Source organism: Fulvivirga sedimenti (assembly GCF_020328055.1).
In genome coordinates this window covers 1-57426 of sequence record NZ_JAIXNE010000006.1, presented here as the reverse complement: position 1 = coordinate 57426, position 57426 = coordinate 1, and the positions used below count along the sequence as shown (strand labels likewise).

Annotated in this window: 56 protein-coding genes and 1 tRNA gene (1 of these 57 only partly in view); 22 read left to right on the top strand and 35 right to left on the bottom strand. The window is 44.8% G+C overall.

What is annotated here, in order from left to right; all coding sequences use genetic code 11:
* Positions 1-558, bottom strand: the beginning of a protein-coding gene (locus tag LDX50_RS26225; protein ID WP_225699255.1) for an aspartyl protease family protein. The gene continues 663 nt to the left of window position 1, outside the view; the window shows 558 of its 1221 coding nt (coding positions 1-558); its start codon is at positions 556-558; its stop codon lies beyond the left edge, outside the window.
* A 140-nt stretch (positions 559-698) separates the two neighbouring features.
* Positions 699-1280 (bottom strand): LOG family protein, encoded by a 582-nt coding sequence (locus LDX50_RS26220; protein WP_225699254.1) that lies wholly within the window; start codon positions 1278-1280, stop codon positions 699-701.
* Between the two features lie 33 nt (positions 1281-1313).
* Here LDX50_RS26220 and LDX50_RS26215 point away from each other — a divergent pair, with 33 nt between their 5' ends.
* From LDX50_RS26215 to LDX50_RS26205, 3 genes are all read left to right on the top strand, one after another.
* Complete coding sequence (locus LDX50_RS26215; protein ID WP_225699253.1) at positions 1314-1700, top strand: RidA family protein; 387 nt, start codon at positions 1314-1316, stop codon at positions 1698-1700.
* A gap of 62 nt (positions 1701-1762) precedes the next feature.
* A complete protein-coding gene (locus tag LDX50_RS26210; RefSeq protein ID WP_225699252.1) occupies positions 1763-3277 on the top strand; it encodes a toxin-antitoxin system YwqK family antitoxin in 1515 nt (504 codons plus the stop codon).
* 29 nt (positions 3278-3306) lie between these two features.
* The gene (locus LDX50_RS26205; RefSeq protein WP_225699251.1) at positions 3307-3864 is read left to right on the top strand and encodes a DUF2911 domain-containing protein; all 558 of its coding nucleotides are present in this window, start codon (positions 3307-3309) and stop codon (positions 3862-3864) included.
* Here the strand turns inward: LDX50_RS26205 and LDX50_RS26200 are convergent.
* Positions 3854-5530, bottom strand: coding sequence for a TolB-like translocation protein (locus tag LDX50_RS26200; RefSeq protein ID WP_225699250.1), 1677 nt, complete (start codon positions 5528-5530; stop codon positions 3854-3856). The genes LDX50_RS26205 and LDX50_RS26200 overlap by 11 nt on opposite strands.
* A 109-nt stretch (positions 5531-5639) precedes the next feature.
* On the opposite strand from LDX50_RS26200, the gene LDX50_RS26195 reads away from it, so the two are divergent.
* The gene (locus tag LDX50_RS26195) at positions 5640-6422 is read left to right on the top strand and encodes an alpha/beta fold hydrolase (RefSeq protein ID WP_225699249.1); all 783 of its coding nucleotides are present in this window, start codon (positions 5640-5642) and stop codon (positions 6420-6422) included.
* Here the strand turns inward: LDX50_RS26195 and LDX50_RS26190 are convergent.
* Together LDX50_RS26190 and LDX50_RS26185 are read right to left on the bottom strand one after the other, a co-directional pair.
* Complete coding sequence (locus tag LDX50_RS26190; protein ID WP_225699248.1) at positions 6419-6631, bottom strand: DUF2905 domain-containing protein; 213 nt, start codon at positions 6629-6631, stop codon at positions 6419-6421. The two genes, LDX50_RS26195 and LDX50_RS26190, sit on opposite strands and share 4 nt — an antisense overlap.
* A 38-nt stretch (positions 6632-6669) precedes the next feature.
* Positions 6670-7263: a T9SS type A sorting domain-containing protein gene (locus LDX50_RS26185; protein ID WP_225699247.1), complete on the bottom strand. Its 594-nt coding sequence runs from the start codon at positions 7261-7263 to the stop codon at positions 6670-6672.
* Positions 7264-7459: 196 nt separating this feature from the next.
* Here LDX50_RS26185 and LDX50_RS26180 point away from each other — a divergent pair, with 196 nt between their 5' ends.
* The 3 genes from LDX50_RS26180 (at position 7460) to metK (ending at position 10413) form a co-directional block, all read left to right on the top strand.
* Entirely contained in the window at positions 7460-8332 is an 873-nt protein-coding gene (locus LDX50_RS26180; RefSeq protein ID WP_225699246.1) for an AraC family transcriptional regulator, read from the top strand.
* 45 nt (positions 8333-8377) lie between these two features.
* Complete coding sequence (locus LDX50_RS26175; RefSeq protein ID WP_225699245.1) at positions 8378-9085, top strand: SAM-dependent methyltransferase; 708 nt, start codon at positions 8378-8380, stop codon at positions 9083-9085.
* Positions 9086-9156: 71 nt separating this feature from the next.
* Entirely contained in the window at positions 9157-10413 is a 1257-nt protein-coding gene (gene metK / locus LDX50_RS26170; RefSeq protein WP_225699244.1) for a methionine adenosyltransferase, read from the top strand.
* A gap of 5 nt (positions 10414-10418) precedes the next feature.
* On the opposite strand, the gene LDX50_RS26165 is transcribed toward metK, so the two are convergent.
* The 5 genes from LDX50_RS26165 to LDX50_RS26145 all read right to left on the bottom strand — a co-directional run bounded on the left by LDX50_RS26165 (position 10419) and on the right by LDX50_RS26145 (position 14235).
* Positions 10419-11480, bottom strand: coding sequence for a mechanosensitive ion channel family protein (locus LDX50_RS26165; protein ID WP_225699243.1), 1062 nt, complete (start codon positions 11478-11480; stop codon positions 10419-10421).
* 63 nt (positions 11481-11543) lie between these two features.
* Complete coding sequence (gene hpf, locus LDX50_RS26160; protein ID WP_225699242.1) at positions 11544-11837, bottom strand: ribosome hibernation-promoting factor, HPF/YfiA family; 294 nt, start codon at positions 11835-11837, stop codon at positions 11544-11546.
* A gap of 24 nt (positions 11838-11861) precedes the next feature.
* Positions 11862-12743 carry a tyrosine-type recombinase/integrase gene (locus LDX50_RS26155; RefSeq protein ID WP_225699241.1) on the bottom strand — a complete coding sequence of 294 codons (882 nt, stop codon included), beginning with the start codon at positions 12741-12743 and terminating at the stop codon, positions 11862-11864.
* 68 nt (positions 12744-12811) lie between these two features.
* Complete coding sequence (gene rpsU, locus LDX50_RS26150; RefSeq protein ID WP_225699240.1) at positions 12812-13006, bottom strand: 30S ribosomal protein S21; 195 nt, start codon at positions 13004-13006, stop codon at positions 12812-12814.
* Between the two features lie 68 nt (positions 13007-13074).
* Positions 13075-14235, bottom strand: a complete 1161-nt coding sequence (locus LDX50_RS26145; protein ID WP_225699239.1) for an acyl-CoA dehydrogenase — start codon at positions 14233-14235, stop codon at positions 13075-13077.
* A gap of 162 nt (positions 14236-14397) precedes the next feature.
* Here LDX50_RS26145 and LDX50_RS26140 point away from each other — a divergent pair, with 162 nt between their 5' ends.
* Together LDX50_RS26140 and LDX50_RS26135 are read left to right on the top strand one after the other, a co-directional pair.
* On the top strand, positions 14398-15711 hold the full coding sequence (locus LDX50_RS26140) for a UDP-glucose dehydrogenase family protein (protein WP_225699238.1): 1314 nt from the start codon (positions 14398-14400) through the stop codon (positions 15709-15711).
* Positions 15704-16696 carry a UDP-glucuronic acid decarboxylase family protein gene (locus LDX50_RS26135; protein ID WP_225699237.1) on the top strand — a complete coding sequence of 331 codons (993 nt, stop codon included), beginning with the start codon at positions 15704-15706 and terminating at the stop codon, positions 16694-16696. Before LDX50_RS26140 ends, LDX50_RS26135 begins: the two co-directional genes overlap by 8 nt.
* A gap of 3 nt (positions 16697-16699) precedes the next feature.
* Here LDX50_RS26135 and LDX50_RS31060 read toward each other — a convergent pair whose 3' ends face one another.
* Positions 16700-19210 carry an AsmA-like C-terminal region-containing protein gene (locus LDX50_RS31060; RefSeq protein WP_225699236.1) on the bottom strand — a complete coding sequence of 837 codons (2511 nt, stop codon included), beginning with the start codon at positions 19208-19210 and terminating at the stop codon, positions 16700-16702.
* A gap of 105 nt (positions 19211-19315) precedes the next feature.
* Here LDX50_RS31060 and LDX50_RS26125 point away from each other — a divergent pair, with 105 nt between their 5' ends.
* Positions 19316-20914, top strand: a complete 1599-nt coding sequence (locus LDX50_RS26125) for an arylsulfatase (protein ID WP_225699235.1) — start codon at positions 19316-19318, stop codon at positions 20912-20914.
* 152 nt (positions 20915-21066) lie between these two features.
* Here the strand turns inward: LDX50_RS26125 and LDX50_RS26120 are convergent.
* Positions 21067-21141 (bottom strand) — tRNA-Val (locus tag LDX50_RS26120).
* 241 nt (positions 21142-21382) lie between these two features.
* On the opposite strand from LDX50_RS26120, the gene LDX50_RS26115 reads away from it, so the two are divergent.
* Positions 21383-22933: a beta-N-acetylhexosaminidase gene (locus LDX50_RS26115; RefSeq protein WP_225699234.1), complete on the top strand. Its 1551-nt coding sequence runs from the start codon at positions 21383-21385 to the stop codon at positions 22931-22933.
* A gap of 84 nt (positions 22934-23017) precedes the next feature.
* On the opposite strand, the gene LDX50_RS26110 is transcribed toward LDX50_RS26115, so the two are convergent.
* From LDX50_RS26110 to LDX50_RS26100, 3 genes are all read right to left on the bottom strand, one after another.
* Positions 23018-24409 (bottom strand): DUF1254 domain-containing protein, encoded by a 1392-nt coding sequence (locus LDX50_RS26110; RefSeq protein WP_225699233.1) that lies wholly within the window; start codon positions 24407-24409, stop codon positions 23018-23020.
* 16 nt (positions 24410-24425) lie between these two features.
* Entirely contained in the window at positions 24426-25853 is a 1428-nt protein-coding gene (locus tag LDX50_RS26105; protein WP_225699232.1) for a DUF1254 domain-containing protein, read from the bottom strand.
* A 137-nt stretch (positions 25854-25990) separates the two neighbouring features.
* Positions 25991-26563 carry a TetR/AcrR family transcriptional regulator gene (locus LDX50_RS26100; RefSeq protein WP_225699231.1) on the bottom strand — a complete coding sequence of 191 codons (573 nt, stop codon included), beginning with the start codon at positions 26561-26563 and terminating at the stop codon, positions 25991-25993.
* A 214-nt stretch (positions 26564-26777) separates the two neighbouring features.
* On the opposite strand from LDX50_RS26100, the gene LDX50_RS26095 reads away from it, so the two are divergent.
* The 3 genes from LDX50_RS26095 to LDX50_RS26085 are packed head-to-tail and all read left to right on the top strand — an operon-like array spanning position 26778 to position 28699.
* Positions 26778-27626, top strand: coding sequence for an alpha/beta fold hydrolase (locus tag LDX50_RS26095; RefSeq protein ID WP_225699230.1), 849 nt, complete (start codon positions 26778-26780; stop codon positions 27624-27626).
* Positions 27616-28113, top strand: a complete 498-nt coding sequence (locus LDX50_RS26090) for an RNA polymerase sigma factor (protein WP_225699229.1) — start codon at positions 27616-27618, stop codon at positions 28111-28113. The genes LDX50_RS26095 and LDX50_RS26090 overlap by 11 nt, the downstream gene beginning before the upstream one ends.
* Positions 28106-28699, top strand: coding sequence for a hypothetical protein (locus LDX50_RS26085; protein ID WP_225699228.1), 594 nt, complete (start codon positions 28106-28108; stop codon positions 28697-28699). Before LDX50_RS26090 ends, LDX50_RS26085 begins: the two co-directional genes overlap by 8 nt.
* Before the next feature lie 6 nt (positions 28700-28705).
* Here LDX50_RS26085 and LDX50_RS26080 read toward each other — a convergent pair whose 3' ends face one another.
* The gene (locus LDX50_RS26080; protein ID WP_225699227.1) at positions 28706-29752 is read right to left on the bottom strand and encodes a serine hydrolase domain-containing protein; all 1047 of its coding nucleotides are present in this window, start codon (positions 29750-29752) and stop codon (positions 28706-28708) included.
* Positions 29753-29865: 113 nt separating this feature from the next.
* Positions 29866-30267: a hypothetical protein gene (locus tag LDX50_RS26075; RefSeq protein WP_225699226.1), complete on the bottom strand. Its 402-nt coding sequence runs from the start codon at positions 30265-30267 to the stop codon at positions 29866-29868.
* Between the two features lie 127 nt (positions 30268-30394).
* Here LDX50_RS26075 and LDX50_RS26070 point away from each other — a divergent pair, with 127 nt between their 5' ends.
* Positions 30395-31342, top strand: coding sequence for a glucosaminidase domain-containing protein (locus LDX50_RS26070; RefSeq protein WP_225699225.1), 948 nt, complete (start codon positions 30395-30397; stop codon positions 31340-31342).
* Positions 31343-31562: 220 nt separating this feature from the next.
* Entirely contained in the window at positions 31563-32039 is a 477-nt protein-coding gene (locus tag LDX50_RS26065) for a hypothetical protein (RefSeq protein ID WP_225699224.1), read from the top strand.
* 5 nt (positions 32040-32044) lie between these two features.
* On the opposite strand, the gene LDX50_RS26060 is transcribed toward LDX50_RS26065, so the two are convergent.
* The 5 genes from LDX50_RS26060 to asnB form a co-directional block, all read right to left on the bottom strand.
* Positions 32045-32905, bottom strand: coding sequence for an FkbM family methyltransferase (locus tag LDX50_RS26060; protein WP_225699223.1), 861 nt, complete (start codon positions 32903-32905; stop codon positions 32045-32047).
* Complete coding sequence (locus LDX50_RS26055) at positions 32902-34359, bottom strand: oligosaccharide flippase family protein (protein ID WP_225699222.1); 1458 nt, start codon at positions 34357-34359, stop codon at positions 32902-32904. The genes LDX50_RS26060 and LDX50_RS26055 overlap by 4 nt, the downstream gene beginning before the upstream one ends.
* 82 nt (positions 34360-34441) lie before the next feature.
* Positions 34442-35161 (bottom strand): glycosyltransferase family 4 protein, encoded by a 720-nt coding sequence (locus tag LDX50_RS26050; protein ID WP_225699568.1) that lies wholly within the window; start codon positions 35159-35161, stop codon positions 34442-34444.
* 486 nt (positions 35162-35647) lie between these two features.
* Positions 35648-36667: a glycosyltransferase family 2 protein gene (locus LDX50_RS26045; protein ID WP_225699221.1), complete on the bottom strand. Its 1020-nt coding sequence runs from the start codon at positions 36665-36667 to the stop codon at positions 35648-35650.
* 14 nt (positions 36668-36681) lie between these two features.
* Positions 36682-38514 carry an asparagine synthase (glutamine-hydrolyzing) gene (gene asnB / locus LDX50_RS26040; protein WP_225699220.1) on the bottom strand — a complete coding sequence of 611 codons (1833 nt, stop codon included), beginning with the start codon at positions 38512-38514 and terminating at the stop codon, positions 36682-36684.
* Between the two features lie 169 nt (positions 38515-38683).
* On the opposite strand from asnB, the gene LDX50_RS26035 reads away from it, so the two are divergent.
* Together LDX50_RS26035 and LDX50_RS26030 are read left to right on the top strand one after the other, a co-directional pair.
* Positions 38684-39010, top strand: a complete 327-nt coding sequence (locus LDX50_RS26035; protein WP_225699219.1) for a PadR family transcriptional regulator — start codon at positions 38684-38686, stop codon at positions 39008-39010.
* 2 nt (positions 39011-39012) lie between these two features.
* Complete coding sequence (locus LDX50_RS26030; RefSeq protein ID WP_225699218.1) at positions 39013-41610, top strand: ABC transporter permease; 2598 nt, start codon at positions 39013-39015, stop codon at positions 41608-41610.
* A gap of 24 nt (positions 41611-41634) precedes the next feature.
* Here LDX50_RS26030 and LDX50_RS26025 read toward each other — a convergent pair whose 3' ends face one another.
* Complete coding sequence (locus LDX50_RS26025; RefSeq protein ID WP_225699217.1) at positions 41635-43155, bottom strand: serine hydrolase domain-containing protein; 1521 nt, start codon at positions 43153-43155, stop codon at positions 41635-41637.
* A gap of 11 nt (positions 43156-43166) precedes the next feature.
* The gene (locus LDX50_RS26020; protein WP_225699216.1) at positions 43167-44342 is read right to left on the bottom strand and encodes an esterase; all 1176 of its coding nucleotides are present in this window, start codon (positions 44340-44342) and stop codon (positions 43167-43169) included.
* A 7-nt stretch (positions 44343-44349) separates the two neighbouring features.
* On the opposite strand from LDX50_RS26020, the gene LDX50_RS26015 reads away from it, so the two are divergent.
* Complete coding sequence (locus tag LDX50_RS26015) at positions 44350-45150, top strand: NUDIX hydrolase (RefSeq protein ID WP_338030008.1); 801 nt, start codon at positions 44350-44352, stop codon at positions 45148-45150.
* A 4-nt stretch (positions 45151-45154) separates the two neighbouring features.
* On the opposite strand, the gene LDX50_RS26010 is transcribed toward LDX50_RS26015, so the two are convergent.
* From LDX50_RS26010 to LDX50_RS25995, 4 genes are all read right to left on the bottom strand, one after another.
* Entirely contained in the window at positions 45155-45727 is a 573-nt protein-coding gene (locus LDX50_RS26010; RefSeq protein ID WP_225699215.1) for a redoxin domain-containing protein, read from the bottom strand.
* A gap of 46 nt (positions 45728-45773) precedes the next feature.
* Positions 45774-45968 carry a helix-turn-helix transcriptional regulator gene (locus LDX50_RS26005; RefSeq protein WP_225699214.1) on the bottom strand — a complete coding sequence of 65 codons (195 nt, stop codon included), beginning with the start codon at positions 45966-45968 and terminating at the stop codon, positions 45774-45776.
* Positions 45965-46375, bottom strand: coding sequence for a hypothetical protein (locus tag LDX50_RS26000; protein WP_225699213.1), 411 nt, complete (start codon positions 46373-46375; stop codon positions 45965-45967). The genes LDX50_RS26005 and LDX50_RS26000 overlap by 4 nt, the downstream gene beginning before the upstream one ends.
* An 87-nt stretch (positions 46376-46462) precedes the next feature.
* Positions 46463-47218, bottom strand: a complete 756-nt coding sequence (locus LDX50_RS25995; protein ID WP_225699212.1) for a DUF6090 family protein — start codon at positions 47216-47218, stop codon at positions 46463-46465.
* Positions 47219-47366: 148 nt separating this feature from the next.
* Between LDX50_RS25995 and LDX50_RS25990 the strand changes: the two genes are divergently transcribed.
* Positions 47367-47753, top strand: coding sequence for a c-type cytochrome (locus LDX50_RS25990; RefSeq protein WP_225699211.1), 387 nt, complete (start codon positions 47367-47369; stop codon positions 47751-47753).
* An 18-nt stretch (positions 47754-47771) separates the two neighbouring features.
* Here the strand turns inward: LDX50_RS25990 and LDX50_RS25985 are convergent, their stop codons facing one another.
* Genes LDX50_RS25985 through LDX50_RS25970 form a run of 4 tightly spaced genes read right to left on the bottom strand, consistent with a single transcriptional unit; the run spans position 47772 to position 52631 of the window.
* Positions 47772-48995 (bottom strand): Tm-1-like ATP-binding domain-containing protein, encoded by a 1224-nt coding sequence (locus LDX50_RS25985; protein ID WP_225699210.1) that lies wholly within the window; start codon positions 48993-48995, stop codon positions 47772-47774.
* A gap of 3 nt (positions 48996-48998) precedes the next feature.
* The gene (locus LDX50_RS25980; RefSeq protein WP_225699209.1) at positions 48999-49862 is read right to left on the bottom strand and encodes a phosphoenolpyruvate hydrolase family protein; all 864 of its coding nucleotides are present in this window, start codon (positions 49860-49862) and stop codon (positions 48999-49001) included.
* Between the two features lie 25 nt (positions 49863-49887).
* The gene (locus LDX50_RS25975; protein ID WP_225699208.1) at positions 49888-51855 is read right to left on the bottom strand and encodes a bifunctional aldolase/short-chain dehydrogenase; all 1968 of its coding nucleotides are present in this window, start codon (positions 51853-51855) and stop codon (positions 49888-49890) included.
* A gap of 5 nt (positions 51856-51860) precedes the next feature.
* A complete protein-coding gene (locus tag LDX50_RS25970) occupies positions 51861-52631 on the bottom strand; it encodes an alpha/beta fold hydrolase (RefSeq protein ID WP_225699207.1) in 771 nt (256 codons plus the stop codon).
* Between the two features lie 119 nt (positions 52632-52750).
* On the opposite strand from LDX50_RS25970, the gene LDX50_RS25965 reads away from it, so the two are divergent.
* Entirely contained in the window at positions 52751-54616 is a 1866-nt protein-coding gene (locus LDX50_RS25965) for a 2-oxoacid:acceptor oxidoreductase subunit alpha (RefSeq protein ID WP_225699206.1), read from the top strand.
* Positions 54613-55632: a 2-oxoacid:ferredoxin oxidoreductase subunit beta gene (locus LDX50_RS25960; RefSeq protein ID WP_225699205.1), complete on the top strand. Its 1020-nt coding sequence runs from the start codon at positions 54613-54615 to the stop codon at positions 55630-55632. Before LDX50_RS25965 ends, LDX50_RS25960 begins: the two co-directional genes overlap by 4 nt.
* A gap of 37 nt (positions 55633-55669) precedes the next feature.
* On the opposite strand, the gene LDX50_RS25955 is transcribed toward LDX50_RS25960, so the two are convergent.
* The 3 genes from LDX50_RS25955 to LDX50_RS25950 form a co-directional block, all read right to left on the bottom strand.
* Positions 55670-56188, bottom strand: coding sequence for a DinB family protein (locus LDX50_RS25955; RefSeq protein ID WP_225699204.1), 519 nt, complete (start codon positions 56186-56188; stop codon positions 55670-55672).
* 324 nt (positions 56189-56512) lie between these two features.
* Complete coding sequence (locus tag LDX50_RS30890; protein ID WP_255647412.1) at positions 56513-56641, bottom strand: hypothetical protein; 129 nt, start codon at positions 56639-56641, stop codon at positions 56513-56515.
* A gap of 99 nt (positions 56642-56740) precedes the next feature.
* Complete coding sequence (locus LDX50_RS25950; protein ID WP_225698740.1) at positions 56741-57313, bottom strand: hypothetical protein; 573 nt, start codon at positions 57311-57313, stop codon at positions 56741-56743.
* Positions 57314-57426: the final 113 nt, after the last annotated feature.

Sequence of the window (57426 nt, the reverse complement as noted above, 5' to 3'; positions counted from 1 at the left end):
CCGGCCATGTACGTAGGGTTTAGTATCCTCAACGGAAATGGGAATGGTGAGCCATTTTCGCCGTTTTTTAAACTCATTTGGTGTGGTTATGGTAAGAACCCGCTTATCGTAATCCACCCCCACGATGAAACGACTGAAAAGCTCATATCCCATAATACCGTGTACTTCGGTACCCAAATAATTTCTGAGCTCGAGGTAGTCCTCTTCAAGGACCAGCATGGCGTGGCCGTCGCCGCTAACACCGGGAAGGGTAAGGCGTACACCATTTGTTATATAAGCCTCGATGAGAGGGGTTTCTCCAATTCCGGCGATTGTGTATTTTTTATTGTATTCAAGATTAAGCAGGTCGCTGAAGGTCTTTTCAGTGAGGATTGTCGTTCGTACACCGGTATCCAGAATGAACCGCAACGGAAGTCGGTTATTAACGACTACCGGTACAACGATAAGATTATTATAGATTTCGAAAGGAATGGTGATCTTTTTGGCATTGTCTTCAATTTGAAAACCAAGGATCTGCCCTTGTGATGGAAGGTGGATCCACAGGCAGATGAATGCCATAATTGTGGTAAATGTAACTTTAGTCGATCTGCTCATTACAATTATTCACCCAAAAAGTTAATCAATTTGACATGATTGCAAAGCAGGGTTACAGGTAAATAGCTTCAGAAAACTTATCCACTCCCCCAATTTGCGGGACTTCAACCGCGCTTAATACTGTTCCAGATATTGTCGTTTCCAGGAACGTAATCCTTTAATTTGCCAATAAGACCTGCTGGTTCTGTTGAATGAAGTAATAGCTCCCTACCTTTTGGCCGAAGAAATCCTGCGTTCACCATTTCATCCATCATTTTTAACAGCGGATCGTAGTAACCGTTAACGTTTAGAATCCCAATAGGTTTTTTTAGGATTAGTAATTGGTTCCAGGTAAGGATTTCTGCCATTTCATCGAGTGTACCCATTCCTCCGGGCAGGACAGCAAACCCATCGGCAAGTCGCGCCATTTCATATTTTCTTTCATGCATGGAAGCGGTGATCCGTAGCTCTGTGAGCCCCTGGTGGGCGACTTCCTTATCCATCATAAAATCGGGAATTACCCCAATTGCATTTCCTCCTGATTCGAGCACGGTATCCGCAATGATGCCCATTAACCCTAATCTTCCCTCTCCGTAGATAAGCGTGCAATTTTCCTGAACAAGAATCTTTGCAAAATCAATGGCAGTTTGCTTAAAAATTGGCAATTTACCCTGCGAGGACCCACAAAAGACACATATATTCTTCATACCTTAGTAAGTAAAAATAAGGATTAAAGAAGGATGAGCCAAAGAATTAATTATGCTACCGGAGCAAGCTGGGAGAAAATCGTTGGTTATTCCAGGGCAGTGAGAACGGCACATTTAATTGAAGTGTCAGGAACTGTCGCCCTCAAAGACGGTGAATTGGTAGGTGAAGGGGATCCTTATTTACAAACGAGGCGAATTTTGGAGATAATTCAGGATAGTATTGAAGCGCTCGGAGGAAAAATTGAAAATGTAGTAAGAACACGCATATATGTGCGGGATATCAGCCAATGGGAATCAATTGGCAGAGCACATGGCGAGGTTTTTGCGGATATTCAACCGGCCACTTCCATGGTTGAGGTAAGCCGGTTAATAGATGATAAATTTCTGGTGGAAATAGAAGCAACAGCGGTTATTCCGTAGAGCCGTCGACATCATGTTTATTGTCACTTACCATTTTATTCGGAAAAATCTTTGGTGAAAGTATGGCAAGAACAAATAGTACTAAAACAACAACTAACGATAATACACCCATGTCTGACTCTTTAGTTTTTTTACAAATATATCAACGTCAGCTGCAATTTAAAACTCCGGTCTTCTTTTTAAGCTTTTTTATTTTTCTCTTCTCAGGTATCTGCGTTTTCTCGCAGCAAAAACTTTATACCAGGGACAGTTCGGCATATGCGATCGGTGATTTGGTGGATGGTAAAAAATCCGGAACATGGCAGTTCTATACCGATTCTGATGTTCTGTTAGAGAGCGGCAAATTCGTAAACGATGTGCGCCAGGGTGAATGGAAGCTATTTTCAGGCGGGAGATTAGCCGGTGAGGTTTATTACGAGGATGGTAAGCCGGTTTACTACAAGGAATTGTATATGAACGGACAAACCTCCCTTGAAGGGAAACTGGTAGATGGTGAAAAGAGCGGGCCCTGGACGACATATTATCCGATGGGCAGCACCAAGGAGGTTATTCAATATGCCGATGGAAAAAAGAATGGCTTATACCGCTACTTCGAACCGGATGGGATGCTGAGTCTGGAGGTGATGTACAAGAACGACTCCACAGACGGCGTATTCAACCGATACAATTACAACCGTGATGTTATTGAAAAGGGTGAATTCGAAAACGGCGCGAAGGTGGGTCCTTGGCTGGCATATGATGACTTTGGGCAGGTGTATATGGAATCCTATTTTAAAAATGACAAGCCCGATAGTGTATGGCGGGAATTTCATTCTAATTCACGGCTCAGCAGTATTTCTTATTATGATAATGGGATACCGGTGGGCATCTGGGAGACCTATTATCGCAACGGGCAGCTGGATGAGCGGAAATACTTTAAAGACGGCTGGCAGGATAGCCTCTACTATAAATTCTACGATAACGGGAAGCAGGAGATCCTTGGGCACTTTGAAAATGGGTTACGTTCAGGATTATGGCAGTTCTACAGTCCGAATGGCATCTTGATCGAGGAAGGAACCTATAAGGACGGTGAGGAGGATGGAAAATGGTTTTCCTACTATGAAAACGGGGAGATAAAATCAATTGGGGCCTTTAACGACGGACTTGAAAATGGTTTATGGGGATTGTTTCATTCCAATGGAAAACTCATGCAGGAAGAGGAGTGGGATAATGGCAAGCTGATGAATATTTCCCCATATGTAACAATGAATGGTGATACACTCCAGGCGGGAAGCCTCAAAAATGGTGTAGGAAATAAGATCAATTATTATCCGAATAATTCAGCCGAGATAATTTGTGAGTTCAGAAATGGTATTCCGCATGGAAAATGGCTTTACTATTATGAAAACGGCACGAAGGCCGAAGAAGGATCCTTCATCAACGGGTTACGTGAAGGTGTCTGGACGTATTACTACGAAAATGGATCGATAGAGTCGCAGGGCCAATATAAGAATGGAGAAAAATCCGGTGAATGGCAGTATTTCGACCGGAGGGGCAACCTGCTGGATAAGGTCGACCATGATAAAGTTAATAATTGATTCTGACTGAACTAACTGATACCTAAACCATGAAAAAACTGGTAATAATCCTTGGCATATTAATCGCCGTTATCGTCATTTCGATGGTAGCATTGCGCCAGTACACGAAGTCTTTCAGTCCCGAGGATACGGCAACCATAGATATGGGAGAAGTTTCGGTAACTGTTCATTATTGCCGTCCGCTTGTCGGGGACAGGGAAATATTCGGGGAATTGGTACCATACGGAGAGGTTTGGAGAACAGGTGCCAATGAAGCTACTGTATTCAGGTCCACCAGCGATTTGCAGATTGGTGAGAACATACTGCCAGCCGGGGAATATTCTGTGTTTACTGTGCCTGGTCCTGAAAATTGGGATGTGATTTTCAACAGCGAAACCGGCCAATGGGGGATTTCAGTCATCAATGGGGGCAAGGCGAACCGAAAGGAAAAGAATGATATACTTACCACAACGGTTCCAGCCATTACAACCGATGAATTTTTCGAACAATTTACCATTTCATTGGAAGGAATGAGCGGCGAGATTGATCTCATTATCATGTGGGAAAACACCATGGTGGTGGTTCCTATGAATATCGTTACTCCTTAAAAATCGCAATAAGTCTTTCAGAAGAGGGTAATGTTTCGTTTTCTTCTTCTTCGCCGGTAACGGTTTCCTCGTGTTGCGACGGCTCGACCTTGGAAGGAATAATCCTTCGCGAAATGACATAATCCGTTGTATCTATACGCCGGGAATCAAGGAATGCGCGTACAACGGCCACCTGCTTTTCTGTCCGGTCATTATGATAAATGGTTTTAATGCTGAACCACTCCTTTGGCAGGGTAAGTGTGTCCGACAGTTCACTTATGATCTGAACGGAATCATTTTCCCAGAGTAGTTTTCGGCCAGCAATGCCCAGCGGGTCATTAAAAATCGTATCTGCAGGCGGCGTGAAGATAGTATCATATCTCACTTCTGTGAGATCGTTGTGCTGAATGGAATCCTCCCGGTAGGCCTGCTGACAGACTTCGAGGTGAATCTTGTGGTTGTTCAGACGGATGAGATCACCGATTCTACGCATTTCAAAAATGAATGCCGGCTGGATTTCATTGCCAGTGAATAGAATTTTTCCCGAAACAGTATCACCATTAGCAAGTGGTTTAATTTCTACAGGCAGGGATCTTCTGTCGATTCTGCCGATTTCATCCAGCTCCAGGACTTCAGAAAAGTATCCATACCCCGGTTTCTCAGGGCTTATCGACAGGTCGTAGGTACTTCCCTCCTTCAGAACTACAGAAAAACTACCCCCGTCTTTAAGCTCTTCATTCCAGAGCCGGTCGCGCTCTCCGACATCAAAAACAAGTAATTTTACGGGTTCGGGAGACGTAACTTTTCCGCTGATCCTGAGCACTTTGTCGGGCCTGAATTCTTCTGGGATCAGCTGTTCAATGAGTTCATAATTTCGGGGTCCTTTACGGCTTATGTACATATATCGCCCTTTGGCTGGAATACTCACAAAGGCGTCATCACGTTCTGTGTTAATGAAATCGAGTGGTACGGGATCCGACCAGCCGTCACTGGTTTTCTGCGTCATAAAGAGATCCAGTCCGCCCTTTCCCCCGAATTTATCAGAAGAAAAAATTAACGTTTCGCCATCTCCCAGGATTCTGGGGGTCTGTGAGTTTCCTGTATTGATGTTTTCGGGAAGCGGCTCGGGTGTTCCCCAGCGATTATAATTCCACTTGGAAACCATGATGCGGCAATTTTCAGCGCCACCATATTCAGCCATCTTTTCGCATCGCATAAAATACAGCAATTCCCCGTCCGGGGTTATGACCGGTGAACCTTCGTTTTCTTTTGAATTCAAGGGAGACCCGAGGTTGACGGGGTTAGTCCAGTCATTCCCTTTCCACTGGCTCATCCAGATGTCGAATCCGCCAAGCCCGGTTTTACGCGAGGTAATAAAAAGCTGATCACCCGTGTAGTTCAGGGAATATCCGCCCCTGAAATTTAACGTAGGCCTGTTAATGAGTTTGTTGATTTCCTTTCCGTCTTCCCACTCAAATCCTTCTCGCCTGGAATAATACATGATATGATGCCCGTCATCAGCGTAATCGGACAAATAGACCAGGGTCTTTCCATTTCCACTGATAAATGGAGCGTACAGATTGATGGAAGGTTGATTGATATTGGGTGGTAACGGACGTTCTTCCTGCTGTGCCTTAACAACAAACGGGAAAATGAATAAGATAAAAATTGCAGCTTTTTTAACCATGGCGTTAATATACAAAGGTTCACAGCTTGAAAACGGGCAAAAATCTCTCCAATCATTACGTAGGAGATCATCGGATATTGTATGCACCGTAAATCTCACTTTTAAATAGATGTGTATCTTTGGAGATATGGAATTGAATTATAAAAAACTGGGGGAGGGTAAGCCACTGATTATACTTCATGGGTTGTTTGGAACACTGGACAACTGGATGACGCTCGGTAAGTCCCTGGCAGAACACTACCAGGTTTACCTTGTAGACCAGCGAAATCATGGATTATCGCCGCATTCAGATCGTTTTAATTATGATGTAATGGCTGATGATCTGGCCGAATTTATAGAAATGCATAGAATCGAAAGGCCATCCATCATCGGACATTCCATGGGCGGCAAGACGGCCATGACCTTTGCATTACGTCACCCGGATATGTGGGATCATCTTGTTGTGGTTGATATCGCACCAAAGGTATACCCGGTTCATCATCAGCAGATTATTGATGCGCTTAAATCCCTGCCGGTTGAATCGATTACTTCAAGGAATGAAGCGGATGAGATGTTGTCACGCGATATTACAGATTTCGGACAGCGGCAATTTTTACTGAAGAACCTTCAGCGTAAAAAGGAGGGAGGTTTCGAATGGAAGATGAACCTGGAAGTTATAGAGAAGAATATAGAGGACATTGGTCGGGGTATGGAAGATCGGTTGACAACCGAAAAAAAGGTGATGTTTGTACGCGGGGCTAAATCCCACTATGTTAAGGATGAGGATTACATTCTGATCAATCAACTGTTTCCAACCGCAAGAATTGAAACTATAGCCGGTGCGGGACACTGGGTTCATGCCGAAAAGCCCGAAGAATTGCTGGATTTGTTAATGGATTTTCTGCGCTCTTAACGGGTGAGCCAGCGGAATATATAGAACAGGGCACTAAGTACAATGCTGATCAATATGCTTGTGGTAATGGGTATGTATATCCTTGTATTTCCCGAGACATAGGAAATGTCACCGGGAAGTTTGCCAAGCCAGTTGATCCGAACCCCGGATTGAATTGCGATCCCGATCAGAATAAGGATTATCCCAAAAAAAATGAGCCATTTTCCCATAACTAAATATAGGAAAATGGCTCGAATTGTTAGGTTAGTCAGATCGTTACAGTGTGAACAAATACGCGATCTGCTGTTTTAATGACTACCTGGTAATTACCGCTTGGCAATAGTGAGGTGTCATATCTTTTTACAACAGATTGTTTGTTCTCTATTTTGTCACTCGCCAGATTTTTACCACTCTGGTCATAAATCGAAAGAGAGACTTCTTCTCCATTCAGGTTCAGATAGGAGATATCCAGGTTATTTTCCTTTGAAATGACCGTGGGCTTGTAGATTGCCTTGCAATTCTCAGCGATGGATACTTCATTGTTCAGAATACTGAATGAATACTGTTTGATTTGATTCCCAAGTTCCACTTCGAAGATGTATGAACCGTCAGGCAGTTTTGAGAGATCAAATTTCCGCTTGAAGTCGTTCAATTGATCGGTCTTATCCCGAAACAGAACAACTTTATCGGTGTCGTAAATGGTTAACTCGGCAAGGTCTGATAATGAATCCATATATAAATGCAAACCTTGCTCTCCCGAACGTTCCAGCTTAATGAACGGTACACGGGATCCTGCGAACGAACCGGCCGCACTTAACAGAAGTGCACCCGCCATTGTGAAGGTTATGATTTTCTTTTTCATTATAAATTAGTTTTAGGTGAAAAAATCATTTGTACAAAGATATGGACGGGCGTCATCGAACTCTTCCTAGGAATTTGCGGATATATGTGTTATATTACCAGTATTTCTGAATAAGCATGTATATCAGGTTAATTTAGAACATAATTTGGTTAATTAACGCCATATCTTCACCCCATTTAAGTTCTAATTTCGTCCAATGAAAACAGTAAAACCTTTACTTGAAAAGATAGATCCCGGTTTTGGAAATTCGGTATTGATTCGTCAGTACGCAGATCCTTGCCGGAACAAAAGCCCGCTTTGGCATGTACATCCTGAGCTGGAGCTTGTATATGTGAACGGCGGCACCGGGAAGAGGCACATTGGCAATCAGGTATCATATTATCAAAATGGGGACCTGATATTTTTAGGATCTAATTTACCCCACTTCGGATTTACCGACCGTCTTACCGGCAATAAGTCGGAGACTGTTATCCAGATGCGCCAGGAATTCCTGGGCGAGGCATTTTTTGATGTTCCTGAAATGCACTCGATCCGGAAATTGCTGGATAGGGCGCAGCAGGGTATTGTTTTTCACGGTAAGACAAAGCGGCGTGTAGGGGCCAAAATGGAAAAGCTCAATAGTAAAGAGCCTTTTGAGCGAATAATTTCCCTGTTGAAGATTATGCAGGATCTGGCGACAACCAAGGAGTATTCGCTGTTGAACAGTGAACGTATTACCCTGGAGATTGAACCTCAGGATAATAAACGTATGAATCAGATCTTTGCGCATGTTCGGGAGAATTTTCAAAATTCCATTCCCTTGCCGGAAATCGCCGATCAGGTTAGCATGACGGTTCCGGCATTCTGCAGGTATTTCAAGAAGATATCCGGGAAGACCTTTACGCAGTTCGTAAATGAATACCGGCTGGTGCATGCTGTAAAGCTCCTTTCAGAGCAGCCAATCAGTATTACCGAGATTTGCTATCGGAGCGGATTTAATAATTTCTCTCATTTCAATAAGCAATTCAGGGAATTCACGGGCAAAAGTCCGTCTGCCTACAGAAATGAATTGAGGAAAGTGGTATCCTGACGCCAGTATTGGAAATAATAGCGGGTGCACTATCTTAGTGACATCATGAAGAAGGGCACCATCTATTTAATTCCCAGCAATGTCGCGGAAGGACATTTCGAAGTTTTATCGCCACAGGTGCATGAGCTGGCAGGTCGGCTGGATTTCTTTCTTGTTGAAAATATCCGGACCGCACGAAGATTCATCAGCGGTCTGCAGACGGGACAGGTAATTGAGGAACTTACCTTTAGAAAGGTTGATAAAAATACGTCTGACGAGGAAGTCGCAGTTATGATGAAACCGGTGCTGGAAGGCCGCGATGCTGGCGTTTTATCGGAAGCGGGGTGCCCCGGTATAGCAGACCCTGGCTCGAAGGTGGTTACATTTGCTCACAAACATGGTATGAAGGTCGTACCTGTGAGTGGTCCGTCGTCGATTTTTCTTGCATTGATGGCTTCCGGATTTAACGGACAGTCTTTTACCTTTCACGGTTATTTGCCAATTGAGGAAAAGAGCCGGGAGGCTGCGATACGCAAAATGGAGAAGGCTTCGATGGCCGATGGTTCGACACATATATTTATGGAAACGCCTTACAGGAATAAACAGCTTCTGGCATCCGTCCTGAAGGTCGCCTCAAAAAGCACACGTCTTTCGGTAACCCGGGATGTGACAGGTGACAGGGAGTGGATATTTTCGGGAACGATTCAGGAATGGACGGGCATTTCGGTTGATTTGCACAAAATTCCCTGCGTATTCCTACTCCAGGCGGGCTGATCTATTCCTGCTTTGATTTTCATATTTGTTATTAATTACTGTATTTTTACGCCGCTTTAAAAAGAATTTATATGCCTTATTTATTTACCTCAGAGTCTGTATCAGAGGGACATCCGGACAAAGTTGCCGATCAAATCTCCGACGCTCTAATTGATAATTTTCTTGCCTTTGATAAGAACAGCAAAGTAGCATGTGAAACACTGGTTACAACCGGACTTACCGTATTGAGTGGTGAAGTTAAATCGGAAGCGTATCTCGATGTTCAGCGTATTGCCCGTGATGTGATCAATTCCATTGGCTACACCAAGGGTGAGTACATGTTCGACGGCAATTCTTGTGGTGTTATTTCAGCTATCCATGAGCAGTCTCCTGATATCAACCAGGGTGTAGACCGCAGCAATCCGGAAGAACAGGGTGCCGGTGACCAGGGAATGATGTTTGGTTATGCCACCAACGAAACGGAGAATTACATGCCGCTGGCCCTCGATCTGTCACACAAATTACTAATTGAGCTCGCTGCACTCCGAAGGGAAAATAAAGACATTACTTACCTGCGGCCTGACGCCAAGTCTCAGGTTACGATTGAATATAGCGATGACAATGTTCCACAGCGAATTGTTGCCATTGTAATTTCTACGCAGCATGATGATTTCGCAGATGATGAAACAATGCTTGCACGCATCAAAAAGGATATGATCGAAATCCTTATCCCACGGGTGCGCCAGCAGCTTAAGCCGGAACTTCAGAAATTATTCACTGATCAGATCACGTATCACATCAATCCGACAGGAAAATTTGTGATTGGCGGACCTCATGGCGATACAGGTCTCACAGGCCGTAAAATTATTGTGGATACCTATGGGGGTAAGGGAGCACACGGTGGGGGTGCATTTTCCGGCAAGGATCCGTCTAAGGTTGACCGGTCTGCCGCGTACGCAACCCGGCATATTGCCAAAAACATGGTAGCAGCCGGAATAGCGGATGAAATGCTGGTTCAGGTTTCATATGCTATTGGTGTTGTTGAGCCATTGGGCATTTTTGTAAATACCTATGGTACTGCCAGGGTAGATATGACCGATGGGGAAATCGCACGTAAAATTGAGCAGATCTTCGATATGCGTCCGTATGCAATTGAAACCAGACTCAAGCTAAGAAATCCTATTTACCTTGAAACCGCCGCGTACGGCCATATGGGTAAAGAATCAAGGACAGTTACCAAAACCTTCAATTCACCCGAAGGAAAACAGGTAAGCAAGGAAGTTGAACTGTTTACGTGGGAAAAACTTGACTTTGTAGACAAGGTAAAGTCTGCATTTGGTTTGTCCTGACAAGCTCAGTCATTATGTAATTCAGCCCGGGTGCGCGGAAGTGCATCCGGGTATTTTTTTTGTACGAAATCAATCATCCTTTCCCGAACGAGGCAACGAAGATCCCAGGCCGTAGGCGAGTCGACCGCGGTCATCAAAAATCGCACGGTCATCGTTCTTTCATTGGTGTCTGATACCTGAACATTGCTTATCTGCTGGTCCCACAGCTTTGTGCCTTCCAGAATTGTTTTGAATTCCTTACGAAGTGCATCCACACTCACCGTATAATCGGTATACAGGTAAACAGCGCCGATGATTTGGGCGGAGTTACGTGTCCAGTTTTGAAATGGCTTATCTGTAAAATAAGTGATGGGCAGGACAAGCCGCCGTAGATCCCATATTTTTACCACCACGTAAGTGAGGTTAATTTCTTCAATCCAGCCCCATTCACCTTCAACAACAACAGCATCATCAATTTTTATCGGCTGAGTAAAAGCAATCTGAAATCCTGCCAGAAGGTTGGCAATTGTTTTCTGCGCGGCAAATCCAATGATGATACCGGCAACTCCTGCGGAGGTGAGGAGGGTGGTGCCGTATTTTCTGACCCCTTCGAAGGTGAGCATCATGATGGCTATTGCAAAAATGACCACAATGATCGTGGAAATCTTCCGGAGAAAAATAATCTGTGTCCTGGCCTGCCTCGCTTTGAGGTTGTCTTTACTGCTTATGTCATATTTATCGAAGAGTACATCCTGAACAACATGGATCAACCGAACAGCGACTACGGTGATCGATGCTACCGTTAATACATAGAGGATCTTATGGAATGTATTTTGCAGCTCTTCACTGATGTTGAGCTGGCCAAGCAATGAATTGAGAACAATGAGTGGTATGAAAATGAACAATGTTCCCTTCATACGTGATTGAAGTGAACTTATAATAACCCGGTCGTTGTCGGTGGATGAGAGCCTGTTCAATACATAAAAGAACAGCTGCCGGATGATCAGGCCGATAATAAAGGCGACTGCGAATATCACGATTCCGCCGAGTGCCGGGTGCATGTCACGAATAGGTTGCAAAATATCCATTGGATTAAAATATAAAAGGGCCCGGAGAAATCCGAGCCCTTTGGTATCTATTCGCCTGGGAAATCAGGCACTTTGTTTGACTTTAAATTTCCGTAACTGACGCCTCAAAGCTTCAGCTGCCTGATCTGTAGCCTCTTCGAACGTCTTTGCCTCTTCTTTTGCAAACAACTGATTTCCAGGGATATTCAATTTGATCTCGACCGTTTTATTCTCAACTTTTGAATTATTCAACCTCAGGAATACTTCACCGTCCACAATCTGATCGTAGAAGGTTTCAAGCTTATCCAACTTCTTCTGAATAAAATCCAGCAGTTTCTGGTCGGCGTCAAAATGAATGGAATGCATATTTAGCTTCATGATGTAAAAATTTAGAATGATAAACTAAGCTTTTGGGTGCGCCTTGTCGTAAGCTGCTTTCAGCTTTTCGATTGAATTATGGGTGTAAACCTGTGTGGCTGCCAGGTTTGCATGTCCCAGCAAATCTTTCACCGCGTTCAGTTCCGCACCTTTATTCAGTAAGTGAGTCGCAAATGTATGGCGCAATACATGGGGACTTTTTTTATCTGTAGTGGTAAATGTTTTCAGATAGTAATTTACAATTCTATATATAAACATTGGGTAACATTGTTCACCTTTTTCTGTAACGATAAGCGATTCATTTTCTTCTTCGAATGATTCATTTTTTCGTACAGCAAGGTAACTTTCAATTCCCGGCTGCAGACCAGGCGGGTAAGGAATAATCCGCTCCTTGTTTCGCTTGCCTAAAACACGCAGTGTTCCTGCATTTAATGAAACATCTCCCAACTTCAACCCGATGAGTTCCGACAGGCGTATTCCTGTACCATAAAGCAATTCCATAACAAGCCTGTCACGCCTGCCACTGAAGTCATCGGTAAATGACAGCTGATCCAGCATTTTCACCATTTCAGGTTCCGTAACAAACTGGGGAAGCCGCTTATTCACCTTGAGGGCTCTTATCTGCGACATGGGGCTTTTTTCAATTACGTTGTTTCGTAAAAGGAAGCGGTAATAACTCCGAAGAGTTGCAAGTTTCCGATTTACGGATCGAGGGGATAAGCCAGTTTCGGTAAGGGAAAAGAGCCATTGGCGAACTTCAAGTGTTGTCGCCCGCGAAGATTCTGTGGTATCAAATTCGTTCTTCAGGAATTCTTCAAATCGTAACAGATCATCTTTGTACGATCGTATGGTATGAGGACTGTACCTCTTCTCAAACTCCAGATATTTTAGGAAAGAATCCCGCATAAAAAAAAAGTACTACCCACATGTGAGTAGTACTAATATAACATTTTTGAGCGGGGATTTATTGCCGCTTAATAATTTTCTTCCATATATTTCTTCTGGCGATATTTTGCCTTCAGAACCTCAGTTCTGCGTGATACAGAAGGTTTTTCGAATGATGTCCTGGAGCGGAGCTCACGCAAAACACCTGTTTTTTCAAACTTTTTCTTGAAACGCTTCAGCGCTTTGTCAATGCTCTCGTTCTCTTTTACGTTAATGACGATCATAATACACCTCCTTTCAAATGGACTGCAAATCTATTGGGTTGGATGGAAAAAAACAAATTACATCCCGGCTATTTTAATATTTCCCTTGAAATAACCAGTTTCTGAATTTCGGAAGTTCCCTCACCAATCGTGCACAATTTAGCGTCCCGATAGAATTTTTCTACCGGATAATCCTTGGTGAATCCGTATCCTCCAAAGATCTGAACAGCTTCATTGGCATTTTCCACCGCAATTTCTGAGGCATAGTATTTTGCCATGGCTGAGGCCTGCGTTACTTTCCTGCCCTGATTCTTTAATTCTCCTGCCTGATGTGTGAGCAGTCTGGCCGCCTCAATTTTTGTAGCCATATCGGCTAGTTTGAAGCTGATAGCCTGAAATTTTGATATGGGCTGATTGAACTGCTGACGCTCCTTGGCATATTGCACCGAAGCCAGATACGCTCCTTCAGCGACTCCCAGGCTGAGTGCTGCAATACTGATACGTCCCCCATCGAGTACTTTCAGCGACTGAATAAACCCGTCTCCCACTTGTCCCAGGATGTTCTCTTCCGGAACACGGCAATTGTCAAAGAATAATTCGGCTGTTTCAGAGCCACGCATGCCGAGCTTATTTTCTTTTCGGCCTGGAGTAAAGCCTGGCGTACCTTTTTCAATAATGAAGGCAGTCATTCCGTGACTGTCACCGACCTCGCCGGTACGGGCGATTACAACAGCCACATCCCCTGATTTCCCATTGGTTATGAAATTTTTTGCACCATTAAGTACATAGTGATCACCGTCTTTTTCGGCAACAGTCCGCATATTTCCAGCATCCGATCCGGTATTGGGCTCAGTAAGTCCCCAGGCGCCGATCCATTCTGCGGTGGCGAGTTTCGGAAGGTATTTCCTCTTCTGTTCCTCATTACCAAATTGCATGATATGACCGGTACAAAGTGAATTGTGTGCCGCCATTGACAGTCCCACTGAGGGGTCAACTTTTGATAATTCCGCGATTGCCGTGATATATTCGTGATAGCCGAATCCTGATCCACCATACTCATGAGGCACCAGAACGCCCATAAGACCCAATTCACCGAGCTTTTTAAACAGGGACATGGGTATTTCCTGCTTTTCATCCCATTCCATAATGTTCGGCCTGATCTCCTTTTCACTAAAGTCACGAACCATGTCTGCGATCATGCGCTGGTTTTCCCGAACACTGGCCGGAATATCTGTAATTGTTTCTGTCATAATAACTTATCTTTTCAAGGCTGCAAAAATACATCTTTGCTACCGTTTCCCAAACGAATGTTAGTTCGTAATGTTTTAAGTTTTCATGAAAAATTACCTGATCCCGTGATATGTCCAATTAATCTTTATTTTTGTCGGGCAACATTCAATTAAAGAGTTTTCATGAAAATAGCAGTTATTGGAACCGGCTACGTCGGATTGGTCACTGGAACTTGTTTCGCCGAGACAGGCAACAATGTGACCTGTGTGGATATTGATGAATCCAAAGTTAAGAGTCTTCAGGCGGGAAAGATCACCATTTATGAGCCTGGGCTTGATGTCATTTTTGATCGTAATATCAAGCAGGACCGCCTGCACTTTACCACAGATCTCGCTGAAGGAATTAAAGGCGCCAAGGTTATCTTCCTTGCATTGCCCACACCTCCAGGTGAAGACGGTTCGGCAGATCTGAAGTATGTATTGGGTGTTGCAGAAGACCTCGGGCCTATCCTCGAAGATTACGCCGTAATTGTCGATAAAAGTACCGTGCCTGTTGGCACTGCCGAAAAGGTGAGAGATCGTATCGCAGTAAATGCAAAAGTGGAATTTGATGTGGTGAGTAACCCGGAATTTCTTCGTGAAGGGGTAGCCGTTGACGATTTCATGAAACCAGACCGTGTTGTGATCGGGACTACGTCATCGCGGGCCAGAAAAATCATGGAAACACTTTACGCACCTCTTGTGCGGCAGGGTAATCCGATCCTGTTCATGGATGAGAGATCAGCAGAGCTTACCAAATATGCGGCCAACTCATTCCTGGCAACAAAAATTACCTTTATGAATGAGATCGCCAATATGTGCGAGCTCCTTGGTGCTGATGTTGATGCCGTACGCAAGGGCGTGGGTACAGATACCCGAATCGGCAAACGTTTCCTCTTTGCAGGAATCGGTTATGGCGGAAGCTGTTTTCCGAAGGATGTGCAGGCACTGGCCAAATCAGCCCAGCAGGTTGATTATGATTTCAGCATCCTGAAATCAGTAATGGAGGTGAATGAACGGCAGAAAACAAAACTGATCCCGCGAATGAAGGAATATTTTGGTGGAGATCTGAGCGGCAAGACCATCGCAATCTGGGGATTGGCGTTCAAGCCTTACACCGATGATATCCGGGAAGCCCCGGCACTATATAACATCAATCAGCTGCTCGAGGCGGGCGCACGTGTAAAAGCGTATGATCCCGAAGCAATGGAAAACGTGAAGAAGGTAATTGGTGACAAGATCGAGTATTCTGATGATGCTTATGAAGCCGTCAAGGATGCGGATGCGCTTTTCATTGCCACTGAATGGCCGGTATTCAGAACGCCTGATTTCGACAAAGTAAGTGAGTACCTGAATAATAAAGTAATCTTTGATGGCCGAAACCTCTATTCTCTCGAAGAAATGAAGGATCTTGGCTTTACATATTTCAGTATAGGAAGAGAAAATATTTATGGCTAAGGAACGAGTTTTAATCACCGGGGCGGCCGGATTTCTTGGATCACATCTGTGTGACAGGTTCATTGCCGAAGGTTTTTATGTAATTGGTATGGACAACCTGATTACAGGTTCGCTGAAAAATATCGAGCACCTGTTTGGTCGGGATGATTTTGAATTCTATCACCATGATGTCTCGAAGTTTGTACATGTGCCCGGTGAATTGAAATACATCCTTCATTTTGCGTCTCCGGCAAGCCCGATCGATTACCTGAAGATTCCGATTCAGACATTGAAAGTGGGCTCATTGGGAACCCATAACCTGCTTGGCCTTGCAAAAGCAAAAAAAGCACGCATGCTGATCGCTTCAACATCCGAAGTTTATGGTGATCCACTCGTACATCCGCAAACAGAAGATTATTATGGTAACGTGAACCCCATCGGTCCGCGCGGAGTGTATGATGAAGCCAAGCGCTTCCAGGAAGCGATGACCATGGCGTATCATACGTATCACGGACTGGAAACACGGATCGTGCGTATTTTCAATACCTACGGGCCACGTATGCGATTGAATGATGGAAGGGTATTGCCGGCATTTATCGGACAGGCATTGCGGGGCGAGGACCTTACCGTATTCGGTGATGGTTCGCAAACGCGATCGTTTTGCTATGTGGATGACCTGATCGAAGGAATTTACCGGCTATTGAAAAGCGACTATGCCTATCCGGTGAACGTAGGGAATCCGGATGAGATCACCATCGGGGAATTTGCCGAAGAGATTATCAAACTCACGGGGACAGATCAGAAAGTGGTTTACAAACCCCTGCCAAAGGATGATCCGATGCAGCGCCAGCCGGATATTACCCGTGCTCGTGAAATTTTAGGTTGGGAACCCAAGGTTTCCCGGGCAGAGGGTCTGAAGATTACTTATGACTATTTCAGAAGCCTGTCGAAGGAAGAACTTTATACCAAGGAACACAATACGTTCGAAGGCTATGCCCGGAAGTAGGAATTAATTTTTATTTCCTTTTCCATCATCATCCCAGTCAAAGTATTCGTCCTCTTTCAGTTCAAGGGTTTCCTGTTCTTTACCCTTGTTTTTGAAAATGGTCTTTAACTCATCGGCCTCCTTTTTAAGGTCCTGGGAGATCTTTTTCTTGACATTCTCCTTGTCATAGTTCACATAATAATCGGATGTGGTTCCCACAATTTTAAGGAACAGCATAGCCCGGCCGGAGGCATCTTCTTCAATCGCACCAAAGGCTTCATCAGAATCACGGCGTTTCTTGCTCTGAAGCGGCGCCTGTACGCTATAGTTTATTTTCTGATCGAAGGTATGCGTACCGCTGATGACTATATCAGTCACATTGGATCCCACCTCCATTTTCGGAAGGTAAATGGTTTTGTCCCGGATCACTATATCGTTGGCCAGTTCAGAAAACCTCAAATGACGTAATTCACCCTCATCCAGGTAGGGTGCCAGTTTTTGCATCGGCTCGAAATTATTCAGCTCTCCATTCCGTATGGTGGCCGTAATATGGGAACGGAGGGTTTCAGGATACAATTTCAGCTGATCGCTCAATATCATCTCCGCATCCACCGTTGCATCAATATTTCCTTTTAAATGCCGATCTTCCAGAAAATTCTGGTCAAAGTTTTCGAATACATAAAAGATACTGTCGACCGCAATATGGTCTAGTTTGAAGTTGGTACTGATGCGGACAAGTTTCTTCTTACTCGCATCTGCCATGCCTGAAAGCTGCATCTTTCCGCCCATATTGGTAAAGGACAACCGGTCGGTAAAGGCGATCTGTTCCCGGATTTTCAGATCACCCCTGATATTGGTGGGATGGAATCTCCGGAAGTTTAGCCGGTCGATCTCACAATCAAAAAGTACCCGCAGGCGTTTTGAGATACCGAAAGAATAGCTGTCATTATTTTCCGAATCCTGCAAACTCAGGAGTTCATCCAGGTCGATCAGGTTTGATTTCAACCTCGCGTCCACACCTACAGGCTCATCTTCAAAAAGCAGGTAAGCAATTACGTTCTTAAAATAACCGTTAAGGAGGAAGTCACTCCTTCCGAATTTGCCGGAAACATCCGATAAAGCCAGGTCATTGTTGCTGAAGCGCAATCCGCCGTTCAGGTTTCGCAGGCCCGGTCCGATCTCTGTAAAGTCGAGGTAAATGGCATTCAGTGCGAGCTCCCCGGAAGTCTTCACGCGGTTGATGAATTTTTTGTACTTGAGCTGCTCAGGCTTCCCCTCGAAATTGATGTTGGCGAGTATGGTTCCCCGGCCCGAACGGATTCCCTTAACCGGGTAGAACTTAAGCATGGATTCCACATCCAGGTCTCCGTTGAATGAAAGTTGCAGGAAGGGATCCAGAAAATCCTGCCAGGATAGAGCTCCCGTAAACGGGGCACGGTTGAGTTTGCCCGCGACCGACGGCAATTCGAGCGATGCGCTGTGACTGTTCAGGACATCCTTCATCGCCAGCAATCCGGAAAGAGAAACATCATCGAGAGTCATTCCGGTGCCGCCGTGCCGGATGGTTGAATTTTTCATTCCGAATTTAATTGAAAGGGCAGGCCCTTTATTGTCCTCCCATTTTCCCTTCAGGCCGAGGTCGAAATGCACATTTCCTTCACTCACGTATTGCTGCAAAGTGCCTGTTGAGGCCTTCGGAAGCAGGGCGATGACGGATTCTACATTGAAGTCTTCCGAAGCGGCGTGAATGTCTATTTCAGGTGTATCCAGAAATGCATAAAAGCCGTTGAGTGAAAAAGGTTTATTCAGGGTTATGAGTTCCGCCTCCTGTATATCCACCAGCTTAATGGAATCATTATAGGCCAGCCGGGTCTGAAGTGAAAGATCAATCGCGCGGGCCATTTCCCATTTCCCTGAAATAATGGAATCTATATGTACCTGGCCATTTGCGGCAATATCATATGCCGGTCCGAATGCCGACAGGGATGCCGAAAGCTCACTTGAACGAACGGCAACGAGGACTTCGGTGCGTGCGTTGTCGTATTGGAAGCGCACATCACTGAGGTGTATTTGTGAGAGATCAAGGCGAACTCGTTCGCTTTTCACACTGTCTGAAGGTGCTTTAAAGATAAGGTAGTTGATATCCCCGCTCCGGCTAGTTTTCAGCTGGCATACCGCATTGGTGAGGGAAACCTCATCGATGGTGATGTCACCGAAAAGGGCACTAAAGGGATTGAAGGTAAAATCCATCCGTTCTGCAGAGAGCAGGTCATTTTCATGTCCGGGGAAAGAATCTTTGATCTTTACATCGTACATCAGGAGGCTGATGCGCGGGAAATGCGCCAGGGCGGAAACGTCCATACGTCCCACGTCAACCGGGGTATTGAGCGATTTATTCGCTTCCCGGATAAAGTGGTTGATCAGCCGGTCTTTATACAGGTAGGTGACAATAATGCTCGACACTACCAGCATTCCAACCACGATCAACAGTGAAAAAATGATCTTTCGAAAGACCTTCCTGATTACGCGTGACACGTGATGAAAAAATTTATTAGTAACAAACTACGTTAAACCCTTTGAAACATCAAACGAAGGCGGTTAATTAAAATTTCGGTTTGTCCTGAAATTTTATGTAATGCGATGAAATTATCGATAAAGCGTCCTTTTCAAATGCCCCGCTGCAGCCGCCTGTTTGTGTTGTTTATCATTGCACTTTCAGCCTGTAATCCCACAAAAGAGCCTGAAAAGCCAGTCCAACCCAATATCATCTACATTCTGGCCGATGATCTGGGTTACGGTGATGTGGGTGTATACGGACAGGAAAAAATTGAAACCCCGAACATCGATGCGCTGGCCCGCGGAGGCATGCTTTTTACCCAGCATTATTCAAGTGCTCCCGTATGTGCCCCTGCGAGGTATATGCTGCTTACAGGCAAACATTCGGGTCACGCCTATATTCGGGGAAACCACGAATGGGGCGAGCGGGGCGAGGTTTGGAATTACCGGGCGATGATCCGCGACTCCACACTGGAGGGACAGATCCCGGTTCCTGAAAATACGGTCACATTTCCTCAAAGATTGCAGCAGGCCGGTTACAGGACGGGGATGATCGGTAAATGGGGGCTCGGAGCTCCACATACGCATTCAGTTCCGAACCAGCTTGGATTTGATTATTTCTATGGGTATAACTGTCAGCGCCAGGCGCATACCTATTATCCGGTTCACCTGTATGAAAATGACCACCGCGTTTACCTGAAAAATGATACGGTAGCTCCTCATGAGCCTTTTCCTGAAGGTGCGGATCCGCTGGACCCGGAGTCGTATGCGCGATTTCACCAGGGGGATTACTCCGAGGACCGGATGTTTGAGGCGCTTTCGGGGTTTGTTTCGGATAATGCTGACCAGCCGTTCTTTATGTATTGGGCGACGGCAATTCCGCATGTGAGTCTGCAGGCGCCGCAGCGATGGATCGATTATTATGTTGAAAAATTCGGTGCTGAGGAGCCATACACGGGCACACGCGGATATGCGCCCCAGCGTTATCCAAGAGCGGCCTATGCGGCAATGGTTTCTTATCTCGACGAAAATATCGGGAAGCTCGTTCAGCAGCTGAAGGATGCCGGCGTTTATGAGAATACGCTGATCATTTTTACTTCCGATAACGGGCCGTCGTATGCGGGCGGGGCAGATCCGGGCTGGTTCAACAGCGGCGGACTGCTTCAGGAGCAGGAGGGCCGCGGAAAGGGAAATGTATATGAGGGTGGCATCCGGGTGCCGATGATTGCGAACTGGCCAGGCAAGATCGCCCCGGGATCCAGGACAGATCATCCTTCAGTTCATTATGATATGTTTGCTACGCTGGGCGATTTGCTGGAACTGGATGTTCCTGAGGATACGGATGGCATCAGCTTTCTGCCGTCGCTGTTGCAGGAAGGAGAGCAGGAAGCACATGAATTTCTGTACTGGGAATTTCCGGAGTATGGCGGACAGGTGGCCATCAGGATGCCTGCCGGCCGGGAAGGCGGGGCGGAGTGGAAGGTGATCCGACGCAATTTAAAGAACGACCAGGAGGCAACGCTGGAATTGTATGATCTTTCCAACGATCCGGGGGAGACAAAGAACCTGGCGGACCAGCATCCGGAAGTTATTGAGCAGGCCGCGGCGATCTTCGCACGGGAGCATCAGGATGCGGAAGTGGAGCGGTTCAGGATACCGATGGTGGAGGCAGGGCTGCGGTAGCCCTTATCTAGTCTGGTTGATGGCAGGTATGCTGCTGGATTGCTGACGCGATCCAGACAAAGCCTGCTCCACTGTAAAGGCGCAAGATCTTGCGCCTTTACAGTGCTTATTAACAAAAAAGCCACCGTTTCCGGTGGCTTGTCGTTTTGATGTGGGCCCTGTTGGATTCGAACCAACGACCCCCTGCTTGTAAGGCAGGTGCTCTGAACCAACTGAGCTAAGAGCCCGATTTCAGAGAATAGGTGGTAGGGAATAAGTAATAGGTCATTCGCTACGACCATTCCTCTTTTGAAATGGGAATGCAAATGTAACACTTGTTTTTATTTGCGCAAATAAAAAACAGAGAAATGTAAAAAATGAAAACTAATCCCATCATGCTGTTCCATTTTACCACTTGTAATACTTCAGTCGGTTCGCATATTGTTTTTTTTTAACTTAGCGGAATTACTTCAAAGACATATAATCAATATGAAATCAACCCTGCTTAGCCTGTTAATCTTATTGTCCGGCCTGATCATGGCCTCCTGTGGCAAACCCCGTCCGCAATTGGAAACACCCAGTGACCTCGCTGCAAGTCCAGTTATACCACTCCCGGCTAGTATGACATCCACCGGTGGCGGCTATTTCCTGGATCAGGATACGGAGATTTTTATTTCCGATTCTTCAGCCATGCTGGCGGCCGGAGCCCTGCAGGACGTACTGAAAAATCAACTGGGAACTACACCTGCCATCGTAATGTCTTCGGATCCTGATGAGGAAGGAATCGTACTTCGCCTGTCTGAAGATAATAATGGCGCTGAAGGATATTCAATCAGTATTACCGAAGATCAGACCGTGATCTCTTCGGCCAATCCTGCCGGATTATTTTATGCTGTTCAAACCCTGAAACAGGTCATTGTCAACAATGAAAAATTAGTTTATTTCCCGACGGGAGAAATCACCGATGCCCCGGTATATGAATACCGTGGAATGATGCTGGATGTCGCCCGTCATTTCTTTACGGTGGAAGAGGTTAAAAGAACGATCGACTACCTTGCATTCTACAAGCTTAACTACCTCCATCTCCATCTTTCCGATGACCAGGGCTGGCGCATCGAAATTAAAAGCTGGCCAAAGCTCACCGAGATCGGCGGAAGCACTGAGGTAGGTGGCGGCCCCGGGGGTTTCTATACCCAGGAAGAGTATAAGGATATCGTGACGTATGCCGCAGAACATTTCATAACCATTGTGCCTGAAATCGATATGCCGGGCCATACCAATGCAGCCCTCGCGTCATATGCAGAACTTAATTGCGATGGCAAGGCGACAGAGCTTTATACCGGAACAAGGGTAGGATTCAGCACGCTTTGCACCGATATGGAGCTTACGTATGAATTCCTGGATGATGTGATCGGTGAGATCTCGGCCATCACCCCCGGCCCGTATTTCCACATCGGAGGAGACGAATCCCATGTAACACCCATGGAGGATTATATCCCGTTCATCGAAAGAGTTCAGGAAATTGTAAAGAAACATGGCAAAATATCTGTGGGCTGGGATGAGATCGCGAATGCGAAGTTGCTGGAGGGTAATATTGCACAGTGGTGGGCCAACGCCGAGAATGCGAATAAAGCACTCGCACAGGGCGCGAAACTGATAATCTCACCGGCCAACAAGGCATACCTGGATATGCAGTATGATTCGACCTCACAATTCGGATTGCACTGGGCGGCCTATATTCCGGTTGATTCGGGCTATATATGGTCGGCCGATAAGCTGGTACCGGAAATTAAGCGTGAGAATATTTTAGGAATTGAAGCACCGCTCTGGTCGGAAACCATTTCCGAGCTGGATGAAGCAGAATATTTGATGTTCCCGAGATTGCCCGGTTATGCGGAAATTGGCTGGACTACGGAGGACAAGCGCGACTGGGAATCGTACAAGCCCCGGCTGGAAATACACAGTAAGCTATGGGAGGATATGGGAATCGATTTTTATCGAAGTCCTCAGCTTGAATGGAACAACACGAACGAATTGTAATTCATCCCTGACTTGATACTTATGCCTTCGCCTGATTTATATCGGGCGAAGGCAATCCATTACAGTTTAAGGATACATGTTTATCTACCTCTTTTTTACCGCCGGCGGCGCATAGAGTGGATCAAGGCCTTCTTCTTTCGGCCAGTAGAATCTTGACTGCAGGGAGAATAAGCCATCGTAGGCCGGCAGCCAGTTGGTTTCCAGTTCTTTACCCGGACTGTCTTTTTGGATATAAATATCAAGCGAACCGTCTTCATTGAATTTCATTCCCCCGGTGGCGCTTCCGATCTTGTATCGGTTAATTGCGTTTTCAACGAGAAGTTGAGCTGGAAGCCTGTACATGGTCATTGACCAGAAGGCATTAACCGGGGGTAATTCATCACTTTCAAAGTGAAGGATGTAATTGTGCTTCGATCCGTCCAGGGGTTCATTTTCTGCATCCAGTGAGGTTTCAGGGTAGAAAGCTTCCTCAAGGTCATTTCCCCATAGTCCGAAATAGGCTGCAGCGGCTCGAGTGAGATATTTTCCCTGCATGGCTTCCCTGTCCCCGAATGCTCCGGCAACAAGCTGCCATCCGTTCTTTCTTATTCCCAGGTTTTCCGACTCCAGCTTTATTTTTTCCATAGCTCTCTCTATGCCTCCATTGATTGCTGCACGGGTTTCCTCATCCAGGCTTTCTGCATTGAAGGGTACTCCCGGCCCAACTCCTATTTCAGCGAATTTGCTGAATAATGCTTCTTCACTTGGATGGGGTTCCATATAAGACATAAGGGCATTGAGATAGCCAATAAAATGTTCGTTCTGAATCTTGACCGGATCAAAAGGGGGTAGTTCGGGCATATCTGAAGTTGATGTGTTTTCAATTCCCAGGAGTTCATTCAAAGACTTCACCTGGTAATGGCTCATTACTTCCTGCGCCTTTTCGACATCCGCAGGACCGAATACCTGCGTCCTTCCGAGGGCCAATAAAAACTGACCTTCCGACCGAAATACTTTTGAAATACCGTCAGGAATTTCACCCTTCCAATCCGGGCCCGCAAACAAGTAAGCACCTTCCTCCAGTCCGGTCGCCCGTGAACCGATGTAACCGATATTATGGGTGTACATATCGATGAGCTGAAATGAATAATAACGGCCATCGGTGATTTCCGGTACTTCAAGGATGTAGGGTTGATTTCTCAGGTCAAACCACACAGCTGAATAAAAAGTGTCATTGTTGGGTCTCACAATAATAGTATCCTGTGGTCCCGATAACTCAGTCATATTTGTCAGCACATTGAAAGGGGCTTCATAAGCGCCTGATTCTTTATACATCGCCATGGCGAACATCATTTTGTAATGTTCCAGCATAGGGTACGCAAAGGTGTATGCCTCCTCAGCTATTTCACTGATATTAGCTGACTCAGGTTTTTCCTGTGGTTTTGAGCAGGAAAACAGTATTGCGCCTGCAAATAGGTAGAGAACTATTTTTTTCATGATTTCAGTGAGTTAATTATTCACTTGCCCTTATCAATGGCGGATTTTTCCACTTGCCTTCCAGCGCCTCATCTTTTGGTCCGTATAGTCTCATCACACAATAAAACGGGCCATCGGGAGCTGGCAGCCAGTTGGATTCCAACGCATCTCCGGGAGAGTCTTTCTGTACGTAAAGTGTAAGTGATCCGTCGTTATTAAATACAAATTGATCCATATTACTGGTGTTCAACAGATACCTTTCCAGTTTATTATGAATAAACAGCTGGGTTTTGCCGTCGTACATGCTGAGTGACCAGAAGGCCTTTACAGGAGGGAGCTGATCCTTCTCAAAGGTGATAGTATACTTATGTTCAGCCGCATTATACGGGACGCCGGGCGCTTCTGCCAGGTAAGTAGGATAGATCGCCTCAAATCCTGAGTTTCCATAGAGGCCTGTTTGGGCGGCAGCGGCACGAAGGAGATAAAACTCATTAAGTTGAAAATTCTTGCTGGCGCTTTGGGTAAGAAATTCACGTGTTCCGAAAATCTTTGCACTCATCAGCGGGTCTGTTGCATCGGCAGCGATGAATTGTTCGATCTCGGAGAATCCGTTTTTTACTCCTTCCTCAATAGCAGTTTGAATTTCCGGATCAAAACGGCTGATATCAAACCCTTCTTCAGTTCCAATGCCCAGACGGGTGAACCGCGCTCTCAGGCCTTGTTCTGCCTCAACGGGAGTGGCCAGGTTAAGCATGACGTCAAGGTATCGGAAGCCAGAGGCTGTGAACTGATCACCCTCATTCCATTCAGGGAATTGGTCATCGAAAATTCTTTCCGATTCTTTTTCACCGTTGAATTTGCTCAAACTTTCTAAGTTATAATTCTCCTGAATACTCTTCACGTTCTCCATGTCTTCAGGACCTTTTAATTGCGTTCGCACTACTACGAAGAACAGATCTGTTTCACATTCAATCGTATCGCTGATGCCCTGAGGTACTTCGCCGTCCCAACCCTTGGGGGCAACTACGTAGGAACCCCCGGAATTTCCCGTGCTCAGAGTTCCCAGATATGCGAAATTATGTGTGTACAAGTCCACTAACTGGAAGCTGTAATATCGGTCAGGCTCGATTTCAGGAAGCGTCAGAACCTGCGGTCCGTTCCTCAAATCAACCCAGAACATACAATATGGCGTATCGGAATTAGGTGTTACTACAGCTTTGTCCTCCGGGGTAAAGAGCCTTGCAACACAGCTTATCTGGTTGAATTTGCCCTTGTACTCCGGCGAATTTTCGTCGATGGCGTACATGTACATCGTCTTGTAATTTACAATCATCGGGAGACCGTAGATGTATGCTTCTTTTGCAATGTTTCGAGCCTCGTCGGCGGTGAGACCCTCTTCCTTCTGTGAACATGAACCAAGGGAGATAATTGCGATAATAATAAAATATGGTAGGGCCTTTTTCATCTTTTCTGAAAGGATTTTGTTGAATTCGAGGAATAATTTGTCTCTTTGAAGTTAGCCATTTCCAGTATTATTTATTAGACATGGCTGTACAATGGATTCATCAATATAAACCTGTGATACAGGCAGAATACGGATTACTATTTCAGCACCTCATACAGATCGGATCGAATGAGTTTTTGAACAGATTCGATGATCTCCATACTATGAGACATGAGGGTTTCAGGTGAAAGATCGTCTGGGTCGAGCCTTGAATACCAGGCTTCACCGAGCGTGAGCCATAAATTTCGCACCTCTTCTTTATCAGGATTAATATTCAGATGATCGGCAAACAGGTTCAGCGCAAAAGCGTCTGCGGTTGCCCCATATGACTTCAGGAATAAATAGTTATAGGCAGGTATATTTCTGTGGTGAAAAAGCTGAAGGCTAAATTTCAGCGGAAGCGTATATTTTCCCAGTTCGTCATAAAGGTCGGGGATCAGTCTTTTGCAGGTTATTTTTCCATACTCATTAAAATCCTTGCAGATGGTCCAGTGATATGATAGTAATTCATCAATGAACATGGAAATATCGCCGAAATAGTGGTAGAAAGACGCCCTGGAGGAATCAAGTACCTTGCTGATGTTGTTAATGCTTAGATTATCAGGACCAAATTCGGCAAACTGACCATACCCTTCAATCAACCATTTTTCCCGAGTGGATTCAATGTTCATATTTAAAGAAGAATGCTTCATCCCGGGTTTCCTGATTCATTTTGGGTTTTCATTCGATGAAGATAACCAATCATCAATCAGATTTCAAACTACCGGAGGATGGTTAACTGTTCATTTCAGGTTATATGTACTTATAGCCAGGGTGTATACGTGGATTTTTCCAAATCCCCCTGTAACAATTCGCCGGTCTTTGCATCCAAGCAATAAAAAGACCATGAAAAAGCTTACCTGTTTACTATCGCTCCTGCTCATAATAGTCGCAGCCTATTCACAGCAAAACCCTTCCTTTAAATCCGAGATCATGGGTACTGGAAACGCCGTACTGATGCTGCCCGGATTTACCTGTCCGGGAGAAGTATGGGAAGAAACTATAGCCAATATTGCTACTGATTATGAGTATCACATCATTACCTATGCCGGGTTCGGCGATGTGGCACCCATCGAAATGCCCTGGTATTCGACCATTAAAAAAGAGCTGCTCGAATACATTGATGAGCAGGACCTGAAAGGGATTACCATCATCGGGCACAGTATGGGCGGAAACCTGGCCGTGGATCTGGCAGCCAGTGTGCCCGAAAAAGTATCCAGGGTTATCCTGGTGGATGCCATACCCTGCATGCGGGAGCTGATGATGCCTGGAATATCGGCCTCGCAGATCCAGTATGAAAGTCCGTACAACCAACAGGTACTGGATATGAATGAGGAAGCCTTTGAACAAATGGCGGCCATGATGGCTCAGAATATGACCGCAAGCCAGGAGAAAAAGGACCTTTTGAAATCCTGGATCCTGAAATCCGACAGGGAAACCTATGTATACGGCTATACAGATCTGCTCAAACTCGACCTTAGGGAATCACTGAAAGAAATTACAGCACGTGTCCTGATTTTAGGGGCTTCATTCCCCGACAAAGAAATGGTGATGCAGAATTTTTCGGATCAATACCATAACTTATCCGATAAAACCATTTTGATCGCACCGGATAGCAGGCACTTTGTGATGTATGACGCTCCGGAGTGGTTTTATGAACAAGTGAATTCTTTCCTGGCCAGCAATGAACTCTGAGAATAAGAAGGTATTTGAATCTCTTTATCGGGAATATTTCAGAATGGTATTCCAGGTGTGCCTGGGGTTTGTGAAAGGTGATAAACCCCAGGCAGATGACCTTTCCCAGGAAGTATTTATCAACGTCTGGAGTGCTATTGATAAGTTCCAGGGAAAGTCCTCCTACAAGACCTGGATTTACAGAATAACCGTCAATACATGCCTTCAATTTCTCAGAAAGGACGGCAAGCGAAAGACCGATCCGATACCCGATACGGGGTTTGAAATTGCAGCCAAAAATGACGCTGCAAATCCGGAAGAGCAAAACGAGATGCTGTACCGGGCCATCGGGAAGCTTGAGGAACTCGAAAGGCTCATCATCATGATGATGCTGGATGAACTCGCCTACGATGAGATTTCAAATGTACTGGGAATCACAGAGGGCAACCTGAGGGTAAAAATCCATAGAATAAAAACGAAGCTAAAGAATTTAATGAGTCATGAATAATCCATTTGAAGAACTTCAATCCAGCTGGAATAAATCCCGGCAGGAAATCAATACTGACCAGCAGAAGATTGATTTACTGATATCTTCTGCAAGGTCGAAGCAGAAAAGCAACCTGTATTTTTACTACGGGAACATCGCCATTCTGGCTGTCACCGTACTTGTCCTGATCGTTGTCTGGCAACTGTGGATGCCTTTCCGGGAACAGCTCAGCAAGATCGGGATTGGGGTTATGATCGGTAGTCTTGTGCTGCGGATTATCGTAGAAGTATTCAGCACATTGAAATCAAGGAAGATCAACCTGCTGGATACCGCAGTTGATTCCAACGAGGAACGCATCAGCTACTACCAGTTTCGTAAGGCAGTTCATGGGCCGGTCACCATCACACTGATAACTACCTACCTGATCGGATTGCTGATGATCATGCCTGAGTTGAATATGTATATTTCAACTTCATTGCTTGTCATTTTTATGGCTGCATTTATTTTGAGTGGCTTGTTCATTATTTACAAGGTTCGGCAAAGCATCAAACAGGAAATGGAAAACCTGCAGTTTTTCATGACGATCGAACAGGAGCTGAAGGGGTAGAGGTTTCTATCCCTGCCCGTTTCTGAGGATTTCAAGTATTCGGTTATATACCATTTCAGAGGTAGTCCAGGTTTCTCCGCCGCTGGTGTTTACAAACTGAATTACCACAGCATCGATATCCTTGTGATATCGCGCGATACTCTGATAACCGGGCAGGAGGCCTGTATGTCCGAATTCATAAACGGAAGAGTAGACTTCCTGTTCCGGATCATTTAATAGCGTACCGTTATTTAATGCCCTGAGAAATTTTCCAACATCATCTATGGTCGCCACCATGGAGCCTCCCGGACATGTATAATCATTCAATTTGATATCATATTCGTATCCTACAAAATAACCGCTCATGACATCATCGGGGTTCACCTCGCTTAGTAAACTATAGGTGTTGTTCAGGCCGAGTGGTTCGAGGATCTCGTTTTTGATATACACATGATGGCTGTAGCCAAGCGTTTTGTCCAGGATTTCGCCAATGAGAAGGTAATTCGTGTTGGAATAACTGTATTTTTCATCTGGCGGGAAGTCTGCCGGGTCATCCAGTACAAATGCCAGCATTTCCAGGTTGGTTTTGGGAAGGTCATCCCATGGGAAATCAGGATCATCCAGGAAATTGGGAATACCACTTCGATGCTGCAGTAGCATTCTTAGCGTGATGGATTTCGAATTTTCAATTCTTCCCGCATATTCCGGCAGGAGATCTGCCAGCGTATCATCAAGGTGCAGACTATCTGCTACAATCAGTTTTGTCGTGGCCACAGCAATATATAATTTGCTGATACTGGCGATTTTGAAAAGCGCATGAGGATCAGCCGGGATTTTATTCTCCCTGTTTTTCCAGCCGGCGGCATAAAATTCTGGTTCCCTGTTGCCCTGATCAACATAAACGATGATTCCATCAAACCCGAAATCTACGGCATCATTAACCTGTTCCTGAACAGTGCCGGAGCGCGGTGAGGCCCAGACCCAAAGGATTTTCCATGGAATGAAATACAGCGAACCTGCGATTACCAGTATTGGAATGAGGATTTTGAGAATTCGTTTTGATTGTTTCCGCATTTTTGAGCTCAGTATTTTAGGAGGTGAAATGATACCAGTATGCATTTTTAAAAGACTCCTACTTGATTTCAAAGATACCTGATTCCCGGTCGGTACACTTTTCAATCCATTGTCTACCTGTAATGCATGGTGGGCCAATCACAAGCTGACGCCCAGTTGATCATTTCATCTGAGGAAATAATCTCATAGAATTCTATAAAATCTGCCTGGCAATTGACGATGATTTCACTGTCTTCATTATGTTCGAGGTTTACAAACGTCCGCCCGTCCTGGTACTCAAAATCATAAATACCGGCACTCACAATTGTCTCGTCGGTCAGTATCCGCACCTTTTCAAAAGTTGAATCATCGTAAAGCGTTATATTCTCTTCGAAAGAGATATCTGTGGTTGTTGAAGTGGGCGTTGAGAATTTATAAAGCTTCCAGGTTCTGTTATTGTCCAGGTTTTCCCCCTCATCCTCAGAGCAGGAAATTGCTAAAGAAAAGATTAGGAGAAGTAATAATAGTCTTTGCATAACTTTAAAAATAAAGATCTTTTTAGAATTGGTCCAACCATTCTTTTAAATATTTCGGACTGCAATCTTATATTATTACCTTGTTTATGTACTGATCATCATGAATACGTTCTTAACCTCAGATATAATGAAAACCATTCTAGTTTTACTGTTGGCATTGCCGCTGATGTCATGCAGCCCTGAAGAAAAAAAGCAGGCCGAGATCCCTGATGTGGTAGTAGAGAAAGCTGCGGAAGGTCGTGATACGGTTATTTATGAGATTGCATCTTTTCAGGAAGCCGCAGATCTGATTGCCAGGTTGAAATATACGCCCGAAGACTGGCAGGCGGGTATCCGTGAAATTCCGAGGCTTACCTGGATTAAAGTCCCTGAACGTTGGAGGACAACCACTTCAAAAGAAATTGAAGTCAAAGTGAAGAAACAAATATTCTTTCGCGTACTTGCTCCTCTTACCCTTCAGTGTAATGAAGAAGTACTGGAGAATCGGGAACGTTTACAATCAATGCTCAAAAGACTTCCGGAGGGGATCAATTCAGATGAAGAAAACTGGTTGAGGGAAATGGCAGCAGCCTACCGGGTAGAATCAGAAGAGATCAATCAGCAGTTCTTCCAGGAGCTTCTCACCAAGGTTGATGTTATTCCGGTTTCCCTGGCACTTGCCCAGTCGGCCGAAGAAAGCGGATGGGGTACTTCCCGCTTTGCGGCAGAAGGGAATGCGCTGTTCGGTCAGTGGGCATGGGGAAAGGATGCGATGAAACCAAAGGAACAACGGGAGGGAATGGGTGATTACGGGTTAAGAAAGTTTGATACTCCTATTGAATCGATGGGTGCCTATATTCATAACCTGAATACTCACCCCGCCTACGCAGACCTGCGGAAACGACGTGCTGAATTGCGGGAAGCTGGTAAACCGATCACCGGACAGGAACTTGCGAATACACTCACCAAATATTCAGAAAGGGGTGCGGAATATGTGGAGACACTACAATCAATCATGCGTGTGAACCACCTGGCACAGGCTGATGAGGCATATTTGAGTGATGGCCCGGTGATTTTGGTGGTGCCTGTTGAATAGTTGATTTTTATGGTCCGGGATATCTCAATGCATCAGTGGTACCTGAATCTATCTTACCGTATTTCACTGTGAATTACTACTTTTCTTGTGGTATCAGACTTACCTTAAATATGCATTGAGGAAAGAATAGATCCTCAGGTAAATTGATCTGCTGAATTTCGTGAATAAAGGCATTATTCATGTTATCCATACTATTGAATAACGACTAAATCATTAAACTATGAAAACGTTTAAGACCAGTATCGCAGCCCTGGTGATAGGGTTCGTTTTTCTGTTTCCAAGTGAATCGAAAGCACAATCCAACTGGGAAATTGGCGCGCGTTTTGGGGATATCGCCTTTGCCATTGATGCGACTATACCAATTGCTGCAAAACCAAGATTACATCCGACAATCTATATTTCAAATCGATTTGGTGTTGGCGGATATTTCGACTGGATGTTTGCCCTTTCGGGCGGGCCTAAAGGATTGAAATTTTACCCTGGGTTCGGTCCGGAATTTTGGTTTGAAAATAGCTTTGATTTTCACATTGCCGGCGACTTTGGTATGGAATATTCATTTGATTTCCCATTAACGGTTGGTATCGACTGGAGGCCCGGCTTCAGAGTTACAGAAGGCTTTAAGTTCAAATCAAGCAATTGGGGTATAACCGCGAGGTTCCGCATTGGGGAAGGCGTGAAATTTCAATCGGCAGATTGAAATATTTAAAAAGCGGCAAGGATATCTGTATGCATGTTATCAAAAGTTGAATTTTCATTCAGCGGGCTTGACGTGCGAATGTCAATCACTGATGTATATCCCAGTTTTTTGATCGTATGATATAATTCAGCTGCCGAAGTTCCCTGTTTTCGCAGCGTGTGATCACTCATTTCGACAAATAGTCTGGGTTTAAACGAAGAAATCACACCTCGTGCCCCTTTAAGGGCATTTACTTCAAAACCCTCTATATCAATCTTGATCAGATCAATCTTATTCAATTCATACGGTTCAAGGATATTGTCGAGCATGTTAATTTCGATGCCTGTTTTACTTTTACCACCCGATCGTGCGATCGTATTAGACCCTGCATTACGTTCGTTAACGGAAAATTCGGCATGGTAAACACTCTCACCTACACCTGTCTGAATGGGAATGATGTTCTCAAAACTATTGGCGGTAATATGCCCGACCAGCCGTTCATAGGTAGGGGGGAATCCCTCGATTGCATATATCTTTCCACGTGTGGCCTTTCGGGCCATATTCATTGACACTTCACCAATATGAGCACCCACATCGATAATAATATCATCTTCCTTCACGAGATCGTATAAGAAATTTTTGGGGCGTAGTTCCGCAGTGATTCGCCAGTAAATACTCCAGTTGTTGAAACTTGCCAGGTCAAGCTTGTAAGTGAGTCCATCAATTGTAACTTCCCTTAGTTTTCCGCCAGGATACATGTCGTTGGTAGGCACCAGGTGGATCAGGAAATTATCAGTCCCTGTATAGGAGATCACCCATCTCAGGATTCCTTCAAGTGGGCGTAGAGAGAATAATCGCTTTATCGTTGCAGAAACCCAGTTTTTCATTTGAACCGATTTAATACCGGAAACTTATTCCGCACCAAAGCAATGAAATCCGTTTCAATTATGCCCAATTTCCATAGCATAAAATAGGAAGAAATTATTGCACCTGGTACAAGAATCAATAAGAGTAAATTATAGGGCAGGATAAAATATATAAGACCAAATAGACTGCTGCAAAGGACTGAAATCAATAAGACCCTGAGTAGGATCCCGGGGGAAAATACTTCTTCCAGTCGCGCATTAAGTACTCTGAGCCCCTCCCGGAACAGTAAGGCCATCAGGATAATGTTGCTCAGCAGACTCGCTGCCGCCGCACCATAGTAGTTGAATGTTGGGATCAGAAGATAGTTTAGTGCTATGTTCAGTAATAGGGACAGGAGTGAAATGGTGAAAATGGAACGGGTTTTCGACGCCGCTACTAATACATCCTGGTAATTGTTAACGCGAAAGAACAGGACCAGGTTGAAGATGATGAATACCCCTGCGCTGTCAACGTATTTGTCTGATAAATATAAAGGAATCAATACCGGTGCAAATAACAAAATACTACAAATGATAGGGAAGGTTGTGTAGGAACTGAAGTGTATTACCCTTCTTTTCAGCAAGGTCATTTCCGAACGTTTATCATTGGCTTCCAGCTTTGATAATTCCGGTAATACGATCGTGGCAATGGAAGTGAAAAGAACACCAATGAAGGGGATGGCAATTGTGCCGTTATGAAAAATGGCAAAGTCTTCTGTTGATTTCATGATGCTCATCATAACCCGGTCGGTCTGGTTGAACAGGACCAGAATAATACTGCCCATTCCGAGAGGAAGAGCAAGTTTCAGCTGGTATTTTGCACCTTCCCAATCGAAATGCCAGGGCCGTAAATATTCGTTCGGCAGGCAGTAGAAAGTTACGAGGAACATAAGTATATCAATTGCAAGCAATGCGACAAAACAGAGATATACTGAGTTAAAATACTGAATACAAACGAAGAGTGACAGCAGTTTCAGGACGTTGAAGAAAACCGATATTCTGGCCAGCGTCCGCACTTTTTCTGCATGGACAAGAATACTGTTCAGGGTAAAAAGACCAACTTTAAACGGAAGTGCAACGGCTATCAGGGTGAGCAGGGGTATTAAATCCTGATTGGAATAGGCATTTGCAATTTCCGACCTGAAAAAAAGTAGAACAAGTAAGCCAAAAACTCCAAGGCTCACTACAGCGTTGAAATTATTCCAGAATACCCTGTTTTTTCCGGATGGCTTAGCCTCAAGACTTGTAAGAATTACGCGCGCCATTCCCAGCTGTAAAATACCAGCGCAAAGAATTCCCAGGTATAGCGCCTGGTTATAGGTACCATTATCCTCAACGGAAAGGCTTCTGGACAGGTAGGGTGTGATCAGAAAGCTCGCAAGGATATTGATTACCTCAGCACCAAAAACAAATGTGACTTTCTTTAGGATTGACATTTTCTCAAGCAGCCGTATGAATCACTATGAGTTAAAAACAATAATAGCCATTCTGACTGTATGGGTCATACATGATTTCCTATTATTCTTTGTCTTCAAATTTTTTCAGGTGAGTCAGAATTTGCTCCATTTGCGAGCCAAGTGTGTACTTCGAGAGGAAATCGGTGTAAAGCGATTCTTTGTCGATAAGATCAATTTTTCGGTTTTGGTAAAGATAGATCAATTTTTTACTGGCGGCTCCTTTTACGTGTACATCATAAGTGAACCCATTCCGGCCATCCTCGATAATTTCACCCAGTCCATCGACACCAGACGTAAGCATTACTGACCTTTGCATGAGACCTTCGATCGCTACGTTTCCGAAACCTTCCCTGAGCGAAGGAATAACAACCAGGTTACAGTTTTTATGCAGTGACAAAAGCGTATCATGGGGTATTTCCCCGAGCAGGTAGACGTACGGGTTAATATTTAATTTATGAATTTTCTCTTCAATTGCGGTTCGTTCCGGCCCGTCGCCTGCAAAAATCAGCGCAACTTCGTATGGCTGTAATTTCAATGCATTCAAAAATTCAGCGAATTCATCCAGAAATTGTAAGTGGCCTTTTTTAAAATGAAATCGGCCAGGTATTAATATTTTGAATTCTTGGTCAATGCTATATTTTTTTAATAGTTCGGTTGCTTGGCTGCCATCAATTTTCTTTATGGGCAGACTATTTGGGAGACACAATGTATTGGTAGTATGATGTGTAGACTCTATGTTTTCTTTAACCGCTTTAGAAATGAATATTGAAGAATTATCCATTTTTCTTGAAAGGAATTTATTTATACGATCGTATATCCTGATCGCAACTGAATGATGTGGAGTGTAATGAATATCCCTGAAATAACAATGTAGTTTAACTTTTGGACGAAATAGCTTTAAAATTCTTCCAATCAAATGTGATTCTTCAAGCACCAGAATTAACTGAATGCTTTCTTTCGGTGGAATTATATCGAGTAATTTATTTATCATATAGGGGACCTTGGTAAGAAACCTCATCCCTAATGTATCATTTGGATTCTCGCTGAATAAAAATATTTGATCAGAAGGGATCGATAGTGAAGAAAGGTTCTTGATCCTGTTGCTCAAAACGACCAGCCCACAATCCACGTTTTGCCCATTTAGGTAGTTTAGCTGATTAATTGATTGAAGCTCGGCTCCGCCGGTCTCAAGTGAAGGAATTATATAAATGATCCGCATAAATCAGTCATTTCAGAGCAAGATCGGAATTTTGCAGGGAAATCATAGTTATGAAAGCAGGAATCGCTTAAGCGTGAAATAGGCCTTGTTCCCAAAAGTAGCAATCATCAGAAATCGGGTAGATTCTTTTAAAATTTTCCTGAAGGACATAGACGCACGTGCATCATAAAGTTTTCTAAGGGCAGAAATTCTTCTCCCCCCATATAATTCTTTGAGATATTCTAAAAATGCCAGGGATCCGCGCTGGATGTGCCATTCTTTTTTACGCTCTGGCATAAGTCTTTCCAGCATTTGAAAAGTATAAAAAACGGTGGCGTAGCTTCTCTCCAGGGTTTTAAATGCCGATACCAGTGACTGGGTGTTGCCGCTTGAATTCTCTCCATAAACCCTGTAGTAAAAAAGAACCTCGTCTAAAAAGTAAATATGTTGCTGAGGATTCGTTGCAATGATGAAAGCCACCAATGGCTGGTCCTGATGACTTTTTCCAATGAGCTCAGACCCGGTTTCTAACAGGAATGATTTAAATTTGGTGAGATTTAAAACATTCCTCCGGATAGAAAAAGCACTTCCAAGCCAGACTCCTTTATAGCTCAATATTGATTCTTTAAGTATGCTGGATTTTTGTATGTATCCTGAATCATTGCTGGTGCCGATCCTTGCCAAATTTTTGTGGGTTTCATCAATAGTAGCAAGTGGATTTGAATCACGATCAATCCATTTGTAATTATGGGTTACCATCATGACATCTTCATGGCGGTGATAAATTGCCATGACTTTTTCAATCTTAGTTTTTCCCCAAATGTCATCGCCATCAAGAAACAGGAGAATATCGCCACTGCTTTTGTCGATAGCCGAAAGAATGGCCGGAAGCACACCTTCGTTGGTCTTTTTATGGATGTAAATGATCCTATCTAAGTAGTTGCGAATTTTTTCATCTGAATCATCCTTTGATCCGTCATTTACTACGATGATCTCATCCGGTTGAACAGTCTGTGCAAAAACAGAATCAATCGCCTCTTCTAAAAAATTTTCAAGATTATAAACAGTTATAATTACAGAGGTCTTCATTCTGAAGCAGGATATTATTTCGTTTCAGTACCCTTTGTTAAAGCCATTTGTACTAGGATTAAAACCCAAAGGCGGTTGTAAAGATAATGATCACCATTATCAAATCGTTTTATCAACTCATTAATCACATTGAATTTGAAGATGCCGGTTTCATTTATCCGCGTTTCATTCAGATAATCATCAATCAGGTAGTGTAAATCTTTTGTAAGCCAGCGCTGGAGAGGAACGGCAAAACCCCACTTTGGTCGGTTAAAAAGCTTTTGTGGTAATTCATCAAACAGCACCTGCTTCAGAAGGTATTTCGATTGGCCATTCCGGAGCTTCATATTAAGAGGAAGTTGTTGAGTAAATTCCACAATCCGGTAATCAAGAAGAGGTACACGCACCTCTAAAGAGTGCTTCATACTGGAATGGTCAATTTTCATCAACAGATCATCCGGGAGATAATACTTTAAATCAAAATAAGCCTGCTTTTGTGCTGCCTGATCAAGATTATCATGGAATAGTAATGTTGCAGAACCAGGGGAGAGCATCAATTGAGAAATTTCTGAATCTGAAAAAAAGTATTGTTCCTGTGAAAAAATGTGTTGATAAAAGTGCTGTTTATCCGGGATTTTAAGCAATTCTGCCACACGTTTGCTTCGATTATCGCCCTTCATGGCCAGTAGTGAGGCTCCAAAGTTTCTAAAATTATAAATAATTGGATTACTAAGACGATTTGCCCATCTATATGAGTTATATCCCATAAATTGTTCATCGCCGCCGTCCCCTGATAATGCAACCTTTACCTGCTCGCGAGCAATTTTTGAAACGAGCATGGTCGGAAAAGTAGAACTGTCTGAGAATGGTTCGCCATACAGGTCTAATATACTGCCTACTTCATTGATGAGATCTTTTTCAGAATATACGTAGGAAGTGTGTTCGGTGCCCAAATGCCTGGCAACTGCCTCTGCATATTTGCGCTCATCATATTTCGTATCCTTGAATCCGATACTGAATGTCATCAGCTTCCCGGGACTGTGCTTCTTTGCAAAAGCTGCAACTATGCTTGAGTCAATGCCGCCACTTAGAAAAGCTCCAACCGGAACATCTGCAATCAGCCGATACTCAATTGAAGAAGATATAAGGGCTGATAAGGTTTCTTTCGCTCTTTTTTCATCCGTCCATTGAAATCCTGTTCCCGGTTTCTTCAATTCCCAGAAAGGCGTTACCTCAATGCCGTATTTAGCAGAATAGATAAGGCAACAACCGGGAGGCAGTTTTAAAACATTAGAATACCAGCTATAGGGTGAAGGAATAAAGCCAAGTTGTAAAAAATCTGGAATCACCGACTTATTTACCTTAAGCCCGGGCAGCAGAATTTTGAGAGTGTTTAATTCTGAAGCAAAAGCAAGCGATTTGCCATTATGAAAATAATATAACGGCTTAATTCCAAGGCGGTCCCGATAAATATGAATTGATTTTTCCTCATTATCCAGAATCGCCATCGCGAACATCCCATTACACTCATGTATGAAATCAGTTCCCTGAAGGATGAATAACTTCAGGACGATTTCTGTATCGGAGGTGGTTTCAGTTTCAATGTTATATTTTGCCTTAAGCTCACGAAAATTGTAGATTTCACCATTGTAAACAATGGTATACCGACCATCCGGAGAAGTCATTGGCTGATTGGACCGTTCATTCTGATCGAGAATAGTGAGCCTCGTGTGGCCAAGCCCGATTTGGTCTTCTTTAAAATGGATGAATTGTTGATTATCAGGGCCACGATGCTGCATACTGGACACAGCAGCCCTCAAGCGATCGTTTTCTATGCTGAGATTGTAAAAACCTAAAATGCCGCACATACAGCTGTAATTTGCGTAAACGTAACCATTTAGAGAAATTTAGACATTCGTTCAGTTGGTATTTCTTTGAACAACCTTGTTATCATAACCTCCATTTAAGTTTTTTAACAAACTATTGCTTATTTCTGTGAACTTCATTTTATTTGTTAACAAAATATAAGCATATACTATGTCAAAGGAATTTCTGGGTGAATTTGAAGAGATCATTCTCACCATGGTTGCCGCGCTGGGCGATGATGCCTATGGAGCAGCGATCACGGATGAGATTGAATTACGCCTGAAGCGAAGTGTTAAGTTGAGTGCCGTGCATGTCACCTTATACAGGCTGCAGGATAAAGGATTTCTGAAATCCCATATGGGTGGGGGTACGAATGAACGCGGTGGCCGCCGGAAGCGAATTTATACGGTCACAGATGCCGGTATGGCTACTCTTCAGGAGCTGAAGGAAAAACGACTGCTCCTTTGGGGGATGGTACCACAACTGAAGATTTCCTGATCATGAACCAAATACATGAATTGCCTTCATTGCTAACGCGTTTTCTCCGCCTGGTTTGCCCTGATTCCTTGTTTGAGGAGATCGAAGGCGACCTGATTCAACGATATAATAAGGACTTGCGCACAAAAAATAAGGCTCGCGCTTCAATCGGATTATGGTGGAATGTCCTTTTCTACCTGCGCCCCGGCATACTCTTTCGGAACCGTATCCGGAGCCTCATCTCATTGCACCTGTTGCTCAATTATTATAAAACAACCAGCAGGATTTTGATGCGTAATAAGTTATTCTCATTTATCAATATTTCAGGACTTACCATCGGTATTACCAGTGCCTTTCTTCTTTTTCTGTCCATTTGGCAGGATTTTACATATGATAATTTCCACACCGATGCCGATCGCATCTATACAGCTTACAACCGTACTGTGATTGATGGGGAAATATCAGCCTGGGACAATACTCCCAGGATACTCGCACCGTCGATTCGGGAACAGTACCCGTCGGTGGAAAAGTCGGTGAGCTTTGCTTCATACCAGTCACCGTTTTTATTTAAGGTAAACAGTACTCACATTATTAACGAGGCCGGTGTTTTTACTGAACCTGACTTTCTTGAAATATTTTCATTCCCGCAGCTTCAGGGTGCAAGTAAAAAAGCATTGGATGATCCGGCTTCTATCATCCTGACGGAATCATTTGCGAAAAAACTCTTCAGGGATCAGCCTGCCCTTGGAGAATCTGTCACTATTTCCAGTTCCGGGTATGACTTTGAATTTAATGTCACGGCAATTCTGAAGGACCTTCCTGAAAATTCGCAATTCTCATTCGATTATCTCCTGCCATTTTCATTTCTGGAAAACCTTGAGGGGAGGGACGAGAACTGGAAGAATAATTCTGTTCGTACGTTTGTTAAACTTCGTGAAGGTGTTGCACCAGAGGATGTGAATGTTCAACTGGCATCTATCGTACAGGAGCATACCCGTGATGCCAGGGACCCAGAAATATTTTTATACCCTTTTCTGCGGACCCACTTGCATGGTCAGTTCGAAAATGGTGTTGAATCCGGCGGGAGAATAGTAATCGTGAGGATGCTCATCCTTCTGGGTATATTTCTGCTAGGTTTAGCGGCTATAAATTTTATTAATCTTAGTACCGCCCGTGCAGCTAAACGGTCGAAGGAAATCGGCATACGCAAGGTAAATGGAGCAAGGCGATCGGCGCTTATTGCCCAGTTTCTCACAGAATCCCATATTCTCACCTCCATAGCTTTTCTGCTCTCAATCCTTCTGGTATATCTACTGCTTCCTTTATATAACCAGCTTACAGCGAAAAATCTTGAGATCCCGATCACAAGCGGCTGGTTCTGGCTTGCGGCATTTGGGATCACTACAATCCTTGGATTGCTGGCAGGTTTTTATCCGGCACTTGCCTTATCAACATTTAAGCCTTCAGTTATCTTTCGTGAGCAGGTCTCCGTCAGAGGTTCAGTTCTGCGCAAAGGACTCGTCATATTTCAGTTTGGTATAGCCGTAACGATGATTTTCTCAGCAGTTGTTGTTCAAAAGCAGATACGGTTTGTGCAAAATCGAAATTCAGGATATGATAAGGAGCTCCTGATTTACCATAATCTTCCTGAATCTCTGAACCGTTCGTTCGAGGCCTACCGGCACGAACTTAAATCAATGGGATTGGCCAGTTCCGTATCTGCTTCCGCATCCGCCATAACAGACCAGTGGTCCAACACCTATAATATTGAATGGACCGGAAAGGATCCTGAAGATCGCGTTATTTTTCAAAGGTTCGTAATTGATGACCAGATGGTGGAAACTGCCGGATTTAATATTACCAGTGGTAGAAATCTTGACTTTGCATCATATCCATCCGATTCAAATGCAATTCTTGTGAATCAGGCTGCTGTCGCTGAAATGGGGATGGATGATCCGTTGGGTGAATCCGTTAAGGATGGCGACAGGGAATGGACGATCGTTGGTGTGGTGGAAGATTTTGTTACCAGATCTCCCTTTGAAAAGATGCAGCCGATGATACTTTATCCGGGATCCGACTGGAATAGCATTGTTCATATACGTCTCGCCCCAAATCAGGATATTTCTGCGCAGATGGAACAGGTTGAAGAAATTTTTGAAAAATATGCGCCTGAGTATCCGTTTGATTACCGTTTTACAGATGTTGACTATGCCAGAAAATTCTCTGGAATCAAAAAAACAGAAATGATCGCGCGGCTTGCAGGATTTATTGTAATACTGATTGCCTGCCTCGGATTGTATGGATTAACACTTTACATTGTTCAGAACAGATTGAAGGAAGTAAGCATCCGAAGGATTTTTGGGGGTTCAGTTGGAAGTATTATGAAATTACTGGGATGGAAATCAGTGAACCCCATTATATGGGCCATTATTCTTTTCAGTCCGTACGCCTGGTTCAGCATGAAATGGTGGTTGCAGTCCTTTGAATATCGGACAACGCTTCAGGTTTGGGAACTTTTGATCGCTGCCGGAATCCTGTTGGTCATTAGTATTTTAACAGTTGGTTATCAGATATGGAATACTTCTGCCTCAAATCCTGCAGAGGTTCTGCGCAATGAATGAGGCCTTAAATATTTCGAAATTTCATTATTCCATGAGTGTTACTTCCCTGCCTTTATTCTGAGGAGTCCAGAGTGACACGCTTTCATTCCAGGTAATTTTTCCCTCATTGAGGTTGAATACAAAACGGTCATGATGGGCCATTTCTACAAATTGCCTGTGGATTACAAAGTTATTATCTGCATCCCAACCGCCCATGACAGCCATGTAGGATTCTACCTGGGCACCAAGGGGCATTTGAGCGCGAATCTTATTCAGGTGCCAGTCGTTCCAGCCAAAAGTAAGCTCCAGTGTATCTTCGCCCGTAAGAACAACCTTTCGTTGATTGAGATCAACCTGAATTGCCCCTAAACCTAATTCATTAGGATCCAGAGGAAAGGTTATTCCATTAAGCGAATCAGGAATTTCTTTTTTGAGTTCCGAAACCGACAGGGCTAACCCCTGAAGCGTAAATTGTAATTTCTTAACACCTTCAGGGTCAGGAGCCAGGCTGTCCCGGGTAATTTCAGGAAGAAGGTAATCCCAGATTAAATCCATGGAGGCCTGCATGTTCTTGCTTTCGCTGGTGATAGCGATCACTAAATTCCGTGTGGGGTCTACGATACAGAACTGTCCGAATGCGCCATCGCCCCGATACACATTTTCCGGTTTGCATCGCCAGAACTGATAGCCATAACCCTGCGACCAGTCGCTGTCTCCATCGTTATTCTTTATCTGGTATTTTGTGGCTTCTTCAACCCACGCTTCCGAAAGGAGTTGTTCACCGTTCCATTTTCCTTTGTGTAGGTAAAGCAATCCGAGCTTTGCAATGTCTTCTGTTTTCACACGAAGTCCGTACCCGCCGACATTCACACCCTTCGGGTCTTCTTCCCAGTCCATGCCTTCAATTTTCAATGGTTCAAACAGCCTGGGTTTCAGGTAATCCAGCATCTTCATGCCGGTGGTTTTCTGAATAATGGCAGAAAGCATATAAGTCGCACCGGTGTTGTACATGAATTTTTCGCCTGGCTCATAGGTTAACCTTTGGGCAAAGAATCCTCTGGGCCAGTTCCCATCCGGATCTGCAAACATCCCCCGCTGTGTACCCACCGCATGTCCGGTAGACATCGTAAGCAAATGCCGGATCTCCATGTTCCTGATGTTTTGATCCATGGTATCTGGCAGATCTTCCGGGAAAAAGGAAACCACCTTGTCATTTATGGTTATGAGTCCTTCCTGTAAGGCAAAACCGATCGCCGTGGAGGTGAAGCTCTTGCTCAGGGAGTACAGGGTATGTTTGTATTCAGCCTCATACGGCGACCACCAGCCTTCGGCGATCACATGATCATTACGAACGATCATCAAACTGTGAAATTCCAGTCCGCTTTCTTCAATTTTATCCAGCAGGTTGATGATTGTGCCGGAAGATACTCCCTGGGCTTCAGGGGTACTCCTTCGTAGTGCCGCCGACTCTTCGGCATCCGTTTCAACTTTTTGGTCTGATGATGTCTGGCAGGCAGAAAGAACCGATGCCAGTACAAACAAACCTACTTGCCAATGCTTTACCATGATGGAATTTCCTATTTAAATAGCATTGGAGCAAATTCTGATAAATAAATTCTCCAGTTCGACCAGGTGTGTCCACCAGTACTTTCACGATAGGTATAGTCAAAGCCGTGCTCATCAAGTTCCTTGCGCATGGTGGTCACGCTTTCATACAGAAAGTCATCTTTTCCGCAGGCAATCCAGTAAAGTTTGGGGTCTGCCTTTTTGAGCGCATCAATTTGCTGATCCCGTTCACTTAGGTCCACTTCAATTCCAAAGGCGCTCAGATCAGCGAACCCCATGCTCATCACACCGATATAGTTGAACATATCGGGGTATTTGAAAGTCGTATTCATGGTTTGTAATCCACCCATACTGAGGCCGGTCAGCGCCCGGTTTTGCTTGCCTGTTTTTACGCGATAGTTCTTTTCGATGTAGGGGATCACATCTTTCACGAGACTTTCCTCAAACATTTTATTGGCCATGCCTGCTGCTCCTCTTGATGGATTATCAAGGACAGGAGTTTCGGTATAGGCCGCTGCCTGATCCGGATTGCCGTTGGTCATTACAACAATCATGGGAACGGCTTTTTTCTGATTGATCAGGTTGTCCATTATGGTAGGAGCTACTCCAAGGTCGGGCCATGCCTCTTCATCACCTCCGCCACCGTGCAGCAGATACATGACAGGATACTTCTCATTTCCTTCGGCATATCCGGGAGGGGTATATACAATCATTCGGCGTGTCATGCCAAGGGTTGGTGATGAATACCAGACCTGACTAACGGTTCCCTTCGGTCCGGTTTTCGGCTCATACAGGTCTGATGCGGTCCCACGTATGAATAATACATTTTCCACCCGCCAGGTGCCATCTCGTTTGATGTGCTTGTTTAACGGATCCAGGGTATTCACGCCATCCACAATGAAATTATAACCATAGAGTTCGGGTGCCAGCGGACCAACAGTGAGCGTCCATGTGCCCGTATCTCCCTTGATGAGTTTAGCCGTTTCATTAAAGGCCATCCAGCTCCCGGTTAGCTGAACATCGTCGGAATTCGGCGCATGAATGCGAAAAGTTACGGTATTATCGGAACTGATCTCCGGGGATATCAGGTTTGAAGTAAACTGGGCAGGTGAATGGATTGATGCCAGTAAGATGAACAGAAAAGTTACCATACTACGGCCAGGAGAGAGTTTGAGGGATCGTTTCATAATTTTAATGTCTCATTATGAGACAATAGTAATTATTATTTCAGGAAAAGCCTATCTTTCCATCCAGAACTTTAGTTTTGAAACAGCAACCGGCCGAAAAGAAATGAGCATTGAATTACCATCATCATCTGAATATTTACCTCATATCGCATATGATTCAGTTATTTTCGGATTTAACGGGAAGAAGCTTCGGATACTGATTCTGGAATATCATAATACCGGATTATTTGCACTACCGGGTGGATTTGTGAAGCGGGGTGAGGACCTTTCTGATGCGGTACAGCGCGGAGTGATGGAACGCACGGGAATTTCATCCATTTACCTGGAACAGTTTCATACGTTCGGAACGATGGCCAGATTTCAGCCTGAAATTATGGAATCGATTCTGGAAGCACATAATCTCAGCATTGATCCGGATCATTGGATGCTGGACCGGTTTATGTCTATTGCCCATTATGCGTTGATCAATTACGACGATGTCACCCCGGTCCCCGACCCGCTGTCGGACTCAATATGCTGGTATGAAGTGAATGCGTTACCGCCCCTGATTCTGGACCATCGGTTAATTGTTGACAAGGCGCTTGATCAGATACGAACAGACCTGAATTCCAAACCAATCGGGAAGAGCTTATTGCCGGAGCGTTTTACCATGAAGGATCTCCAGCATGTTCATGAAGCCATTCTGGGGATGCCTCTGCGGCGCAGTACATTTCAGCGGAAAATGCTTTCACTGGATATTCTGGAGCGTCATGAGAAACTGTTTTCGGGTAAGGCCCATAAAGCACCGTATCTGTATAGCTTTAAATAAACACTCAGGTTGCTTCAGCGAAATCAATGAGGTGCTCCATCGACATCCGGTCTGTGAGGCCGTTTGAATAATGGATTTTCCGGATGATTTGATTCTCATCCAGCAAAAACTCGGCAGGCATGGTAGTAATTGATTCACCGTCGGCCATGGCATGTATAGGAACGCCAGCCATTTTTGCTTTGATCGCAGTTTGAATGAATGAAGTGAGGTGACTTTTCATGGACTTCGCCATAGACTGTTCAATGCCGTAGGTCTGATACCATATCCTTTCCGGATCGGCGATGAGTGGAATAGGAGATACCTCCTGGTGAAACATGCTGGACTTCAACAATCGGCTGCCCGATTCAAAAAAGAAGATCATTTCAAGACCCTTCTCCTTTAATTCCGCATGCCGTTTCTTCAGGGCATGAACCCGTAAATTGCAGAACGGACAACCAGCGTGCCGGAAAAAGCCAATGAAGACTTTTTTTCCGGTATAGGATTCAAGATTGATCTCCCTGTCAAAAATATCGGTCAGGATAAATTGAGGGGCTTTAACGTTCAGGGTGATCCCGGGTTGAGTTGCTTCTTTCATCATACGTGGATACCCTGATTCTTAAGGAAGTAACTTCAACGGGTAAGAATTAATCAGTATCCTGAAATATTTCCTCAATCCTTAAATTGAAATATCGGGAGATCTTAAATGCCAGCGGCAAACTGGGATCGAATTTTCCCTTTTCAATTGCATTGACAGTCTGTCGCGAAACATCGAGCACGTCGGCCAGATCAGCCTGTGTCAGGTCCCGTTCTGCACGAAGAACTTTTATCCTGTTTTTCATTGATACCTGAGTTTACCGATAACAATTGCCAGCAGGTAAGTAATACCCATCAACGCAACGATCATACTGATTTCCGCATCGGATGAGATGACATTCGTGATATCGAGTAACGAATAGCTCAATCCCCCAACAACGCCGGCCCCAAGGGCAATGCCCATGGCATCTACGCTGATTTTCTTCTCCAACTCATCCAGTCCGCGAATGTAGCGGATGTTGGCCAGGATCATCCCAATACCCATTGCCAGGTTCAGCAGTATGGTTAATACCGAAATCAGCGGATCAAAGTCCCACAGAAATTTGGCACCAAACGTTGCCAGGGCCAGCGAAACAAGCCATAATCCTGTCCATAATGCCAGATTCTTTGTATTCCTCCAGCTAAGTGTTTTCCTGTTTTCAAACTGTTCCATTAGTAAAGTAGATTTGATTAAAAGTAAAATTAACTTTACACAAAGATATGTAAACTTAATTAAATGTCAAGTGAGCTTTACAAAAAATTAATTGATTTCTGCCGACAGATGCTGGCTTAGGGCTTCAATTTCATCAAGAACTTCCTCATATCGGCGTTTCTGACTGCGGAGACTTTCAAAAAATGACTTTAATACAAATTTCAGCTGACTATCGCCCGTTTCAATACTGATCCAGTTTTTATCTGTTCCATTATCAATAACTTCGCGCAGACTTTTGCACGTACTGCAATCATCACCTGTCGTGAACGTTTCTTCCATGACAGGAATCAGGTAATTATTCCGGTAATGCAACATGATTTCTTCATTTACCCGAACTCTGCCAAGACCAAGTTCATAGAATTCAGTGATCCTGTTGCGTAGTGAATCATTGGAAATGATATTTATCCCTGCTGATTTTAACGACTCATAAGCACTGATCTTTGCGAATAATGCTCCTCTTTGAAAGGTTCGCGACAATGGGAACCTGAAAGGAAACGAACCTTTATAATTATCACGATAATACAGACTGTTATACAGAGAATCTGTATATGCCATTAGCTTGTCCGTAGACCGTATATCCGTTTTCAGATCATTTTTCGTTGCCTCCAGGTCAGTTTTAATCGCAACCAGTAACTTCTGTTCAAGAGCAGATTGTTTTTGCCCTTCATTCCAGTTATTGATCTGAAGTGCAATTAAAATTCCAAGTACGACAAGAAGTATCTCCCCAAGCGCATAGAAAAAATAGTTTCCCAGCTTCTTCTTATTGAGCAGATCGCGCCTGATGGTTCGGAAAAGTTGTATCATAAAATCATCAAATTACAAATTTAGAGCAGCATGACGTCTGTTCCGCCTGATTATCTTCATGGGCAGAACAATTATTAATATGCTTTCGGAAAAGTAGTCGAATCCGGTTGAATTTGATATATTGATGTTGTATTAAATCTGATAGTTTATGAAGTGGTCATGCATCCTTTTTCTTTTTTTAATGGCATCATGCGGTCAGCCGGCTTCCAATGCTGAAGACAATTCAGCGGAAGAGGAGGTTCAACAAGTCGTTAGCGAGGCCGCGCCTGTTGAAGCAGATTCGGTTCAGGTTCAAAATCTGCTAAACCGGTATGCATGTGCCAGTTGTCATGGAATGGAATCAAAACCTGTCGGACCCGGTTGGCCGGAAATAGCCGCCAGGAATCTTACACTCGGGCAATTTAAAACTCTGATTGCCAACCCTGAACCTGCCAACTGGCCGGATTATACTCCCATGGCTCCAATGGGTTATGTCCCCGATGGAGATCTGGAAAAGATTTATGCATGGATGACCACCCTGACCATAAATGAATAGACCCGGTGCAGTGAGGTATTAGTTTTCCTCTATCAGTTCAATTAAAAGATCAACGGCCTTCTTCACAAAAACCGGGTCTTCAGCATGTGTATCCATTTCCACGACTTCGATATTGGCAGGAAGATTCTTTCTCAGATGATCAAAAAATGCTGCATCCGCTTCAGGGTCATGCAATACGCCGCCGGGGATTGAATACCTTCCAACACCCTTCAAAGGGAACATGAAATACGCCTTATTTTTTGTGTACTGAAGTCGTTTTAAAATGTCATCGGCAACACGGATCATTTCTTCGGAATTCAGGCGTGGTACGAATATGACCGGACTGTGAAAAACCTGTTTGTGATCCCTGAATGCTTCAGGAATCTCATGCTCTTCTACAAGTATACCCAGGTGTTCAGCACCGCCCGGACATAACACTTGAGGGATGCCAAGCTTACCAGCGACCGTCAGACGCTCAGGCCCTCCTGCACGGAGAACGTGCCAGACATCATCTGCGATTTCACCCATTGCATAGTCGAACACGGCCCCGATGATTCCTTCTTTCATCATTTGCTCCATCGCCCGCCCACCAGATCCTACGGCATGAAATACGATGACCTCATAGCCATTTTCTTCGATATAGTTGATGGCTTCTATGGCCCCTTTTGTGAGTACTCCCAGGTTGGTCATGCCAATTAATGGCTTGTCACCCTTTTCCATGAGAAATTTGGTCTCAACTCCAGCCATACCGCTTGCTGCTGCCGCCGCATTCGCCAGAATTTTTCGGGTAAACGGATTCAACCTGAGGATATCACTCACAGAGAACATCATGGTTATGTCCTTGATTCCAACGAATCCCGACATATCACCTGCGGCTATGGTTGAGACCATAATCTTTGGAAACCCATAGGGCAGGGCCTGCATAATATTGCAGCAGGTCGACGTGCCCTGGGTGCCACCCAGACCAAGCACAGCATCCACCTCACCCGACATAATTTTGCGGTTCAGGATTTTAATACATCCCTGCACCATCACCGGCGATGCCTCTTCGCGTGTGGGATTTTTCAACAGCTCATGAATAGGCTTGCCACCTTCCAGGGCAATCTCCTCCCGTGTGATATCCGGCGGGGTTCCCGGCTCTCCAACTACCCCAATATCCATCAGCAATGGCAGGTCACCAAGCTTCTTTATCTCATCCACAAGAAAAGCCGCTTCCTGCTCTTTTGTGTCCAGTGTAATGAGTAATGCAATGGTCTTATTCATGGCTTATTTTTTTGATGGGAATCTCAGGTCGGCAAATTCCTTCGCGGTTGAATATACGGCCCTTTCAATGGGAATTCTTTCGGTTGACGAACCTGTCCAGATACCATCGCACGTCGTATTGTTCAGAATGTATTGTGCATCCTCCGGGGTTTCAAGCGCCGCTCCATGAGCGATCAGCATAATGTCGGGTTTGATCCGTCGTAATTCCTTATTCGCCTCTTCGGTGCGGGCCGCAGTTTCATCGATGGTTTCACCCGAATCATATCCTTTCAATCCGCCCTTGGTTGTACCAGCGTGGAAACAGAAAATATCAGGCTGAGCCTCTTCAACCATCTTGATACTGTCTTCCATATTGAAAGCCAGCCCAATGGAAACCATATCCATCTCGCGCGCCAGTTTCAGCATATCGATTTCATTCTGAAGTGTAATTCCACTTTTTGTTAGCACCTTGAATATTTCACTGTCCTTATCAACATAGCTGATCGACGGGCCAATATTCGACACTGAAAAAACACCGATCTTTTTAAGGTCTTCCAGAAACCAGCGCATATCCTTAAGCGGATCATTTGCATTAATACATGCGCAAATAAATGCGTCGCCCTTGATTGCCGGCATTATGTCCTCGCGTGTATAATCAAAAGTCTGTTTATTGGAATCCAGAATAGGCCACAACATCGACATGGTGCCCATCCCATTAGCCCTCAATCTCGCGCCTGAGAATGTGTTGATACAATCGGCCCCTGCTTTTTCCAGAAGACTTGCTACAAGGCCGCTTCCCGCGCTGGCGATGAAAATGGGCAGATTCTGATCAATCTTCTTGCGAAGTTTGGCCATTATTTCTTTTCGTGATGTTCTTGGTACTATCATAATTAGCTCTTGTTAATCAATTTGGTTAAATGACCCTTTCATTGCCACCGTCGATAGGCACCTGGGCCCCTGTAATTTTTGAAAAAGTATCACCCAGCATCGTCATTACCAGACCCGCCACATCCATGGAGGTGACTTCCTTTTTCAGAATATTATTGGTTTTGTATTCTTCAACTGACAGACCGTAATGCTTTGCGCGTGTCGCCAGGACTTCGTCTGTCCAAATCGCTGTATCATATACGGCGTTCGGATGTACCGCATTTACCCTAATTCCTGAATCACCCAGTTCCAGGGCGGCTACGCGAACCAACTGTGCGAGACCTGCTTTTGCGACTGAATAAGCAGATGCCCCGGGCCCCGGGGCGGGAACATTTTTAGAGCCGATAAAAACCACCGACGGCTCGATTCCTAATTTCAGGTAGGGAATGGCCATCGATAGCAGTCGGCGGTGACTCGACAAATTTATATCAATGCTGCGATCCCATGTGGCTTCGTCCATATTTTCGATACGCGCGCTTGGCGGGAAAATACCGGCATTGGAAACGATCATATCCAATCCGCCAAAATGTCTAACAGTTTTTTCAATAGCATCTGATACAGCCTGCGCATCGGTGATATCACATTTGATCCCCAGCACGGAAGGACTTTTAAATTGCCCATCAATGGCACTGTCGATATCCAGTGCGGCAACGGATGCCCCGCTGGCAATAAGAACCTCAACACAGGCCTTGCCAATACCACTTGCAGCACCTGTTACCATCGCGATTTTACCCTGAAATTTTTTGGCCGTTCCAGCTTTTTTCAGTTTGGCTTGCTCAAGTTCCCAGTACTCCATTTCAAAAAGGTCCTTTTCAGGCAGTGCAGTCCACCCACCCAATTGTTCTGCCTGGTATATGGCTTTTTTCGTGTGCGTGGTGATGTCTCTGATGATTTTAAGGTGATTTGCCGACGGTCCGAATGACAATGTACCCATGCCCGGCAGTACCGCCCAGCGCGGGGCAGGGTCCAGCATGGTTTCACCGGATGCATAACGATTGAAATATTGGGCATAATCATCGACATAGTGATCGATGTCCTTATCCACATCATCATGAATAACTGCCGGGGTTCGTTTCGTACGGATGATATGGTCCGGCGTAAGAGGCCCCCTGTTGATGATTTGATCAATTTTTTCAAGCTTACTGAACCCGGCAGACAGCGGACTGTCATCCAGGTTGGAGAGCATTGCAACCCCTGCGGTTTCAGAGACTTTTTTTCGGATACGGGCAAGAAACCGCGGATCAACAGGATCCGGGTTTGCCTCCACACCGGCTGAAATCCCGATTGAACTGAAATAATCCTCTGCGCGGGAGACCAGTTCGATCATTTTTTCATAACTCACCCTGGCATCATCGGCAAAAGTAAAAACCCCGTGATGTAACAGGATCATACCTTCCAGCTGATTCCAGTCAATATCGCGCGTCATTTCATAAATCTTTCGTGCAAGAATGAATCCTGGCATCACATAAGGAATAATCATTACTTTATCGCCATATACTTCCCTGATCAGCCGTTCACCATCAGGGGTATTGGAGAGCGTTACTACCGCATCTGCATGAGTGTGATCCACATAGGTAAAAGGAATTATCGCATGTAAAATGGCTTCAACAGATGGATTTGGAGCGGCCGGATTGGTCATGGCCATGCGTTGATTTTTAACCATATCGCCATCAGTGAGCACAGGAAGTGTCGCCAATCGAAGCAGGGCATCCATTTTTACAGGGGCAAACCCCTGGGATTCGATGGTTGCGAGGTCCCATCCGCTTCCCTTTACGTAAAGAATCTCTTCGTCATCTCCGAACAGGTTCTTTTCAGTGATCTTTACCGATGTATTCCCTCCTCCATGGAGTACAAGGTCCTCTTCCTGTCCCAGCAGCCTGGAGGTATAGACCCTCATAGCCAGTGGATCTGTAATGAATTCTTTAGCAACGGCATCATTCCATGCACTTTTCATACCGATTAAATAGTTAACTTATTTATAAATTCCTGTATCGCTGTTACTGTCTCAATTCTGTGTTTTTCATCATCAAGATAGCGGGAAGTTACTTGTATTAGTTTGCTTTCCGCCAATATTTCGTTCCATTCCACTGCCATTTGCCATGGATGCAGCGGGTCATCCTCATTACCGATGATAAGCGCCGGGACCGACAATAAAGTGGGGTCTGACGAGCATGGCTGATCCTGAACCATACTTTTGAGAATGGAAGCAGTATGCATTTGCTGATCCCTGTTGAACATGCCCAGAACTGAGGTCGCCGCATTGGGATGCTTTTCAGCAATTGTCCGAAATTCCGGAGCTTGCATGAATTCCTCCCGACCACCTGAATGATTAACTACCGAGGCAATATGGCTCAGAATTTTGAGATTTTCAGGCTCGGCCTCACACTTCCATGCTGGCCGTAAAAGTATGATCGCCGCAACCCGATGCGGGTATCGAAGTGCCATGTTCACTGCAATTCCGGATCCCATTGAGATGCCTCCTGCAATGGCCTGTTGAATGCCGCATTTATCCATTACTGTAATTACATCGTCGGTGAACGCGTTGAAGGAAGAAGGAACATCAGGGTTGAAAGGCGTTTTTCCATGGCCTCTTGAATCTGATGTGAGCAGTTGAATTTTTTCCAGCCCATTCAATAATGTTAATACCTGGTTCAGGTTTGCGCCCAGCCCATGTTGAAAAACTATTGGTTTTCCGGAGCCGGTTAATGAATAGTGAGCAGTGTCAGGCATGATTTGAAGTGGTCCTTCAAATTACAAACTAATGAAGAAATATCAAGAGTCATTACTGATCAAAATCATATCTAATCAGGATGCAGGTAAGTCTTTGGACTATCTGAAATGCGTAGTTTATGTTCGAACAAATACCTCAAATTATGGCACTCACAAAATCAGAAGAAGTCGTCATACTTTTTGCTGGAGACAGTGGTGATGGCATCCAGTTGACAGGCGGACAGTTCACGGAAACCGTGGAACTCTTCGGAAATGATATCAGTACGTTTCCCAATTATCCTGCGGATATTCGGGCTCCGGTTGGTACCACCTCAGGTGTATCAGGCTTTCAGCTGAAATTTGGAAGCGTGGAGGTTTTTACACCAGGCGATCAGTATGATGTGCTTGTGGTGATGAATGCCGCCGCATTGAAAGTAAATCTTCCCAACCTGAAAAAGGGCGGGATCATCATTGCCAATCTCGGTGGCTTTGATGCAAAGAATCTGAAGCTTGCCAAATACATTGATGATGAAAACCCCCTGACGGATCATTCTCTGGATGGTTATGAGGTTCATGCTATTGATATCACCAAACTTACCAGGGAGGCACTGAAAGACAGCTCGCTGGGTATGAAGGAAGTAGACCGATGTAAAAATATGTTCGTGCTGGGATTCGTCTACTGGATGTTCAACCAGAAGCTCGATAATACAATTCATTTTATCGAACAGAAATTTACCGATAAACCCGAACTCGCTGAAGCGAATGTTGAGGTACTGAAGACAGGGTATCACTACGGCGATACAAGCGAAACATTTACCAGCCGGTTCAAGGTTAAAGCGGCAAAGCTTCCCCGTGGTAAATACCGGAATGTTAACGGAAATCAGGGTGTTGCCCTTGGTCTTGTGGCCGCCGCAAAACATAACAACTTCGATTTGTTCTATTCGAGCTACCCGATTACCCCGGCTTCCGATATTCTCCATGAGCTGAGTAAGCATAAGAATTTCGGGGTAAAAACATTCCAGGCAGAAGATGAAATTGCCGCTGCCTGTGCTGCTATCGGTTCGGCATTTGCGGGCGGACTGGCATGTACGGGTTCTTCCGGACCGGGGATCGCATTGAAAGGCGAGGCACTCGGACTCGCAGTGATCCTGGAGCTTCCACTGGTGATTGTAAACGTACAGCGAGGTGGTCCGTCTACCGGCATGCCTACAAAAACGGAGCAGGCTGACCTGTTGCAGGCACTTTATGGCCGGCATGGTGAGGCGCCAATGCCGGTTCTTGCCGCAGCGTCCCCCAAAGATTGCTTTGGTGCAGTTTATGAAGCCGCGAAACTTGCGGTTGAACATATGACACCGGTGATGCTGCTTTCTGATGGATATATTGCCAATGGGGCGGAACCCTGGAGATTTCCTTCAAGTGATGAATTGCCCGAAATTAAAATAAAGCAGGTACCGCCAAATTCTTTCAGGGATGAGCAGTATATGCCGTATGTCCGGGATGAGTTTGAAGTCCGACCGTGGGTGCCGATTGGCACAAAGGGCTATGAACATCGTATTGGAGGCCTGGAAAAGGAAATTCTTACCGGTAATGTTTCATATGATCCCGTAAATCATGAAAAAATGGTTGAAATCCGGGACAGGAAAATTGCCAAAATAGCTGAGGTTATCCCGGAACAGGAAATCAACCGTGGTGTAGCCGGCGCAGATCTTTGTATTCTGTCCTGGGGATCAACTTTTGGTGCCATAGAGACAGCCGTCCGCGATCAGGTTGAAAAGGGAGTCTCAGTAGCACATATCCACCTGAGGTATCTTAACCCGCTTCCCAGAAACCTGGGGGCTCTGCTAAGCTCTTTTGGAAAAGTATTAATTCCGGAAATGAACAAAGGGCAGCTTTCAATGCTGATCCGTGATCGATTCCTTATTGATGCAAAAAGCCTTTCGAAAATGAAAGGACTTCCCTTTACAGTTGATGAGATAAAAGAAGCCATCCAAAAAGAATTGTCATGAAAGTAGAAACCAAAAAAAACGGATTAACTCCAAAGGATTATGCCTCTGATCAGGACATACGATGGTGCCCGGGTTGTGGTGATTATTCCATCATTAAGCAGGTGCAGACGGTTCTGCCAACATTCGGAATACCCAAGGAAAAAACTGTCTTTATTTCAGGGATTGGATGTTCTTCCCGCTATCCGTATTATATGAATACCTATGGAATGCATGGTATTCACGGACGCGCCATCGCCATTGCAAGCGGCGTTAAAGCCACAAATCCCGACTTGGACGTATGGGTAATAACCGGAGACGGTGATGGTCTTTCTATTGGTGGTAATCATCTGATTCATGGGTTGCGCAAGAATTTTGACATTAACATCCTCTTGTTCAATAATGAAATCTATGGTTTGACCAAGGGGCAGTATTCGCCCACATCACCTACCGGCAAAGTTACGAAGTCAACACCCTATGGTTCGGTGGATATGCCTTTTAATCCCATTGCGCTCGCACTTGGTGCTGAAGGAACGTTTGTCGCCAGGGCCATCGACAGAAACCCTGTCCAGTTGAGGGAAATTCTCACTGCTGCGCATGCCCATAAGGGCGCGAGTTTCCTTGAAATATATCAGAATTGTATTGTCTTCAATGACAAGGCATTCGATCTGTTTACCAATAAGGAAACGAAGGATGATCACGTGATAAACCTGGTGACAGGAGAGCCCCTTACATTTTCCAATGGCAACAAGGGGATTGTCCTGGATGGCTTTACTCCCAGGGTGGTGGATCTTGATGTAAATTCAGTAAATGACTGCTGGATTCACGATCCTTCAGACAAAATCAAAGCATCAATTTTATCCCGGTTTTTCGATTACAGCATCGAACGAGGTTCCCTGCCAAGGCCCTTCGGAATATTTTATCAGGAGGACAGGCCAACATACGAGCAGGTGCTGGAGGATCAGCTCAAAGAACATAGTCATGAACCGGCTGATCTTGATGCGTTGCTGTCAGGGTCCAATTCGTGGGAGATTAAATAAAAAAGCCGCCTCATTTGAGGCGGCCCTTTTTATGTGATTATTCTGATTGACTCCAGGGTGGAACAACATTGTTCGATCTGGCATAGGCGATCAATTGCCCCATGTGTTCTTCACAGTGACCAAATGCTACCAGTAAAGCGCCACGAACAGTCATTTTGGTGCCATAAAAGTCAAACTCTTCATTGAGCTTTGATTCCGGTACTGCCAAAACACTCTTGATCATAAAGTCATACGAAGCTTTGAGAGCCTCGATACTGGCGTCCTTGCCCTTAACAGTATTCGCCATATTTCGGGGATCGATACCTTCAGGGATCGTTGCGCCAGCCAGTGTTGGAAAGAAATAATTTGCACCAATGATGTGCATAATGACTCCTTCAACATCACGTACACCTTCCGCAGGACTCCAGCTGTAGTCGTCGGCAGGAATGGCTTCCGCCAGGCCAATAACTTTCTCTGAATTCGCCTTGATCATTTGAACAAGGTCTTTTTGAAAAGCTGTTTGCGCAAAGCACGTCATTGGTACAAGCGCCACCAGCAAAAATACTATTCGTTTCATGGTGGTATTGGTTAAAATTTGGACGATGAAGATACTATAATTTCAGCTAAGAAACCAGTGGAGCGGATATTATAATCAGCTGATCATGAAGGCGTCTCGAGCAGGGAACAGGCCATAACAGGTGATAGGTTGCAGGGAATCTGCCTGCTGGCAGTTAGTCAGTAGTCAGTAGTCAGCCCCATAGGGGTCCCTTCGGGATAGTCAGTAGTGGTATAAAGACGAGATCTTTGGCCTTATTTGATCGAAGATTCATCCGATTACAGGTGATAGGGCAATAAGAGATGATAGGGCGTAGGGAATAGCTAGTCACTGCCCATCAGCACGTCATCCCTGCCTTCCGGCAGGCAGGCCGGTATAAGCTCCCGGCCCGACTCCCTGAATGTCCCCGGCATAGCCGGGTCCCTCATGGAGTACCGCAGGGATGACGCTGGTGGGTGGAAATGTACGGCGCATATGTGCCCATTCACAACAATAAAAAAAGCCCCGTTTTGGGGCTTTTTTTATTGTTGAGGGAATAATTTCTGTATCTGTTTACTAACCTCAAAAGTTCTGTTACATGTCACCTGATGCGATATTCGCGTTGGGTGTTCTGTTGATGGCGTATTCTTTTACGAATGCTTTTTCAGTTTCGGGGTTGAGTTCCACACGTACCCATCCGAGGTATGATTTTCCATCTTTCACAAGTTTCACGCCGAGGTACTGGGCACGGTCACCAGACCAGGTTCCATTCCAGTTGAGGGACTCACCGTTATAAACCGATTCGATGATCTCACCGTGTGCCTCGCTCCAGCGAACATTACCGCGTGGCATATCCATGGAGATGTTTTCACCTTTTTCAGTGATGGCGGCACTTCCGGCAATATCCATTACCTGGTGATCCTGCAATGCCTGGATGATGTATTTGGTGTGTACACTTCCTTCAAGACCTACCGATACGGTTTGGAAAACGAAATCGTTTTTACCGTCACGATCGATATCGAGGTAGTAAGGACTTGCGTAACCGAAGCTGGCTTCAGTAGCAGGAACGAAATGAGCGATGGTAGAGGCTTCGGGTTCCACAGACGCGGGGCGTTCAGTGTTGACGATCAAAGCAAATGTTATCAGGGTTGAAAATAAGAGTTTCATGATTGTTGTATTTTGAGTTTTTGACCTTCTTTGTTGTTGTTGTAATTATTTTGAGTTTTTGACCTTTGTTGACCTGTCTGTTAAATGGCAAGGGTGGTGCCAATAAGTTAACA

Bases quoted from the DNA above. Each gene is read 5' to 3' on its own strand.
- LDX50_RS25955 (WP_225699204.1), bottom strand. From the start codon at position 56,188: ATGAAACGAATAGTATTTTTGCTGGTGGCGCTTGTACCAATGACGTGC.
- LDX50_RS26190 (WP_225699248.1), bottom strand. From the start codon at position 6,631: ATGGGAAAATGGCTCATTTTTTTTGGGATAATCCTTATTCTGATCGGG.
- LDX50_RS26145 (WP_225699239.1), bottom strand. From the start codon at position 14,235: ATGACAGAAACAATTACAGATATTCCGGCCAGTGTTCGGGAAAACCAG.
- LDX50_RS26025 (WP_225699217.1), bottom strand. From the start codon at position 43,155: ATGGTAAAGCATTGGCAAGTAGGTTTGTTTGTACTGGCATCGGTTCTT.
- LDX50_RS26050 (WP_225699568.1), bottom strand. From the start codon at position 35,161: ATGGATAATTCTTCAATATTCATTTCTAAAGCGGTTAAAGAAAACATA.
- LDX50_RS26155 (WP_225699241.1), bottom strand. From the start codon at position 12,743: ATGCGGGATTCTTTCCTAAAATATCTGGAGTTTGAGAAGAGGTACAGT.
- LDX50_RS26055 (WP_225699222.1), bottom strand. From the start codon at position 34,359: ATGTCAATCCTAAAGAAAGTCACATTTGTTTTTGGTGCTGAGGTAATC.
- LDX50_RS26210 (WP_225699252.1), top strand. From the start codon at position 1,763: ATGGCAAGAACAAATAGTACTAAAACAACAACTAACGATAATACACCC.
- LDX50_RS26095 (WP_225699230.1), top strand. From the start codon at position 26,778: ATGAAAAAGCTTACCTGTTTACTATCGCTCCTGCTCATAATAGTCGCA.
- rpsU (WP_225699240.1), bottom strand. From the start codon at position 13,006: ATGATCGTCATTAACGTAAAAGAGAACGAGAGCATTGACAAAGCGCTG.
- LDX50_RS26110 (WP_225699233.1), bottom strand. From the start codon at position 24,409: ATGAAAAAAATAGTTCTCTACCTATTTGCAGGCGCAATACTGTTTTCC.
- LDX50_RS26020 (WP_225699216.1), bottom strand. From the start codon at position 44,342: ATGAAACGATCCCTCAAACTCTCTCCTGGCCGTAGTATGGTAACTTTT.
- LDX50_RS26195 (WP_225699249.1), top strand. From the start codon at position 5,640: ATGTGTATCTTTGGAGATATGGAATTGAATTATAAAAAACTGGGGGAG.
- asnB (WP_225699220.1), bottom strand. From the start codon at position 38,514: ATGTGCGGCATTTTAGGTTTTTACAATCTCAGCATAGAAAACGATCGC.
- LDX50_RS25985 (WP_225699210.1), bottom strand. From the start codon at position 48,995: ATGAATAAGACCATTGCATTACTCATTACACTGGACACAAAAGAGCAG.
- LDX50_RS25965 (WP_225699206.1), top strand. From the start codon at position 52,751: ATGTTCGAACAAATACCTCAAATTATGGCACTCACAAAATCAGAAGAA.
- hpf (WP_225699242.1), bottom strand. From the start codon at position 11,837: ATGAAGCTAAATATGCATTCCATTCATTTTGACGCCGACCAGAAACTG.
- LDX50_RS26080 (WP_225699227.1), bottom strand. From the start codon at position 29,752: ATGCGGAAACAATCAAAACGAATTCTCAAAATCCTCATTCCAATACTG.
- LDX50_RS26100 (WP_225699231.1), bottom strand. From the start codon at position 26,563: ATGAACATTGAATCCACTCGGGAAAAATGGTTGATTGAAGGGTATGGT.
- LDX50_RS26060 (WP_225699223.1), bottom strand. From the start codon at position 32,905: ATGAAAAACTGGGTTTCTGCAACGATAAAGCGATTATTCTCTCTACGC.
- LDX50_RS26015 (WP_338030008.1), top strand. From the start codon at position 44,350: ATGTCTCATTATGAGACAATAGTAATTATTATTTCAGGAAAAGCCTAT.
- LDX50_RS26075 (WP_225699226.1), bottom strand. From the start codon at position 30,267: ATGCAAAGACTATTATTACTTCTCCTAATCTTTTCTTTAGCAATTTCC.
- LDX50_RS26010 (WP_225699215.1), bottom strand. From the start codon at position 45,727: ATGATGAAAGAAGCAACTCAACCCGGGATCACCCTGAACGTTAAAGCC.
- LDX50_RS25960 (WP_225699205.1), top strand. From the start codon at position 54,613: ATGAAAGTAGAAACCAAAAAAAACGGATTAACTCCAAAGGATTATGCC.
- LDX50_RS25970 (WP_225699207.1), bottom strand. From the start codon at position 52,631: ATGCCTGACACTGCTCACTATTCATTAACCGGCTCCGGAAAACCAATA.
- LDX50_RS26070 (WP_225699225.1), top strand. From the start codon at position 30,395: ATGAAAACCATTCTAGTTTTACTGTTGGCATTGCCGCTGATGTCATGC.
- LDX50_RS26115 (WP_225699234.1), top strand. From the start codon at position 21,383: ATGAAATCAACCCTGCTTAGCCTGTTAATCTTATTGTCCGGCCTGATC.
- LDX50_RS25975 (WP_225699208.1), bottom strand. From the start codon at position 51,855: ATGAAAAGTGCATGGAATGATGCCGTTGCTAAAGAATTCATTACAGAT.
- LDX50_RS26185 (WP_225699247.1), bottom strand. From the start codon at position 7,263: ATGAAAAAGAAAATCATAACCTTCACAATGGCGGGTGCACTTCTGTTA.
- LDX50_RS26065 (WP_225699224.1), top strand. From the start codon at position 31,563: ATGAAAACGTTTAAGACCAGTATCGCAGCCCTGGTGATAGGGTTCGTT.
- LDX50_RS26030 (WP_225699218.1), top strand. From the start codon at position 39,013: ATGAACCAAATACATGAATTGCCTTCATTGCTAACGCGTTTTCTCCGC.
- LDX50_RS26105 (WP_225699232.1), bottom strand. From the start codon at position 25,853: ATGAAAAAGGCCCTACCATATTTTATTATTATCGCAATTATCTCCCTT.
- LDX50_RS30890 (WP_255647412.1), bottom strand. From the start codon at position 56,641: ATGCGCCGTACATTTCCACCCACCAGCGTCATCCCTGCGGTACTCCAT.
- LDX50_RS25990 (WP_225699211.1), top strand. From the start codon at position 47,367: ATGAAGTGGTCATGCATCCTTTTTCTTTTTTTAATGGCATCATGCGGT.
- LDX50_RS26135 (WP_225699237.1), top strand. From the start codon at position 15,704: ATGGCTAAGGAACGAGTTTTAATCACCGGGGCGGCCGGATTTCTTGGA.
- LDX50_RS26215 (WP_225699253.1), top strand. From the start codon at position 1,314: ATGAGCCAAAGAATTAATTATGCTACCGGAGCAAGCTGGGAGAAAATC.
- LDX50_RS26125 (WP_225699235.1), top strand. From the start codon at position 19,316: ATGAAATTATCGATAAAGCGTCCTTTTCAAATGCCCCGCTGCAGCCGC.
- LDX50_RS26200 (WP_225699250.1), bottom strand. From the start codon at position 5,530: ATGGTTAAAAAAGCTGCAATTTTTATCTTATTCATTTTCCCGTTTGTT.
- LDX50_RS25950 (WP_225698740.1), bottom strand. From the start codon at position 57,313: ATGAAACTCTTATTTTCAACCCTGATAACATTTGCTTTGATCGTCAAC.
- LDX50_RS26220 (WP_225699254.1), bottom strand. From the start codon at position 1,280: ATGAAGAATATATGTGTCTTTTGTGGGTCCTCGCAGGGTAAATTGCCA.
- LDX50_RS26005 (WP_225699214.1), bottom strand. From the start codon at position 45,968: ATGAAAAACAGGATAAAAGTTCTTCGTGCAGAACGGGACCTGACACAG.
- LDX50_RS25980 (WP_225699209.1), bottom strand. From the start codon at position 49,862: ATGATAGTACCAAGAACATCACGAAAAGAAATAATGGCCAAACTTCGC.
- LDX50_RS26000 (WP_225699213.1), bottom strand. From the start codon at position 46,375: ATGGAACAGTTTGAAAACAGGAAAACACTTAGCTGGAGGAATACAAAG.
- metK (WP_225699244.1), top strand. From the start codon at position 9,157: ATGCCTTATTTATTTACCTCAGAGTCTGTATCAGAGGGACATCCGGAC.
- LDX50_RS26045 (WP_225699221.1), bottom strand. From the start codon at position 36,667: ATGAAGACCTCTGTAATTATAACTGTTTATAATCTTGAAAATTTTTTA.
- LDX50_RS26205 (WP_225699251.1), top strand. From the start codon at position 3,307: ATGAAAAAACTGGTAATAATCCTTGGCATATTAATCGCCGTTATCGTC.
- LDX50_RS26090 (WP_225699229.1), top strand. From the start codon at position 27,616: ATGAACTCTGAGAATAAGAAGGTATTTGAATCTCTTTATCGGGAATAT.
- LDX50_RS26175 (WP_225699245.1), top strand. From the start codon at position 8,378: ATGAAGAAGGGCACCATCTATTTAATTCCCAGCAATGTCGCGGAAGGA.
- LDX50_RS26165 (WP_225699243.1), bottom strand. From the start codon at position 11,480: ATGGATATTTTGCAACCTATTCGTGACATGCACCCGGCACTCGGCGGA.
- LDX50_RS26085 (WP_225699228.1), top strand. From the start codon at position 28,106: ATGAATAATCCATTTGAAGAACTTCAATCCAGCTGGAATAAATCCCGG.
- LDX50_RS26180 (WP_225699246.1), top strand. From the start codon at position 7,460: ATGAAAACAGTAAAACCTTTACTTGAAAAGATAGATCCCGGTTTTGGA.
- LDX50_RS26035 (WP_225699219.1), top strand. From the start codon at position 38,684: ATGTCAAAGGAATTTCTGGGTGAATTTGAAGAGATCATTCTCACCATG.
- LDX50_RS26140 (WP_225699238.1), top strand. From the start codon at position 14,398: ATGAAAATAGCAGTTATTGGAACCGGCTACGTCGGATTGGTCACTGGA.
- LDX50_RS25995 (WP_225699212.1), bottom strand. From the start codon at position 47,218: ATGATACAACTTTTCCGAACCATCAGGCGCGATCTGCTCAATAAGAAG.